General features: G+C 68.9%; 75 protein-coding genes and 1 pseudogene (1 of these 76 cut by a window edge). 20 read left to right on the top strand and 56 right to left on the bottom strand.

Annotation, left to right across the window (positions count from 1 at the left end; genetic code table 11):
* The 19 genes in view from P3X83_RS28765 to P3X83_RS28675 are tightly spaced (at most 54 nt apart) and all read right to left on the bottom strand, a layout consistent with a single transcriptional unit that may run on beyond the window.
* Positions 1-227 carry the beginning of a hypothetical protein gene (locus P3X83_RS28765; protein WP_277308386.1) on the bottom strand. The gene continues 325 nt to the left of window position 1, outside the view, so the window shows 227 of its 552 coding nt (coding positions 1-227); the start codon lies at positions 225-227; its stop codon lies off the left edge, out of view.
* Positions 224-463 carry a hypothetical protein gene (locus P3X83_RS28760; protein ID WP_277308385.1) on the bottom strand — a complete coding sequence of 80 codons (240 nt, stop codon included), beginning with the start codon at positions 461-463 and terminating at the stop codon, positions 224-226. The genes P3X83_RS28765 and P3X83_RS28760 overlap by 4 nt, the downstream gene beginning before the upstream one ends.
* Positions 460-849 carry a hypothetical protein gene (locus P3X83_RS28755; protein ID WP_277308384.1) on the bottom strand — a complete coding sequence of 130 codons (390 nt, stop codon included), beginning with the start codon at positions 847-849 and terminating at the stop codon, positions 460-462. Before P3X83_RS28755 ends, P3X83_RS28760 begins: the two co-directional genes overlap by 4 nt.
* Positions 846-1,385: a hypothetical protein gene (locus P3X83_RS28750; protein WP_277308383.1), complete on the bottom strand. Its 540-nt coding sequence runs from the start codon at positions 1,383-1,385 to the stop codon at positions 846-848. The genes P3X83_RS28755 and P3X83_RS28750 overlap by 4 nt, the downstream gene beginning before the upstream one ends.
* Before the next feature lie 12 nt (positions 1,386-1,397).
* Positions 1,398-1,859 carry a hypothetical protein gene (locus P3X83_RS28745; RefSeq protein WP_277308382.1) on the bottom strand — a complete coding sequence of 154 codons (462 nt, stop codon included), beginning with the start codon at positions 1,857-1,859 and terminating at the stop codon, positions 1,398-1,400.
* Positions 1,856-2,179, bottom strand: a complete 324-nt coding sequence (locus P3X83_RS28740; protein ID WP_277308381.1) for a hypothetical protein — start codon at positions 2,177-2,179, stop codon at positions 1,856-1,858. Before P3X83_RS28740 ends, P3X83_RS28745 begins: the two co-directional genes overlap by 4 nt.
* Positions 2,180-2,190: 11 nt before the next feature.
* Complete coding sequence (locus tag P3X83_RS28735; RefSeq protein ID WP_277308380.1) at positions 2,191-2,427, bottom strand: hypothetical protein; 237 nt, start codon at positions 2,425-2,427, stop codon at positions 2,191-2,193.
* The gene (locus P3X83_RS28730; protein ID WP_277308379.1) at positions 2,427-3,008 is read right to left on the bottom strand and encodes a hypothetical protein; all 582 of its coding nucleotides are present in this window, start codon (positions 3,006-3,008) and stop codon (positions 2,427-2,429) included. The genes P3X83_RS28735 and P3X83_RS28730 overlap by 1 nt, the downstream gene beginning before the upstream one ends.
* Positions 3,008-3,292 carry a hypothetical protein gene (locus P3X83_RS28725; RefSeq protein ID WP_277308378.1) on the bottom strand — a complete coding sequence of 95 codons (285 nt, stop codon included), beginning with the start codon at positions 3,290-3,292 and terminating at the stop codon, positions 3,008-3,010. Before P3X83_RS28725 ends, P3X83_RS28730 begins: the two co-directional genes overlap by 1 nt.
* Complete coding sequence (locus P3X83_RS28720) at positions 3,292-3,705, bottom strand: hypothetical protein (protein ID WP_277308377.1); 414 nt, start codon at positions 3,703-3,705, stop codon at positions 3,292-3,294. The genes P3X83_RS28725 and P3X83_RS28720 overlap by 1 nt, the downstream gene beginning before the upstream one ends.
* A gap of 15 nt (positions 3,706-3,720) precedes the next feature.
* On the bottom strand, positions 3,721-4,524 hold the full coding sequence (locus P3X83_RS28715) for an exonuclease domain-containing protein (RefSeq protein ID WP_277308375.1): 804 nt from the start codon (positions 4,522-4,524) through the stop codon (positions 3,721-3,723).
* Between the two features lie 4 nt (positions 4,525-4,528).
* Complete coding sequence (locus tag P3X83_RS28710) at positions 4,529-4,948, bottom strand: hypothetical protein (protein WP_277308373.1); 420 nt, start codon at positions 4,946-4,948, stop codon at positions 4,529-4,531.
* Complete coding sequence (locus P3X83_RS28705; protein ID WP_277308372.1) at positions 4,948-6,093, bottom strand: hypothetical protein; 1,146 nt, start codon at positions 6,091-6,093, stop codon at positions 4,948-4,950. The genes P3X83_RS28710 and P3X83_RS28705 overlap by 1 nt, the downstream gene beginning before the upstream one ends.
* Complete coding sequence (locus P3X83_RS28700) at positions 6,093-7,031, bottom strand: hypothetical protein (protein WP_277308371.1); 939 nt, start codon at positions 7,029-7,031, stop codon at positions 6,093-6,095. The genes P3X83_RS28705 and P3X83_RS28700 overlap by 1 nt, the downstream gene beginning before the upstream one ends.
* The gene (locus P3X83_RS28695) at positions 7,031-7,768 is read right to left on the bottom strand and encodes a hypothetical protein (protein ID WP_277308370.1); all 738 of its coding nucleotides are present in this window, start codon (positions 7,766-7,768) and stop codon (positions 7,031-7,033) included. Before P3X83_RS28695 ends, P3X83_RS28700 begins: the two co-directional genes overlap by 1 nt.
* A complete protein-coding gene (locus P3X83_RS28690) occupies positions 7,768-8,202 on the bottom strand; it encodes a hypothetical protein (protein ID WP_277308369.1) in 435 nt (144 codons plus the stop codon). Before P3X83_RS28690 ends, P3X83_RS28695 begins: the two co-directional genes overlap by 1 nt.
* Positions 8,199-8,429: a hypothetical protein gene (locus P3X83_RS28685; RefSeq protein ID WP_277308368.1), complete on the bottom strand. Its 231-nt coding sequence runs from the start codon at positions 8,427-8,429 to the stop codon at positions 8,199-8,201. The genes P3X83_RS28690 and P3X83_RS28685 overlap by 4 nt, the downstream gene beginning before the upstream one ends.
* A complete protein-coding gene (locus P3X83_RS28680; protein WP_277308367.1) occupies positions 8,426-8,584 on the bottom strand; it encodes a hypothetical protein in 159 nt (52 codons plus the stop codon). Before P3X83_RS28680 ends, P3X83_RS28685 begins: the two co-directional genes overlap by 4 nt.
* 54 nt (positions 8,585-8,638) lie before the next feature.
* Positions 8,639-9,106, bottom strand: a complete 468-nt coding sequence (locus tag P3X83_RS28675) for a helix-turn-helix domain-containing protein (protein ID WP_277308366.1) — start codon at positions 9,104-9,106, stop codon at positions 8,639-8,641.
* 170 nt (positions 9,107-9,276) lie between these two features.
* Between P3X83_RS28675 and P3X83_RS28670 the strand changes: the two genes are divergently transcribed.
* Positions 9,277-9,783: a hypothetical protein gene (locus P3X83_RS28670; protein ID WP_277308365.1), complete on the top strand. Its 507-nt coding sequence runs from the start codon at positions 9,277-9,279 to the stop codon at positions 9,781-9,783.
* Here the strand turns inward: P3X83_RS28670 and P3X83_RS28665 are convergent.
* Positions 9,767-10,270: a hypothetical protein gene (locus tag P3X83_RS28665; RefSeq protein ID WP_277308364.1), complete on the bottom strand. Its 504-nt coding sequence runs from the start codon at positions 10,268-10,270 to the stop codon at positions 9,767-9,769. The genes P3X83_RS28670 and P3X83_RS28665 overlap by 17 nt on opposite strands.
* A 194-nt stretch (positions 10,271-10,464) precedes the next feature.
* Between P3X83_RS28665 and P3X83_RS28660 the strand changes: the two genes are divergently transcribed.
* On the top strand, positions 10,465-12,945 hold the full coding sequence (locus P3X83_RS28660) for a BTAD domain-containing putative transcriptional regulator (protein WP_277308363.1): 2,481 nt from the start codon (positions 10,465-10,467) through the stop codon (positions 12,943-12,945).
* Here the strand turns inward: P3X83_RS28660 and P3X83_RS28655 are convergent.
* Positions 12,935-13,669 carry an SAM-dependent methyltransferase gene (locus P3X83_RS28655; RefSeq protein WP_277308362.1) on the bottom strand — a complete coding sequence of 245 codons (735 nt, stop codon included), beginning with the start codon at positions 13,667-13,669 and terminating at the stop codon, positions 12,935-12,937. The genes P3X83_RS28660 and P3X83_RS28655 overlap by 11 nt on opposite strands.
* A gap of 289 nt (positions 13,670-13,958) precedes the next feature.
* Here P3X83_RS28655 and P3X83_RS28650 point away from each other — a divergent pair, with 289 nt between their 5' ends.
* Positions 13,959-14,249: a hypothetical protein gene (locus tag P3X83_RS28650; RefSeq protein ID WP_277308361.1), complete on the top strand. Its 291-nt coding sequence runs from the start codon at positions 13,959-13,961 to the stop codon at positions 14,247-14,249.
* Here the strand turns inward: P3X83_RS28650 and P3X83_RS28645 are convergent.
* Positions 14,246-15,082, bottom strand: coding sequence for a hypothetical protein (locus P3X83_RS28645; protein ID WP_277308360.1), 837 nt, complete (start codon positions 15,080-15,082; stop codon positions 14,246-14,248). The genes P3X83_RS28650 and P3X83_RS28645 overlap by 4 nt on opposite strands.
* A gap of 183 nt (positions 15,083-15,265) precedes the next feature.
* On the opposite strand from P3X83_RS28645, the gene P3X83_RS28640 reads away from it, so the two are divergent.
* Positions 15,266-15,823 carry a hypothetical protein gene (locus tag P3X83_RS28640; protein WP_277308359.1) on the top strand — a complete coding sequence of 186 codons (558 nt, stop codon included), beginning with the start codon at positions 15,266-15,268 and terminating at the stop codon, positions 15,821-15,823.
* A 74-nt stretch (positions 15,824-15,897) separates the two neighbouring features.
* Here P3X83_RS28640 and P3X83_RS28635 read toward each other — a convergent pair whose 3' ends face one another.
* Complete coding sequence (locus tag P3X83_RS28635; RefSeq protein ID WP_277308358.1) at positions 15,898-17,046, bottom strand: helix-turn-helix transcriptional regulator; 1,149 nt, start codon at positions 17,044-17,046, stop codon at positions 15,898-15,900.
* A 211-nt stretch (positions 17,047-17,257) separates the two neighbouring features.
* Between P3X83_RS28635 and P3X83_RS28630 the strand changes: the two genes are divergently transcribed.
* The 10 genes from P3X83_RS28630 to P3X83_RS28585 all read left to right on the top strand — a co-directional run bounded on the left by P3X83_RS28630 (position 17,258) and on the right by P3X83_RS28585 (position 25,237).
* The gene (locus tag P3X83_RS28630; protein WP_277308357.1) at positions 17,258-18,061 is read left to right on the top strand and encodes an SAM-dependent methyltransferase; all 804 of its coding nucleotides are present in this window, start codon (positions 17,258-17,260) and stop codon (positions 18,059-18,061) included.
* A gap of 2 nt (positions 18,062-18,063) precedes the next feature.
* Positions 18,064-18,396, top strand: a complete 333-nt coding sequence (locus tag P3X83_RS28625) for a hypothetical protein (protein WP_277308356.1) — start codon at positions 18,064-18,066, stop codon at positions 18,394-18,396.
* On the top strand, positions 18,380-18,658 hold the full coding sequence (locus P3X83_RS28620; protein WP_277308355.1) for a hypothetical protein: 279 nt from the start codon (positions 18,380-18,382) through the stop codon (positions 18,656-18,658). Before P3X83_RS28625 ends, P3X83_RS28620 begins: the two co-directional genes overlap by 17 nt.
* Before the next feature lie 10 nt (positions 18,659-18,668).
* Positions 18,669-20,996 carry a DEAD/DEAH box helicase gene (locus P3X83_RS28615; RefSeq protein WP_277308354.1) on the top strand — a complete coding sequence of 776 codons (2,328 nt, stop codon included), beginning with the start codon at positions 18,669-18,671 and terminating at the stop codon, positions 20,994-20,996.
* Positions 20,993-21,226: a hypothetical protein gene (locus P3X83_RS28610; RefSeq protein WP_277308353.1), complete on the top strand. Its 234-nt coding sequence runs from the start codon at positions 20,993-20,995 to the stop codon at positions 21,224-21,226. The genes P3X83_RS28615 and P3X83_RS28610 overlap by 4 nt, the downstream gene beginning before the upstream one ends.
* A 136-nt stretch (positions 21,227-21,362) precedes the next feature.
* Positions 21,363-22,151 carry an endonuclease/exonuclease/phosphatase family protein gene (locus P3X83_RS28605; protein ID WP_277308352.1) on the top strand — a complete coding sequence of 263 codons (789 nt, stop codon included), beginning with the start codon at positions 21,363-21,365 and terminating at the stop codon, positions 22,149-22,151.
* A gap of 11 nt (positions 22,152-22,162) precedes the next feature.
* On the top strand, positions 22,163-22,627 hold the full coding sequence (locus P3X83_RS28600; RefSeq protein ID WP_277308351.1) for an HAD family hydrolase: 465 nt from the start codon (positions 22,163-22,165) through the stop codon (positions 22,625-22,627).
* A 103-nt stretch (positions 22,628-22,730) separates the two neighbouring features.
* On the top strand, positions 22,731-23,825 hold the full coding sequence (locus P3X83_RS28595) for a radical SAM protein (protein ID WP_277308350.1): 1,095 nt from the start codon (positions 22,731-22,733) through the stop codon (positions 23,823-23,825).
* Positions 23,822-24,424 (top strand): dTMP kinase, encoded by a 603-nt coding sequence (gene tmk, locus P3X83_RS28590; RefSeq protein ID WP_277308349.1) that lies wholly within the window; start codon positions 23,822-23,824, stop codon positions 24,422-24,424. The genes P3X83_RS28595 and tmk overlap by 4 nt, the downstream gene beginning before the upstream one ends.
* Before the next feature lie 21 nt (positions 24,425-24,445).
* Complete coding sequence (locus P3X83_RS28585) at positions 24,446-25,237, top strand: endonuclease/exonuclease/phosphatase family protein (RefSeq protein ID WP_277308348.1); 792 nt, start codon at positions 24,446-24,448, stop codon at positions 25,235-25,237.
* On the opposite strand, the gene cyaB is transcribed toward P3X83_RS28585, so the two are convergent.
* The 22 genes and pseudogenes from cyaB to P3X83_RS28475 all read right to left on the bottom strand — a co-directional run bounded on the left by cyaB (position 25,234) and on the right by P3X83_RS28475 (position 38,932).
* Complete coding sequence (cyaB, locus tag P3X83_RS28580; RefSeq protein ID WP_277308347.1) at positions 25,234-25,788, bottom strand: class IV adenylate cyclase; 555 nt, start codon at positions 25,786-25,788, stop codon at positions 25,234-25,236. The genes P3X83_RS28585 and cyaB overlap by 4 nt on opposite strands.
* Positions 25,789-25,939: 151 nt before the next feature.
* Positions 25,940-26,242 carry an HU family DNA-binding protein gene (locus P3X83_RS28575; protein WP_277308346.1) on the bottom strand — a complete coding sequence of 101 codons (303 nt, stop codon included), beginning with the start codon at positions 26,240-26,242 and terminating at the stop codon, positions 25,940-25,942.
* Between the two features lie 44 nt (positions 26,243-26,286).
* A pseudogene (locus P3X83_RS28570) lies at positions 26,287-26,658 on the bottom strand (YkgJ family cysteine cluster protein); the annotation flags it as partial.
* A gap of 116 nt (positions 26,659-26,774) precedes the next feature.
* Positions 26,775-27,314: a hypothetical protein gene (locus tag P3X83_RS28565; protein WP_277308345.1), complete on the bottom strand. Its 540-nt coding sequence runs from the start codon at positions 27,312-27,314 to the stop codon at positions 26,775-26,777.
* Positions 27,307-27,708, bottom strand: coding sequence for a hypothetical protein (locus P3X83_RS28560; protein ID WP_277308344.1), 402 nt, complete (start codon positions 27,706-27,708; stop codon positions 27,307-27,309). The genes P3X83_RS28565 and P3X83_RS28560 overlap by 8 nt, the downstream gene beginning before the upstream one ends.
* Positions 27,705-28,064, bottom strand: coding sequence for a DUF6283 family protein (locus P3X83_RS28555; protein WP_277308343.1), 360 nt, complete (start codon positions 28,062-28,064; stop codon positions 27,705-27,707). The genes P3X83_RS28560 and P3X83_RS28555 overlap by 4 nt, the downstream gene beginning before the upstream one ends.
* Positions 28,061-28,291, bottom strand: coding sequence for a hypothetical protein (locus P3X83_RS28550; protein ID WP_277308342.1), 231 nt, complete (start codon positions 28,289-28,291; stop codon positions 28,061-28,063). The genes P3X83_RS28555 and P3X83_RS28550 overlap by 4 nt, the downstream gene beginning before the upstream one ends.
* Before the next feature lie 145 nt (positions 28,292-28,436).
* Positions 28,437-29,195 (bottom strand): RNA ligase family protein, encoded by a 759-nt coding sequence (locus P3X83_RS28545; protein ID WP_277308341.1) that lies wholly within the window; start codon positions 29,193-29,195, stop codon positions 28,437-28,439.
* Positions 29,196-29,222: 27 nt separating this feature from the next.
* Positions 29,223-29,855, bottom strand: coding sequence for a hypothetical protein (locus P3X83_RS28540; RefSeq protein ID WP_277308340.1), 633 nt, complete (start codon positions 29,853-29,855; stop codon positions 29,223-29,225).
* The gene (locus tag P3X83_RS28535) at positions 29,852-30,295 is read right to left on the bottom strand and encodes a hypothetical protein (protein WP_277308339.1); all 444 of its coding nucleotides are present in this window, start codon (positions 30,293-30,295) and stop codon (positions 29,852-29,854) included. The genes P3X83_RS28540 and P3X83_RS28535 overlap by 4 nt, the downstream gene beginning before the upstream one ends.
* Before the next feature lie 68 nt (positions 30,296-30,363).
* Entirely contained in the window at positions 30,364-30,897 is a 534-nt protein-coding gene (locus P3X83_RS28530) for a hypothetical protein (protein ID WP_277308338.1), read from the bottom strand.
* A gap of 13 nt (positions 30,898-30,910) precedes the next feature.
* Positions 30,911-31,093, bottom strand: coding sequence for a hypothetical protein (locus P3X83_RS28525; RefSeq protein WP_277308337.1), 183 nt, complete (start codon positions 31,091-31,093; stop codon positions 30,911-30,913).
* Positions 31,094-31,263: 170 nt separating this feature from the next.
* Entirely contained in the window at positions 31,264-31,887 is a 624-nt protein-coding gene (locus P3X83_RS28520) for a hypothetical protein (protein ID WP_277308336.1), read from the bottom strand.
* Positions 31,872-32,228 (bottom strand): hypothetical protein, encoded by a 357-nt coding sequence (locus P3X83_RS28515; protein WP_277308335.1) that lies wholly within the window; start codon positions 32,226-32,228, stop codon positions 31,872-31,874. The genes P3X83_RS28520 and P3X83_RS28515 overlap by 16 nt, the downstream gene beginning before the upstream one ends.
* Positions 32,225-32,506 (bottom strand): hypothetical protein, encoded by a 282-nt coding sequence (locus P3X83_RS28510; protein WP_277308334.1) that lies wholly within the window; start codon positions 32,504-32,506, stop codon positions 32,225-32,227. Before P3X83_RS28510 ends, P3X83_RS28515 begins: the two co-directional genes overlap by 4 nt.
* Positions 32,506-32,871 carry a hypothetical protein gene (locus tag P3X83_RS28505; protein WP_277308333.1) on the bottom strand — a complete coding sequence of 122 codons (366 nt, stop codon included), beginning with the start codon at positions 32,869-32,871 and terminating at the stop codon, positions 32,506-32,508. Before P3X83_RS28505 ends, P3X83_RS28510 begins: the two co-directional genes overlap by 1 nt.
* 82 nt (positions 32,872-32,953) lie before the next feature.
* The gene (locus tag P3X83_RS28500; RefSeq protein WP_277308332.1) at positions 32,954-33,379 is read right to left on the bottom strand and encodes a hypothetical protein; all 426 of its coding nucleotides are present in this window, start codon (positions 33,377-33,379) and stop codon (positions 32,954-32,956) included.
* Positions 33,379-34,269, bottom strand: a complete 891-nt coding sequence (locus tag P3X83_RS28495; protein ID WP_277308331.1) for a vWA domain-containing protein — start codon at positions 34,267-34,269, stop codon at positions 33,379-33,381. Before P3X83_RS28495 ends, P3X83_RS28500 begins: the two co-directional genes overlap by 1 nt.
* 46 nt (positions 34,270-34,315) lie before the next feature.
* Positions 34,316-34,468, bottom strand: a complete 153-nt coding sequence (locus P3X83_RS28490) for a hypothetical protein (protein ID WP_277308330.1) — start codon at positions 34,466-34,468, stop codon at positions 34,316-34,318.
* Between the two features lie 97 nt (positions 34,469-34,565).
* A complete protein-coding gene (locus P3X83_RS28485; protein WP_277308329.1) occupies positions 34,566-36,002 on the bottom strand; it encodes a UvrD-helicase domain-containing protein in 1,437 nt (478 codons plus the stop codon).
* A 105-nt stretch (positions 36,003-36,107) separates the two neighbouring features.
* A complete protein-coding gene (locus P3X83_RS28480; protein ID WP_277308327.1) occupies positions 36,108-36,725 on the bottom strand; it encodes a hypothetical protein in 618 nt (205 codons plus the stop codon).
* 314 nt (positions 36,726-37,039) lie between these two features.
* A complete protein-coding gene (locus tag P3X83_RS28475; protein WP_277308326.1) occupies positions 37,040-38,932 on the bottom strand; it encodes a recombinase family protein in 1,893 nt (630 codons plus the stop codon).
* Positions 38,933-39,179: 247 nt separating this feature from the next.
* Here P3X83_RS28475 and P3X83_RS28470 point away from each other — a divergent pair, with 247 nt between their 5' ends.
* Both P3X83_RS28470 and P3X83_RS28465 read left to right on the top strand, forming a co-directional pair.
* Complete coding sequence (locus P3X83_RS28470; RefSeq protein ID WP_277308325.1) at positions 39,180-40,631, top strand: serine hydrolase domain-containing protein; 1,452 nt, start codon at positions 39,180-39,182, stop codon at positions 40,629-40,631.
* A 48-nt stretch (positions 40,632-40,679) separates the two neighbouring features.
* On the top strand, positions 40,680-41,342 hold the full coding sequence (locus tag P3X83_RS28465) for a TetR family transcriptional regulator C-terminal domain-containing protein (protein WP_277308324.1): 663 nt from the start codon (positions 40,680-40,682) through the stop codon (positions 41,340-41,342).
* A gap of 50 nt (positions 41,343-41,392) precedes the next feature.
* Here the strand turns inward: P3X83_RS28465 and P3X83_RS28460 are convergent, their stop codons facing one another.
* Complete coding sequence (locus P3X83_RS28460; RefSeq protein ID WP_277308323.1) at positions 41,393-42,571, bottom strand: aminotransferase class V-fold PLP-dependent enzyme; 1,179 nt, start codon at positions 42,569-42,571, stop codon at positions 41,393-41,395.
* A gap of 91 nt (positions 42,572-42,662) precedes the next feature.
* Between P3X83_RS28460 and P3X83_RS28455 the strand changes: the two genes are divergently transcribed.
* The 4 genes from P3X83_RS28455 (at position 42,663) to P3X83_RS28440 (ending at position 45,634) form a co-directional block, all read left to right on the top strand.
* Positions 42,663-43,013, top strand: coding sequence for a metalloregulator ArsR/SmtB family transcription factor (locus P3X83_RS28455; RefSeq protein WP_277308322.1), 351 nt, complete (start codon positions 42,663-42,665; stop codon positions 43,011-43,013).
* Entirely contained in the window at positions 43,010-43,915 is a 906-nt protein-coding gene (locus tag P3X83_RS28450) for an SRPBCC family protein (protein WP_277308321.1), read from the top strand. Before P3X83_RS28455 ends, P3X83_RS28450 begins: the two co-directional genes overlap by 4 nt.
* 25 nt (positions 43,916-43,940) lie before the next feature.
* A complete protein-coding gene (locus P3X83_RS28445) occupies positions 43,941-44,672 on the top strand; it encodes a PIG-L family deacetylase (RefSeq protein ID WP_277308320.1) in 732 nt (243 codons plus the stop codon).
* Between the two features lie 107 nt (positions 44,673-44,779).
* Complete coding sequence (locus P3X83_RS28440) at positions 44,780-45,634, top strand: GNAT family N-acetyltransferase (RefSeq protein WP_277308319.1); 855 nt, start codon at positions 44,780-44,782, stop codon at positions 45,632-45,634.
* Here P3X83_RS28440 and P3X83_RS28435 read toward each other — a convergent pair.
* The 10 genes from P3X83_RS28435 to P3X83_RS28390 form a co-directional block, all read right to left on the bottom strand.
* Positions 45,568-45,900 carry a MarR family winged helix-turn-helix transcriptional regulator gene (locus tag P3X83_RS28435; RefSeq protein WP_277308318.1) on the bottom strand — a complete coding sequence of 111 codons (333 nt, stop codon included), beginning with the start codon at positions 45,898-45,900 and terminating at the stop codon, positions 45,568-45,570. The two genes, P3X83_RS28440 and P3X83_RS28435, sit on opposite strands and share 67 nt — an antisense overlap.
* Complete coding sequence (locus tag P3X83_RS28430; RefSeq protein ID WP_277308317.1) at positions 45,900-46,022, bottom strand: hypothetical protein; 123 nt, start codon at positions 46,020-46,022, stop codon at positions 45,900-45,902. The genes P3X83_RS28435 and P3X83_RS28430 overlap by 1 nt, the downstream gene beginning before the upstream one ends.
* A gap of 3 nt (positions 46,023-46,025) precedes the next feature.
* Positions 46,026-46,439 carry a VOC family protein gene (locus P3X83_RS28425; protein WP_277308316.1) on the bottom strand — a complete coding sequence of 138 codons (414 nt, stop codon included), beginning with the start codon at positions 46,437-46,439 and terminating at the stop codon, positions 46,026-46,028.
* Positions 46,440-46,503: 64 nt separating this feature from the next.
* On the bottom strand, positions 46,504-47,292 hold the full coding sequence (locus P3X83_RS28420) for a TetR/AcrR family transcriptional regulator (RefSeq protein WP_277308314.1): 789 nt from the start codon (positions 47,290-47,292) through the stop codon (positions 46,504-46,506).
* Positions 47,293-47,323: 31 nt separating this feature from the next.
* Entirely contained in the window at positions 47,324-47,479 is a 156-nt protein-coding gene (locus P3X83_RS28415) for a hypothetical protein (RefSeq protein ID WP_277308313.1), read from the bottom strand.
* A 2-nt stretch (positions 47,480-47,481) separates the two neighbouring features.
* Positions 47,482-47,637, bottom strand: coding sequence for a hypothetical protein (locus P3X83_RS28410; RefSeq protein WP_277308311.1), 156 nt, complete (start codon positions 47,635-47,637; stop codon positions 47,482-47,484).
* Positions 47,638-47,779: 142 nt separating this feature from the next.
* Positions 47,780-48,307, bottom strand: coding sequence for a MarR family transcriptional regulator (locus P3X83_RS28405; protein WP_277308310.1), 528 nt, complete (start codon positions 48,305-48,307; stop codon positions 47,780-47,782).
* 62 nt (positions 48,308-48,369) lie between these two features.
* Positions 48,370-49,572, bottom strand: coding sequence for an ABC transporter permease (locus tag P3X83_RS28400; RefSeq protein WP_277308309.1), 1,203 nt, complete (start codon positions 49,570-49,572; stop codon positions 48,370-48,372).
* Positions 49,572-50,267, bottom strand: a complete 696-nt coding sequence (locus P3X83_RS28395) for an ABC transporter ATP-binding protein (protein WP_277308308.1) — start codon at positions 50,265-50,267, stop codon at positions 49,572-49,574. The genes P3X83_RS28400 and P3X83_RS28395 overlap by 1 nt, the downstream gene beginning before the upstream one ends.
* Positions 50,264-51,325 (bottom strand): peptidoglycan-binding protein (locus P3X83_RS28390; protein WP_346742757.1); only part of this gene is annotated, 1,062 nt, incomplete at its 5' end. The genes P3X83_RS28390 and P3X83_RS28395, both read right to left, overlap by 4 nt.

The raw sequence follows: 51,325 nt of genomic DNA, 5'->3' as shown, positions 1-51,325 counted from the left end.
TGGCCGTCTGTGCTGCCGTAGTTCGGGCCTTCCATCACGACCAGGACCACGTCCTGCGGCACGGCAGCGACCACCTGCGTCTTGACGGCAGCGATGCGCTCGTGCCGCTCGACGTAGGACATGGTCTTCTTGCCTGCCTGGCCGATGACCTTGGTCCAGCCCTGCGAGCTGGCCAGGCCGGTGGCGGTCAGGGAGGGGTCCAGCCCGATCACGTGGAGGTCGGTCATCGAAATTCCTTCCGGTCCGGGTCCGACAGCCCCGCCTCGCGCAGCCACCTGTCCCATCGCGGGTCGGGGGCTGCCCGGCGGTCGAGCTGGCGCTGTGCCTGCTGCCGGCGCGCGGCCCGGCGGCACTCGCCCCGCGTGGCGGAGCGGGCGCACCATGTCCACGCGGCGAACAGGGTGAGCGCCGCCAGATCGGCCACGACCATCACGATCGCGAGAGCCACGATCAGATTGGTCACGGCTGCGCCCCCGGCCCTTGCGTGAGCTGTTCGAGGCGACGGTTCAGCCGCGTCTTTTCTGCCGCCGTCGCCAGCAGATCCGCTTCGGCGCGCTCCAGCTTGTCCGTCAGGTCGTACGCCTTACGCGCGTACGCGTCGCGCTGCTCCATCGCCTCGTTGAAGAGGCCGTACAGGCGGTCGTAGCGCTTGGACGCCTCGTGCCGTACCGCCTCGCTACCACCGACGTAGCCGAGAGCGATGCCGATGAACAGGGCGAGCATGGCGGCCAGGAACGCCCAGATTCCGCTGGGCAGGGTCAGCGCCAGCACGAAGAATGCCGTGATCAGGCCCGCAGCCGTGGCCTGCTGCCACGGCTGCATCGGCCCCATGGGGAGCTTCACGCTCACCCGACCTCGGCGACCAGGGAGATCGGCGTGCGGATCTTCATCGGCCGGTCGAACTGGAGGTAGTCGCCGCTCCAGGTGACCAGCATGTTCTCCGGTGTGAAGAAGAAGATCCCCGGTTCCCGGTTGCCATAGGTCATGTCGTCGCCGGAGGCGTTCACCGTCTCGTAGCAGGCCCCGGTGCCGCACAGGTCCTTGTGCTCGTAGTCGGGCAGCATCTGCGAGTCGGCGCTGCTGACCTTGCCTTTGGCGACGAAGTGCGCGATGACCTTGCCGTCCATCGAAAGCAGGTAGATGTAACTGAGCCGGTTCGGGTCACTGTCGGCGATCAGTTTGCGGCGCGCATTCGCCAGCTCTGTCGGGTTTTGCTTGACCGCCTCGTCCGGGAAGCCGCCCACCGCCTTCATGGCGGCGTCGTATGCGTCACGCTTGCGCTTTTGGTCATCGGTCATGCCACCGGTGCAGCCGGTCAGGGCGAGCACTACCGCCGCCGTGACAGCCGTCAACCGGGAGAGGGCCTTCATGATCTTGATCTCCATTGCTGTCGAGGCTCAGCCGTCGCAGGCGGGTGTGTCGTCAGTGATGCGGAACGGCAGAGACCTGCCTTTGAAAAGGTCCTGCGTCCACTTGCGGGAGTCGGCGTTGTACTGCTGGGCCGCAGCCTGGCGGGTGAACTTGAGACCATCGGCCACCTGGTGCAGCCGCGCGGATTCGTCCGCGTTACGCCCGATCGGGTCGGGCTTGTCCCGACTGCGCTCGTCGTGCTCTGTGGCGGCCTTCTTCGCCGCCGCCTGCTGCTGATCGAGCGTCACGATCCGGGCGCAGGCGTCGTGGAACTTCTCGTACTGGAAGATCGCATTGTCGGGATCCGCGACCTGCTCGCGCACTCCCTCGGCGGTGCGGAAGGGCTGGGTGACCCAGCCGAGGCCCCACACCAGCAGGCTGATCAGGGCGATGACGCCGAACATGGTGAGCAGCCAGCGGGTGATGCTCCACGGGTGGTCGTAGGTCATGGGGTTCCAATCGCGCAGTCGGGATATACGGCCCCTTCGGGGCATCTGGCGTAAGCGCTATGGCTTACCTTTAACTCGGCGGCGGGGCCGCCTGCGAAAGGCGCGACGGTCAATTCCCACTCCGCGGGCTCGGTGAGGTACGTGGTCGAGCAGGTGGTTCTCGCCTTGCCGCCGGTGCCTGTGGTCCGGCAGGACTTCTTCGGCTTGCGCTCGGGCGGGTCGTACTCCCGTCCGATGACCACGCCCGACACCTTCGGCTCCAGACGGATGTCGCCGCAGCCGGCCAGAAGCGCGGCTAGGAGCACGCCGAGCGCGAGCATAGAAGGCCTGCTCACTGTTCTTCTCCTTCGCCCGTAGCGGGCTGGGCGGCCTCGGCCCACAACTCCTGCGCAGCCGACCCGCTGAAGCCGCTGCCGCCGTACTTGCGATGAGCGGCGTCGGCGAGCAACACGAGTGCCTGGCGGGCCTCCTCGAAGGTGGGCACTGGCATCCAGCCCACCGGGCGCCCGATCAGGTAGCCGATCAGCCTGTTGACGGCCTCGGCCTCCCTCAGCGTGGTGATGGCCATTACCCGCCACCCCCGAACCGGGCGAGGAATCCCTCGTCGGTCGGCAGCTCACCGAGCGGCCAGCTCGCCGCGAGCGCCACCGGATAGTACTCCGATCTACCCGGCCCAGACCTGGGCCGCTTGCGCCTCGCGAACCGCCCGTGCCGGTGCGGGCGGGTCTGCCAGCCTCGGTAGACCTCAAACGTCATCGCGTCTAGGTCCACGAGGTAACCCCACTCGCAGAACAGGCTGTCCTGCGGGAACATGCTCGCGTCCTCCACCACGCCCGCCTCCAGCATGGCGTGCGGATTGCCCTGCGTGCGGTGCAGCAGCACGTACCATTCGTAGACACTGCCGGTGGAGACCTGCTCGTTGGCGAACCGGCCGAGCCGCATGATGTCCTCGTCGGTCGGCTTCTCGTCCTCGACGGTCACCAGGCGCAGGCCGACCACACGCTCCCGCAGGGCCTCTGGTGCGTCCATCGCGGCGCGCAGCCAGCGCAGCACGTCCGCTCCGACGCCGGAAGGGTAGGAGTCGAAGTGGTTGTACGCGATGATCTCGCGCTCCTCAGCGACGAATCCGATGAATCCACGGGTGCCCATCAGGCATCGCCTCCGAACCAGGCGGCCTGGCGGTGCTCGGCGTCCGTCCGGCACCAGATCTGGTCACGACCTCCGGCGATGAACACGCGCGATCCACTGGCGTAGCGCACGGCGCCGCTCGGGTGCTTGATCACCGCGTCCAGGGTCAGCCACTCCCGCGTATCGGCCCACACATGCCAGCCGGCCTGAAGGCTTGCCGCGTCACGCTCACGGCCGGGGCCACAGGGCGGCACCGAGCCTCGGGTGGCATCACCGGCCGCGAGCACGGCCGTCTTTCCGTACATCAGGCCACCCGCCCCTCGGCGTTGGTGATCAGCGTGGCGATCCGGTCGTCCTGCGCGATGGGGATGACGGTGTGCGGCCCGGTCGTGCTGCGTGCTCTCTCGGCGGCGGTTCGCTGCTCGGCGACGAAGGTAATGAGCGCCTGCCACTCCCCTGCGGCCATGCGGTAGTGGACGGCCGTTTCCTGGTGGGCTGCGGCGGCTCGAAGGTGGTCTTCCGCGATCCGCCGCCGTTCGGCGGACTGCTGGGCGAAGTGGTCCGCCGAACGGATGGCTCGGGTCATGCAGTCCTGGAGGTGGGTGATCGTATCGCCCTGGAAGTCGGGCAGGTCCACGTCTCCCTCTGACGTCATCGGAGGGAACGGCTCGGGCGGGATGGTGGCCGGGCTCTCGCCGTGCTCCTGGGTGGGGATCACGAGGGTTCCTTTCGGTCAGGCGGCTGCCGCCGCCGTTTCGGGTGGGGGAATGATCGGCCAGAGGGAACTGATCCCATCGGTGGGCTCTCCTCGGCGCTTTCGGTAGGCGATAAAGCTCTCGGCCTGCTCTCGCTTGGCCTGCACCTGGAATCGGTGCAGGTCAGGTGGGGACATCGAGGCGAGCGCGGCGATCCGCGCCGCCACGTCGGATTGATAGCCGCCGAGTTCGGTGAGCCGGTCGACGCCCAGGCAGGCGCGCTGCATGATCACCCAGGCCACGCGTGCAGCGGCCAAGGCGTCGGCCACACAACCGTGCGCGTCCGCCCCGACCGGCACGCCGTAGTGCTCGCTCACGGTGGTCAGGCTGCGCGAGCCGCGCCGGTAGGTGTCGGTGGCCTTGTCGATCACATAGGGGTCGATCACGACCAGCGGCGTCGCGGCCAGCCGGTCGGCGAGCGGAACCAGGCCGTGCCGCCGCGTCTCACGGTCGATCAGAGAGAGGTCGAACGGCGCGTTATAGGCGATGATCGGCGCCCCTGCCTGTGCGGCATCCACCACGGCGTCGGCGATCTCGCCGACCGCCTCGGCCACATCCGTGCGCCCCTCGGCGCGGATGCGCGCGGTGGTGTAGCCGTGAATCTCGGCGGCCTCCTGCGGTACCTCGACACCGGGATTGATCACCCAGTGGCGCAGGTGCTTGTGGCGAGTGGCCGGGGCGAGGTCGATGGCGGCAGCCGTGAGAATGCGGTCCTTCTCGACGTCGACGCCGGTGGTCTCGGTGTCCAGGGCCAGCAGGCGCGAGCGATGCCAGGCGGTCATCGGCTCACCAGCTCACCGTGAACAGGCGGGCGCCCATGTGCTTGTCGAACCAGCCGACCACGCTCTCATCGCGCACGACCCGATAGTTCGCGGCCCGTTGATTGTGTACCGCGATCGCCCTCAGCAGCCCGGCGCGCAGGTCTTCGTCCAATACCGGCAGATGCTCGCCGATCATCTTCGTGACGGCCTCGACCGGCTCCGGCACGTACCCGGAATCCTCCAGCAGCGCCGCCTTGAGCCACGACACCTCACCGATCCACACGGACGGGCTGTCGGAAACCGCCTGCCGGTGAGCGCACCGCGGCGGGCGGGTGCATGCCTGTGATCGGTTCTCCCATCGAGAACCGAAGGAGCTCGAAAAGAAGCACTCCAGGTCTTCTTCGGTGACACCGGACATGGCGTGGATGTAGAGATCGGCCGACATCACGCCACTCCCTTCAGCGGCTTGATCCGACCCGACCTGAGCGCTGTGAGGAAGCTCTTGTACTCGTCAGTACCGGCGTCACCCGGCAGTGCGCCCATCGCTCCCTCGAACGCCACCTCCAGCTCACTCGTGGTGCCCGGCCAGGCGGAGACGATCTGCATCCACAGCAGGTCGGCGTCGTTCTCGTCCACCGGCTCGGCGTCCACGATCTCGGCCTCGGGGGGCTCCTGCTGAGCAGGCACGGCGCCCTGCGGCGAGCTGGACTGCGCCGTGTGCTGCTTCGCGGCGATGACGAGCCGGTCGAACTCGGCGCGCTGCTCCTGGTTGAACCGGACCCCTTCGGTCTTGCTGCGCTCCCAGATGGCACGCAACTCGGCCGTGGTCTCAGCAAGGCGCGCGGCCATCATCAGGTCCTCGGCCGCCAATGCCGCACCGAGAGCCTGGATGGCCGCTCGGGCCGTGCCGGCGAGGGCGGCAGTCGCGACAGCGGGACCTGCGGTCAGCGTCCCAGTGCGGGCGGCTTCGGTGAGCTGTCCGAAGGTGTACTGGCTCTGGTCCAGCATGGGCACCCACCACTCGAAGGTCTTGCCGTCCTTGACCTTCGTTCGTGGGTCGAGCACCAGGTCGGCGTCGATGTACCGGCCGACACTGGCGAGGAACTCCACCAGGTCGGGCAGCTCAGCGGCGGCGTCCCACGACTTGGGCTCGATTCGCCACGTGCCCATGCCGGTCACCTCGCGCAGGAGAAGGCTGACGCGGGTGTGCGGCTTGCACGCCATCTGCCTGGACGCCCTGCACAGGCACGGCTTGCTGGACTTGATCTCGGTCTCGCCATCGCAGCGGCGCACCGCGCCCCCGCCCGACCACAGCTCCATCCACTCGCTGGAGGCGTTGGGCGGGACCGTGATGGGGATGCGGTCGGTCTCGGTGATGACCTGCCACTGCTTCTTCTCCTCCCACGGCTGCGCGGTGCCGCCGTACAGCGCGGCGATCTCCTCGATACGCCGCTGGTCGGGAGAGGTGAAGCGGAAGGTCGCCAGTTTCTCCGGCCGGAGCTTGTTGTTCTTGGTGGGCACCCGGTGTCCGAGCCGGATCCGCCCCGCTTCGGCGAGGCGGCGCTGGATCATGGACGGGCGGATGGGCATCAGGCGGCACCCTTCCTGGTGGTGGTGCGGGCAGGGGGGACGATCGGCCGGTAGCGGCGCATGTCGAGCTGGTCGTGCACGTATCCGGCGATCTCCTTGAGGTGCAGGAACACCTCGAACTCCTGCGGGCCCGCGTGCATGGGAACGAACGCGTACTTGCCGTCAGGGCGGAGGTTGAGAATCGCCGTGCCGACGAACTGCGGCACGGGAATCTCAGTGCCGTCCGGCAGCAGCGCGGTCTCGGCGAACCGCAGCGCGGCAAGCTGGGCGAGGTGGTCGCGGTAGACCTCGGAGGGCTGCTTGTTGGGGTTGCGGCTGGTCTTGCCGTCCACGAGCCACAGCCCGGACGGCGTGGTGATGGTCATCTGCGGGTAGGTGCGCGACCGGTAGCGCGGATGCTGTGGCGACTGCGGTTGCGGAAAGGTCAGATCGACCCAGAGGTCCGCGGTGCCCGCATAGCCATAGGTCCGGTTGTAGACGGTGATCTCACTGGAGTGAACGTCGCCCTCGGCGTCCACGCCGAAGTCGCCCATCCACTCCAGGTAGGTGTCCAGGAACTCACGGGCCTCGGCCAGTTCCTCCTGCTCCTCGGGAGAGAACCAGGTGAGATGGCGTCCGGTGAGGTGGGCATCGGCGAGCTTGTGAACCAGCGTGCCGAAGTCGGCGGCCTTGTCCCAGATCTTGCGGAACGCGCCCCGTGCCTCCTTGGCGAACGCCTCGCGCGTCTCGGGGTGGCGCGAGGCCCGCACCGCGGCCGGGAGGTGCTCCATCATGTGGGCGACGGTCGCCTTGGCCGCGCCGGGCGCGAGGGCGTCCTTGTCCCATTGGTTGATGACGTTGGTGACCGAGACGTAGCGGGGCGGTCCGTCGAGGCCGTCCTTCGGGTCGCGGTAGTACCGGCCATTCGGCGTATCGACCGCGTACCGGGGGGCGGTCATCACCACACCTCGAATCCGTTGTGCGTGACGCCGCCTTCGAGGAAGGCGATCCAGGTGAGCCAGTACGCGAACGCATCGTCGCTGCCGAGCCTTGCTCGCACGGCCGCCTCACTCTGCAAGCCTTTATGCTTACGCCAGATACGCACGGCCGCCTCACACTCGACCGGCAGCACGATCCAGCCGTCGTTGCTGCCGAACTTGTGCAGCGGAAGGCCGGGGACCTCCAAGCCGTGCCAGGACAGCACCCGCTCGTGCTCACCTTGGTAGGCGAGCACCTGCTGCATCACCTCGGGAGTGATGGCGGCGTACTCCTGCGGATGATCGTTGGGGTCCTCCACCGCCCACACCTGCTGGTTCGTGACGCCGTAGTCCTCGACCTTGGGCCAGGCAGGATGGGGTTCGTCATCGAACGCCATGCCGAGCTGGAGCATCAGCTCGCGATAGAGGCCCATCCCCCAGATGTTCAGCCGGAAGTACGACGTGTGGACGTCGTCCATCAGGCGCGAGGCGGCCATGACCGAGTCCTGGGCCTTGCGGTAGCGCTCCGTACGGCCGTTGTGGGCATCGTGGGCGTCCCAGTCGCCGAGCTCCTTCGCTTTGGCCGAGTCGAAGGTGCCCGCCTCCTCGCGAGGAAGGGCGTCCCGTGCCTTCACTGCCGCGTCCCAGGCGACCCGCGCCTCGGCGACCGCCTCCCGCTCGCTGTCGTCGATGCGACGCCAGGTCATGTCGTAGCCCACTACTGGCCCCCCTCGGTGGTGGAAGCAGACGGGGGCTCGATCGCCGTGGGCTCAGCGCTTGGCACTGCCGACTCGGCGGGCGGCAGGGCGGCGATCCGGCCGAGCAGCCCCTCAAGCCGCTCGGGCGTAAGGTGCCCGATCACGTCACTGGTGACTGGGGTGTCGTAGGTCAGCTCGTACCTGCCGAGCGGGGAGTCAGGGCGGGCCCAACTCAGCACGGCCAGCTCCACGCCATGGCTGAAAGCGTGGTTGACGACCGAAGCCCCGTAGCCGTTGCCAAAGCGGTAGATGTGCTGGATGCCTCCGTTGAGACGGCCGACCTGTGCGGGCGTGAACTGGTTCGCCGTCGAGCCGCACTCGGCCATCTCGTGCGCGGCCTCCATCTGCTCCAGGTGCTCGGCCAGCGCCAGCTCCAGCTTCCGCTCGCTGGTCACTTGGCCACTCCTGGCACGTCGGCCTGTCCCGTGCACCGGCGGACCAGGGCGATGATGGAACTGCCCTGGACGCGCGGCAGACCGCCGGGCGTGGTGGACTCGTTCAGATACCCCTTCTGGCTCCATTCGGCGACCGTCGCCCTATCGACGCCGAACATCTCGGCGACCTCCTGCCGGAAGTACACCTTTTCCGGGTCCACCGAGGACGCCCTGGGCAGCAGCCTCACTTGACACCTCCCCTGTGAGCCGCCTCGGCGAGCATGTCGGCGTGGTAGAAGCACCGGCCGCGCCGCCACTGCGGGATGGTCCCGGCGCAGGCGAGCCGGTGCGGCGTGCGCGCACCGTAGATGCGCCACGCCTGCGCGTAACTGATCATGTGCATGGTCGTGCCCCCTCATCAGGAGGTTGGTGTTTGGCTTACGTCGCTTCGGGTGGGTCAGGCGGCCCTTGCGGGCACGAACACGGCGGCGAGGTACTCCTGGATCTCCTGGTGGCCGACGTACCGGCCGCCGTCGATCACCTCGGCCTCCAGTGCGCCATCGGCGAGGAGGGCGATCACTGTTCGCTCCGAGACGGTCATCACCTTCGCCGCCTGAGCCACCGTGAGCCACCCCTGCGGCGGCGACTCGGCACGCTCGGCGGCCTCGCGGTGCAGACGCCCCTGAGGAGTGGCGCAGTAGCGCTGCGCCTCCGCGCGGGGGATGCGCACGGACTTCTTCGCGATCTTGAAATGGGCGACACCGCCCTCGCGAACGACGTTGCGTGCCACGGTGGCACTGACTCCGAGCATCGCGGCGAATGCGCTCACGCTGATGAGGTCGTGTAAATCAAGATCATCCGCATGATGATCTTCGTCGGTCGCAAGTGGTGTCACAGAGATCAGTTTAATCGAATTTGCGCGCAAATCAACACTTTGCGCGCAAGTCATTTCAGTTCAATGAAGTGAGCGAAAGTCCATGGAAGGGCAACTCATCCTGACAGGAGGGGGACTGCCTGCTACCGTTTGAACACTAGAGCGCGCAAAAACAGAAGATCGATGCTTTGAACGCCGATCAGCAGCCTCAGGGAGACAGCATGGCCGACGACATTCCAGTGGCCGCTCTGGCCAGGCTATTGGTGCGCGCACGGGAGGCCAGGCTGGACGCCCTGTCGGTGAACGAGGCGGCACGGCGGGCGGCAAGGATCTCCGGCGGCCGGTTCTCCCGCAATACGTGGGACGCGGCTGAGAAGGGCGACCAGGTGGTGCTCAGCAAACCACCGCGCGTCGCGACGATGGCCCTGGTGTTGTCGGATGAGGGCGCCCTGGACAACATCACCCCTGACCATCTGGACGCGGCCGGAGCGCACGAGGCCGCCGCACTGTTCCGTGCGCGCCTCACATCGGGCCACGAAGCCGCCGCTCCAGAGATGGAGAATCTGCCAGCCGGGCTGCGCACCTGGCTTGAGGCGGCCATCGAGGAGATCCGCGCCCTTCCGGTGACACAGCGGGAGCATGAAGCGATGGCCGCCGCGCTGACCGCCCAAGCCGTTGCCATGTACGAGATGCACGCCACACAGGTCCGGATCATGCGCAAGAACTGACACGTCGGCGCGGCAGATAGTTCATGCAGAAGGCGTCCATCTCGGCAGCGACGACCGCAGCACGTTCAGCCCCAGCGCCGGCCGTCGCCAGCAACGTCGCGCGCTCGGCCTCGATCGCCTTACGGAGCAATGCCCTGTCGCCACTCCCGGCCGCCCCGCCTCGCCGACCGGTCCCCGCCCGCAGGCTTGGCCCGCCGGATCTGTGGGCCAGGCGCGAGACCGTCGAGCCGTCGCGGCCGATCGCCTGCGCGATCACCGACCCGAGCACGGCCGGGCACTGCCCACGCAAGGCCACGATCACATGGCCCATCAGCAGTTCGATCGCCAACTGCTGTGCCCGCGCGCGGGCCGCAAGCTCGTCTCGCTGGCGGGCAAGCTCTCCGAGCAGCTCCAGTCCTTCACCGGCCGGGCGGCGCCCGGCGTCGGCCAACTCCTGGAAGACGCCCACGACGCTGTGCATGCTGATGCCGTCGTGCACCTTGATCACCCCGCTCGTCCCGTGCCGCACGGGCAGCTTAAATGCGGGAGGTCAGGATGGGGTTGGCATGTGGTCAGCGCTCGGTCATGCTCGTTTACCACGATCACGCATGACAGGACATCCGCATGCAGTTCCACATTCTCGGGCAGGTCGGCGTCATCGACCACGCAGGTCCGGTCACCTTGTCCCCCCTTCAGCGCCGCGTGCTGTGCGCCCTGCTGGCTCTGCACGATCGCGGACTGTCCGGCGCCGAACTGGCCGAAGGCGTATGGGGAGATGATCACGGTCGCGACGGCGCCGTGAAGACGGTCGTCTCCGAACTGCGCCGTCTGCTGCCTGGCCGCATACCGCCCGGCGGATCGGCTGGATACCGGATCGTGTTGGGCGATGACGACGCGCTTGATCTGACCGAGTTTCGCCGCCTTGTCACGGCCGCCGAGGGCGCATCCGAGGCCGTGGTCAGGGCACATCTTCTCGGCCGGGCGGTGGAATTGCTCGGTGATCCCCCGGTGCCGGACATGCCGGATGACTCGTCACTGCTTCGCGGAGTGCGGGACGAACTCTTGCGCCAGCATCGCGACGCCCGTCTGGAACTGGTCCAGACGCTGACATCGCTGGGTCGGCATCGCGATGCTCTCACCGCGGTGCGACGTGCGCTCCAGGACGATCCGCTATCGGAGGCCCTGCATGCGGCTCTGATGGACTCCCTGTATCGGGCGGGAGATCGGGTTGATGCCCTTCGGCACTATGACGCCTTCGCCGTTCTCTTACGCCGGGAAACGGGAAGTGATCCGGGCGGGCGGCTGCGTCGGCTGCATGACGACATCGCGGCCGACGTGCTGCACGAGCCACGCCCGGCCGCTACACCCGACGTCATCGCGACGCGGCGAGTGATCCCCGCCCAACTCCCGGCCGACCTGCCCGACTTCGTCGGCCGCCTGGCGGAGATCACCGCCATCCTCACCCACGTTCCCGCGTCCGGCGCGGCCGTACCAGTGATCAACATCACCGGCATGCCCGGCGTCGGCAAGACCGCTCTCGCCGTTCACCTCGGTCACCGGGTGCGGCGGCGGTTCCCGGACGGCCAGATCTTCGTGCACTTGGGAGCGATGTCGGGACGGCCGGTCGCGGTCGGAGAAGCGCTCGCCGAGCAACTCGTCCTGCTCGGTGTGCCGGCCGCCGACATCCCCGCGTCCACCGCCGGACGCTCGGCCCTTCTCCGATCGGTCCTGGCCGACCGCAAGGTCCTGCTGGTCATCGACGATGTGGCGAGCGCCGCCCAGGGCGGGTTGTTCGTTCCCGGCACACCGGGCTGCGCCGTTCTCATCACCAGCCGCCCCCGGCTGAGCGGCCCCGGTATCCGCTCGATGACGCTTGACCCGCTGCGCCGCGACGAGGCCCGCCACCTGCTGGCGGAGCTCATTGGAGCCGACCGCATCGACGCCGAGCCGAGCGCGGCCGACGCGATCCTGGACGCCTGCGCCGACCTGCCACTCGCGCTGCGCATCGCCGCAGGCAGGCTGACGGCGCATCCACACTGGCCGATCGGGCTGCTGGCCACCCGGTTGCACGATCGGCTGGCGGGCCTGACCGATGGGGATGTGGCCGTTTCAGCCAGCATTGCCGACAGCTATGACGCCCTATCGGAACAAGTCCGGCACGCGCTGCGCGTGCTGTCCCTGGCCGGATCCGGTTCTTGGCCCATGTGGCTGGCGGACATGCTGATCGGTAAGGGGGACGGCGAAGACGCGCTGGCCGCCCTCAATGCGCACAATCTGGTGCTGCCCGCCGGCGCCGACGCCCACGGCCATCCGCGTTACCGCATGCACGACCTGGTCCGTGAGTACGCCGAGCGGCGGCTCGCCGACCGGCCGGACGAGCGCGACGTGGCCACACATCGGCTGCTGACCGGATGGCTGTTGCTCGCCGACCGGGCGGCGGCGGCCACGCCGGGCGAGCCGTGGTTCGCCCCGCCGTCCACGATGGACACCTCGATCGACCTCATCCCCGAGGTGGCCTGGGAACTGGTCGCCTCCGATCCCGAGGGCTGGCTCACCGCCGAGGCCACGCAGATTTTCGGCGTGATCCGGATGGAACTGGCCGAGCGCCGGTTCCGCCTGGCCTTCGGGATCGCTCTGCGGATCTCCGCTCATCTGAACCGCAGCGGCCGGTCTCGCGACGCCGAGGACATGTGGCGTGTGATCACGCGTATCGCCGTGGAGACCGGCGACGACCGCCTGGGGGCCCAAGCCCGGCTGCGAGCCGCCGCACTGGTCGCCGCCACCGAAGGCGGACCGCTGCGAGCCGTGCCCATGTTGAACGACTGTGCCGAGGTACTGCAACGACTGGTCGACCGACGGTCGTGGGCGCGTGCGCTGGCATTGCGCGCCCACTGCCGCCACGAGATGGCCCAGACAGCCGGTGAGAACGATCCGGGCCTGCTGGCTCAGGCGGAGCAGGACGCTCGCATGGCGCTGACGCTGGCCCAGACCGCCGGGGACGACTACGCCGAGGTCGCCTCTCTTCGCACACTGGTCTTGATCGAGCATGCCCTGGGGCGGACGGACGAGGCCGCGACAACCTGTCAGACCGCCGTTGAGACGGGGCGGGAGATCAGCACCAGGCGAGGAGATCGCACCTACGAGCAGTTCGCCGCATCGGCACTGAGCGTCATCACGGCTTGATCGCCACCGCCGTCCACGCCCGTAGTGCTCGTGGCTCCCCCGGCGCGTCCCCGGTGGCGCTCCACTCGGAGACGTTGACCATGCCCGGAGGTGTGATGATGTCCCAGCCGTCGAAGAAGCGCAGGATTTCGGCCTTGGTCCGGAAGATGACCCCTGAGAACACCTTCTGGAAGGTGGCGTGTAGGTGCGGGTCGGTTCCCTCCTGGGTCACGTGGGAAATGACGAGGTAGCTGCCGCTTGCCAGCTCGTCCAGGACGCGCCGGACGGACCCGTACGGATCATCGGCATCCGCGATGTAGTGCAGCAGATACAGGTACATCAGCCCGACCGGCCGGGTGAAGTCGATCAGCCGCTGGGTGTGGGGGTGGTTGATGATCTGGGCCGGAGTGCGCGCGTCGGAATCGACGTAGCGCGTGCGCTCGTCGCCGGACAGCAGGGCCTGCGCGTGAATGTGGACCGTAGGGTCGTTGTCCACGTATACGACGCGTACAGCCGGGTTGATCGCCTGCGCGACCTGGTGGACGTTGTTCGCGGTGGGCAGGCCGGACCCGATGTCGATGATCTGGTCGACTCCGGCCTCGACCATGAAGCGCACGACCCGCTCCAGGAAGCGGCGTCCGTCGTGAGTCAGCGCGGGCAGGTCTGGTGCCGCCGCCCAGAGCTTGTCGGAGATCTCGCGGTCGATCCTGTAGTTAGTGGTGCCGCCGAGTCCATAGTCGTACATTCTCGCCACGCTCGGCACAGTGGGGTCCACGCCGGGCGGAGCCATTTCACGCTGACCGGATTCCGGATTCATTGACGTCCTTTAGCTATGAATCGGACAGTGCAGCCATTTTAGAACTTCCGCCAATGGTGGTTCCAGAGGGCTGCATTTGCAGGCATGCAAGAACTTGCATGAACTTGCTCTTTACGGCCGTATCCGGAACGGCATATCGTGCCGGACCTGGAACGTTTCACGATCGGGGTGCGGAACGTCCCTTGATTTCATGATCATTGCGAGTTTGGAGGTCTGCATGGCACGCCAGTCCGCGCCCCGCGCGGTAGCGGCGATCATCGCCATCGTCGGCTGGACCATCGCAGCGGTCGCCACCACGGCCGCGCTCATCCGATTAGAGGAGGAAGGCACCCTCGCTTCCCACGTCGTCGTCATGGTCGCGGGCGCCAACACCGTCGCGATCATCGCCACCTTGGTCAGCGCCACGATCTACCTGATCTGGCGCCACAAGGTGGACTGCGCCAGCTACCAGCTCGGCCTCGCCCATCGCTGCGGGCTGGCCGACGCGGTCCGCAAGTCCACCGGCTAGACGGCGGCGCTTCGCACCGTCAAAGCGATCGCGTTGGTCAGGTCGGCCTGCGTCCACTTACGCCCACACCCGTCGAGCCGAGTGTCACACACGATGGCCGCCCGGCTCACCCGCAGCAACCCGGTCACCCGGCACGCGGGGCATTCGATCGGCAGCCGGGACGCGGTCGCCGCGATCAGCGCGTCATGCTCGTCCAGGCTCCACAACCGGCCGCAGCCTCCCCCGGAGGCCGCGCATTCCACCCACTTCTCCCCCGCTGTGCGCGTCATGGTTCCCATCGAGCCGCAGCCCCAGCACGGTAGGCCGAGCCGCTGCACGTGGACCCCCCAGGGCGCGAGCCCGTAGGCGCAGCGGCGCAGCCGGCCGATCTCATGCATCATGTCCGCGACGAAGTCCCGCCCGGCCGCCCACTCGGCGTGGCGCAGCAGCAGCTCCGCCAGCTCGATGACGCTTGCCGTCACGGGGTAGGTCAGCCCGCGGTGCTCGCAGATCAGCCATGCCCACGCCTTCAGCGTGCTCGGAATGGACGGCGGCCCCACCTGGTCATCGTCTTCACCGTGCAGGGGAACCGCACCGTCGTGGATCATGCACAGCACATCCAGCCGTACCGGCACCGGAGCCTCGCGCGATCCCGACACCCGTTCTCCCGTCGAACCAGAGCGCTCGACATGCGCCATCAGCCAGCTCATCAATGCCGGGCTCGCTTGAAGGTCCCGGCGGAGCCTCGCCAGCCCCCAGCGGCAGATCAGCGCTCCGGGCTCCGCCTGGCGTGGGGGCCGGTCGCCATCCAGCCGATCGACGCAGCAAGGGCCGATGCACAGCACATCTGGCATGAGGGGTGCGAGTCCTTTCGTGCAGGCAGAACGCAAGCGATAGGGCTCACGTCACCTGATCACATGATGACGCATCGGTCCTGCCAGAGCGGATCGGTGACGTAAGCGGGCCTGCTTGCGCAAAAACAGTGGGAGCGGTTGACTATGGATCAACGCCCTACCAGCCGCTCATTCGGAGATCTCGTGCCACGACAGCAGCCAGCCGAACCAACTGAACTGTTTCCGGCCGAGCCTGTCTCCCGAAAGCGGAGAAGTGCCCCCGCGCCGCATGACGAGGCGCCGCGCGCCGGGAAGCCGCTCCGCGTCAAGCGGCGAACGGACACCGTGACGCTGTCGTTTCGCGTGCACACCAGCATGGACGAGCTGCTGACCGAGGCGTGTGAGGTATCCGGCCACGGGCCGAAGGGGGTCGTAGAGGAAGCGGTGCACAACTACGCCGACGCGCTCGGCATCGCGGCCGAGTTGCCCGAAGACGATCCAGGATTCTTCGAGGACATGCCGCACGACTTCTCCGGTCGGCTCGACCGGCGTGCGGACGGCACAGGCGAGAACCCCGACATGGTGATGGTCTCGGTCAGGCTTCGGCCGATCACGCGGGCCCGCGCCTGGCACTGCTGCGTGATCACCGGCCAGAACAGTCAGACCACCCTCGCGACGCTGCTCAACATCTACTTTCACAGGATCGGCGTACCGCAGAAGCGGCGCGGCGACGTGAAGGGCAAGTCTCGCCGTAGCGGTTGACGCCCGCCGAGCGTGCACCGGGTCGCTCGGGTGAATGATCAAGCGGCCGTGCGGCCTGACCGGCCTCGGTACGTCTAGGACAATCCTGTTTCCGGAACCTGCATCGCCTCTAGCCGCTCCCTCGCCTCGCGGACCTCGCGCACATGGTTCCATTTGGCAGACGCATGCAAGATCTCGCGCACTCGCTTATTGACCCGTGCGGACGAGATGAATGGAAGTGCCCGCGCGATCCCGTTGATTCGATCTGCCGCGAAGTCTATCTGCCCGGCTCGCAGCGTTGTGATTGCCTGTCTTCCCAGGTATTGCGCCCGGAATAGGGGCGACCATTCGCCGATTCTCTCCGCCGCATCCCCGAGGAGGCGATTGGCTTCACCGAATCTTTTCAACTGCCCGAGGCCGATCGCCACATCCCCGATCATGGCAGCCTGGGCGAATGCTCCAAGCCCATTGCTGACATTCAGTGCAAGGTCCAGCGGAGCTGGCGCATCCACCTCGCGTCCATGTATCGATGCCAGAGAACGTCCCAGCCTCATATTCAGTGAGGCAACTCGACTGTCCGGCAAATCATGTAGCGCCAGGCCCTTGCGAGCGTATGCCACCCCGCGAGCGTATTCACCCTTCTCCTGGGAGACGCGGCTTAATCCATCCAGCGCTCTGGCTTGAGCGTCGTCATCCGCCCCTAGGATGGCCATGTCCAGGGCGAGTCTTCCCGCATACTCGGCTTTGCTCAGTTTTCCGGCATCGTAAAGAACGAGGGTGACCTGGTACATCAGCTGTGAGATCGCTCGTTGAGTCCTGGCGTTTCGGACTCGGTCGGCCAGATCTCTTATCCTGTGGACATGACCTAGCGCGGCGGGGGTCAGCGGCACTCCGCCCAGCTCATATCGCCCTCGCGCCAAGCTGTCTGCCAGAGTGCTCACGTAATCGGCATCTTCGTAGGGATTTGCGCTCGCGTTGTTGCCGGGAATGAATATCACTGCACCGGCCGCCGTCAAGAATTCTCGGCGTTCCACTGGCTCCTCCATTTGCGGGGATATCCGCACCTCCCAGCCGACCCGAGAAAGCAGCTCGATCGCTTTTCCCATGGTCGTGTCCTTGATACCCCTGGACACCTGCGAGACCCAGGTTTGCGATACCCCAAGCGCGTCCGCAAGCTGACTCTGGGTCCACTTGCGCTGCTCCATGATCGCCTGGAGGGCAGCGGGTAGCGTGCGTACATCCACAGCGTGAGCGTATAGCCACGAGCAATCACAATCTATTGCCCCATTGCCCTAAGCAATACCCCTGTTGGCATCGTCGAAAACTGCCCTTCACCATTGGGTCGCCCGCTACCACCTGCCCCACGCGAGAGGCCAGTTCAGACATGGGTACCGCACTCCCTCTGCCGGCGCCGCTCAGACACGTCTTGGCCGCAATTGTGGCCAGAGCGGACAAATGATGATCGATGTGTCCCACCCGAATGCGGCTCGGGTCTACGACTTCCTGCTCGGCGGTAAGGACAACTACGCCGTCGATCGCGTGGCCGCCGCGGAGCTGGAGAAGGCGAGCCCCAATGTCCGGCGAGCCGTGCGGCAGAACCGGGACTTCCTTGGCCGTGCCGTGCGCACCCTTGCCGAGGCCGGCGTCGAGCAGTTCCTCGACATCGGCTCCGGCCTGCCCACCCAGGACAACGTGCACGAGGTCGCCCGCAGGGTGAACCCAGCCGCGCGCGTGGTGTATGTGGACAACGATCCGGTGGTGCTCACGCATGGCCGTGCCCTGCTGGCGGGCCCCGGTGTCGCCATGGTGGAGGGGGATCTGCGAAAGCCTGACGCGATCCTGGACAGCGCTGATGCACGCGAACTTCTGCGCCCTGATCGACCGACTGGGCTTATCGCTGTCGCTGTCGCCCACTTCGTGGAGCAGGACGACCTGCTGGTTGGGGTCCTCGGCCGGTTCGCCGAGCGCCTGGGGAAAGGAAGTGTCGTGGTGCTCACGCACGCGTGCGACGAGGACATGTCGCCGGAGGCATCGAAGGCGGCGCGCAAGATCTACGAAGCATCGCCGACACCGATCTTCCCACGCACACGTGAGCAGGTGACCGCTCTGCTCGCCCCGCACGTGCCAGAACTCCATCCCCCGGGCCTGGTGGATGTCGCTGAGTGGCGGCCCGATCTCGGCCTGCCCAGGTACGAGCACCTTCCACACGAAGGGTTCTTCCTCGGAGGCGTCGGAACCATTTCGTGGACTGAGGGGTAGCGATGGATTCGCTCATGCGCGTCTGCGTCCCGGCCACCGCCGGGCGATTCGGCGCCCGGTTGGCTCGTGAGCTGCTCAAGCGGGGCATTGACGCCGACCTCAATGGTGATCGGTGCCGGATGATCGTTTCCCTCTGTCACGGCCTGGTCGCCACGGTGAACGACACGGACATCCGCTGGTGTAGCCCACAGGTACGCAGCGGGGGGCGACGGCTGTGCCGGATCCGCCGCACGGTGGACGGTGCGGCGGCGGCGCTCGCCGCCGACTACCGGCTGCTCAACGGCGACGACGGCCCGGCCCGTGCGAGGGGATCGGCCCGTGCCGCGCCTTCGTGAGCATGAGAGGGAACGGGCGCTGGCGCGGGACCTGGAAGGCCGGGCCGGGGGCCGGTGGGTGGTGCTGTGGTTGTGCTATCACCGCGTCTTCATCGCGTTCTTCTGCGGCCTTTCGGCGCACGGCGTCAGCGTGGCCGATCGCGCCGCCGAGGGGCTGTGGCAGCGGATGCTCCTCGCCGATCCGAAACTCTGGCCGGCCCTCTCCGCCAAAGACGGCCGCAGCCGTCCACGCTGCACCCCTCCTTCAACCTCTGACTTCTAAATCAAGGATCATGCCGACTACCTTCAACGGACCTTCGCTATGGCCACATCAGCGCGACGCGGCCAACGCCACCGTGGACGCTCTGACCACCGGTGGACGGGCCACCGTGGTCATGCCCTGCGGAACCGGCAAGACCAGGACCGGCGCGGCGATCGCCGCCCGGCTCCTGGCCGACCATGCAACGGCCCGGGTGCTGATCGTCGCCCCGTTCCTCGAACTGATCACTCAGACGATCGCCGAGTGGCGCAGGCTGGACGGCCAGCCGCGGTGGGATCGAATCATCGCCTGCTGTTCAGACCCCAGCGTCGCACGGAGCCAGGCGCTGCACGGCGAAGATGAGATCGTCACCTCTGAGCCGCAGCGACTTGCCCACCTGGCCGCCGCGCCAGGCAGGACCCTGGTCGCTGTCACTTATCACAGCCTCCATGTGGTCGCCGAGGCGCACGGTCGGCATGCCGCGCCCTCCTGGGACCTGATTTTGATCGATGAGGCGCACCGCAGCGTCGGCCGCGCCGCCAAACCATGGGCCGTCATCCACGACGATGACCGCATTCCGAGCGCGCGTCGCCTGTATATGACCGCTACCCCCAAAGTGCTGCTCACCAGCGGGGACGACGTGGTCAGCATGGACGATAAGGAAGTCTTCGGGCCTCGCGTCTACCAAATGTCGTTCGGTGAGGCTCGGAAAGGCGGACTGCTCGCCGACTACCGGGTGATCGCGCCCATTATCACCGATGAGCAGGTCCGAGCCGCCGCTCAGATGCCGCGACCGGCCGAGTTCTACCAAAGCGGCCGATCAGCGCTGTCGCCGGCCGTGCTGGCCACGCAGATCGCGGTCCTGCGTGCGGCCCACCAGTACGACATCCGCCGTCTGATCACCTTCCACAACCTGGTGACCAATGCCAAGCACTTCGCCGGCACACTGCCCCATGCGCAGAGCCTGCTCGACCCCGGCGAGCGTACAGACCTGTGCGTCGACCACGTCCACGGCACCCAGTCTCTCGCTCAACGGCGCGCCGCCCTGGACCGACTACGCGAAGACGATGAGGACCTCGTCGTCATCTCCAACGCACGCGTGCTCGGCGAGGGCATCGACGTGCCCGCCGTGGACGCGGTGGCCTTCATCGACTCTCGTAACTCCCCCATCGACACCATCCAGGCCATCGGCCGCGCACTGCGTCGAGGGGCACGGCCAGGGCCGAAGACGGCCAGCGTCATCATCCCGGTGATCCTTGGGCCGGGTGATGACCCCGAGACCGCGCTCCAGGCATCCGCGTACGCACCGCTGTGGCAGATCGTGCGTGCCCTGGCGACCCACGATGAGGACCTGACAGTCCGTCTTACCGAACAGCGCCGCAATATCGGCGGCGATCAGACCCTTTCCTACTCGATGAAGATTCCCGAGTGGCTGCACATCAGCGGAGTGCCCGTCCCGGACGGATTCGCCTCAGCCATCACCGTGCAAACGGTGCGCTGCGCGACCAGTTCGTGGGAAGAGAAATATGGTGCCTGCTCGGCGTACTACGCCAAGCACGGTGACCTGCTCGTTCCTCATGACTACCGGACAGCGGACGATGAGGATTTGGGAGGCTTTATCCATCGCCAGCGCACCGAGTATCAAAATGGGGTGCTCAGTGCCGGCCGGATCGCGCTGCTGGAAGCCATCGGGATGGTCTGGCGTCCCAATCAGCATAAACGGGACCAACTCCTCGCCGAGTTGCGCGCTTTTCACGCCGAGCATAAACATTTGCGCATCCCGAGGGATTATAAAACTTCCAATGGTTTTCCGCTCGGGCGGGCCTACACCAACCTACGCTTCCGGCGGCGACAGACCGCACTCGATCCCGAATACGTCGCCGCGTTGGAAGAGATCGGGGTCATCTTCGAGGTGGAACAAAAGTGGAAACAGTTCGTGGCCGACCTGAAGGACTTCCGCCGCGACCACGGGCATCTGGACGTTCCCCAGGAATACCTTACTTCCACGAAGCGCAGGTTGGGCAGGCAGGTCAATCGATTGCGCCGTGATCGCCGGGAGGGCAACCTCTCTCAGGCGAAGATCACGACCCTGGACCGGTTGGGATTCATCTGGAGCGCCCGCGACACCCGTTGGTACCGCAACCTGAGCCTGTTACTCCTTCATGGCAGCAGAGACGGCCAGCCGACCTGGGTCAAGCAAAGCTTCACCACGCCTGACGGCGACCGCATCGGTACCTGGTTTCACAACCAGCTGGAGATCGCTCGCCGGGGCCAGCAGCCCACCGAACGTGTGAAGGCGTTACGCGCCGCTGGAGTCGATGTCCCCGATCCGCTTCCGCATAGAAGTCGGAAGGAAGAATGAACCTGACCGTAGCCGTCTACGACCTGGAAAACGGCGGAATCGACAACGCCTCGGTAGCCGGCTTCAGCGTGGCAGTGGCCGGCATCGGGCGGTTCCTGAAAGTCGGCGCCGGTCTGCCTCGGCGGCAGAACGTGCACCAGGCCGTCGTCGGATCGACGGCCGCGCGATGGCCGCTGCGCCCGGAGGAGCCCACCAGGTTGATCTGGTCGACGGCGCACTTCGTTCAATGACCGCCCTGACCGACGCGCTGCGCCGCCATGGCGTCCCGCTGCCGGAAGCCGCTCTCCCCGAGCGGGCGCCCGTCCCGGACGATCCGGCCGCAGGCGAGCCCATCGATCAGTAGTCGACGACGATGAAGGTGGATCCATGAATCTGAAGGTTGGGACGTACAACCTAGAAAACGGCGGAATCGACGATGGGAGCGAAAGCCGCCTGCTGGAGCAGCTCTGCATGCTCGGCGAGCTGGACCTGGATCTGCTCGGTCTACAGGAGTGCAAGTGGGGGGTGGACGACCTCGACGATGAGGATCGACTGCTGAACCTGGCCGCCGACCGGCTCGGCATGACCTACCGAGCGCTGGTGCACTCCAATCATCACGCCTGTCACCTGGCCATCCTGGTCAGAGAGCGTCCCGGCCTGGAGGTCGCGGGCACGCATCACGACCAGGCTGTGCCGTGGTGGCACGCTCAGGCCGTCGTGAAGCTCTCCGTGATCGGCCGGGACCGGCCGGTGTACTTCATGAACATCCATGGGGCTCCGGGTAGCACCGTAATACGAGAGGCCGAGGCGGAAACCTTCTTCCTTTACAGACATCGGGACACCATCTCCGTGGGGGATTTCAATGCCGCCGCTGTCGGCGAAATCCCGAGGGTGGCCTCAGGGGCCGATCCCGCGCAGGTTCGCCGTAAAGGCAATCAGCGGGCGGCAGAGGCTGTCAAGGAGGCAGGGTTCATCGATGTCGCCGCAGTATGGGGCGACAGAACACCGACCGTGGGTCACCGCGATGGTGTCGCATACCGCGCGGACCGGATCTGCACCACTCTGCCTGATAGTACGGTGACCGGGTACCACGTGGTGGAAGAAGAGGGAGAGCCGAAGTCGGATCACCGGCCTGTCGTCGCCACCTTCTCACTGACCTCAAGCGGTAGTGACTGATGATTCGCACTGTGGTCTTTGACTACGGCGGGACGATCACCTTCGGGGCTCGAACGGCACCATCGCGGCCGGTGGATCCGTTCGCGGCGGCAGCGCTGCACGTTCTCCACCGTCTGGGCCTTCGCCTGCTGTTGGCGTCCAACACACTGGAGATGCAGGACCGCCGCCCGGCCCTGAAGATTGCAGGCGTGGACCATCTCTTCTATGAGGTGTTTCAATCACATCTGATGGGCATCGCCAAACCGGATCCGGAATTCTATCGGCGTGTTCTGACCGCAGCGCAGGGCACTCCGGGCCAGGTGCTGTGGGTCGGAAACAGCCTAAAGAAGGACGTGGTCGAGCCAGCCTGCCACGGCATACGCACGGCCTTGGTTCGTCCGGAGGGCTTGCATCAAGGGGAACGACTTCCTAATGGAGCCATCTTGATCGCACAGATCGGTGTGCTCCCCCGCCTGCTTACCGAGCAGGAAAAGTAATCAAGCCGGCGCGCCCGGACCCCGCGCGCTCGTCCCAGCAAAAGCAGCGTATCGGGAAGGATTTCATCCCTCACGATCTACTTCTATGGCTAGGAGGATTCGCTTGAAACGTCTCGTCCTCGATACTCACGCCGCCTCCTGTTACTTCCGTACATCGGTCGAAGGAGACGAGCGCAAGGCCCTGGTGCAGATCACCGAGCGATGCAACCTGCACTGCGCGCACTGCTTTGTCTCATCGGGCGACTGGGGCGAGCACATGCGCGTGGAGGACCTCGTCGACACCGTGTTCCCCCGGCTGCGTCGTGCTCGGGTCCAGCGGCTGACCCTGACGGGGGGCGAGCCGTTCGTCCACCCGCACATCATGGACATCTGCCGCGCTGTCGCCGACTTCGGCCTGCCACTGGGGATCTGCACCAACGCCACCCAGACCAACAACGAGCAGATCGCCGCTCTGGCCGAGCTGGGCAACGTCCACATCAATGTTTCGTTCGACGGCTTCCGGCCGGAGAGTCACGGCCGGTTCCGTGGCAACACCAAATCGTTCGAGACCACCCTGGCCACCACCCGCGCCTTCGCCGAGGCCGGCCTGCTGCAAGGGTTGCTCTCCACCCCCAACGCGCTCACCGACACGGAGGAGTTCGGCGCGCTGTGCGCATTCGCCGTCGAAGTCGGCGCCGACTACGTGCTGATGAACCCGCTGTCGTCGTTCGGCCGTGGCGTGAAAAGTCAGGGACGCCTGGCCGCCGACACCGGCAAGATGCGCACGATCCGGGCAATCACCGAGCGGTTCCGCGAACAGGACGTCGACATCGTCCACATCCGCTTCCCCAATGACAGCAAGCCCTTATCCGGATGTGACGCGGGCAAACTCATCTACGTCTTCGCTGACGGCCTCACCGCGGTCTGTCCCTACCTCGTATTCGCCGCCCGGACCCCGCAGTCACGCTACGCTGACGCCGATTTCCTGGTCGGCAACATCCTGCACGAGGAGATCGCCGAGGCTCTCGACGCCTACGACCTCACCGGACGTCTCGGCATGGGCGCCAACCCCACCTGCGGCTCATGCGCCATGAACACCACATGTGGCAAAGGATGCCCTGCCGCCCTCATCGCCCAGGGCGCGTGGATCGGCGAAGTGGACACCGAACAATGCCCCGTGACCGATCCCCCCTTGTTGCAGATCACCCGTCACTCGTGAGCGGCGGCCTGTTCATCGCAGTGGAAGGGCCGAACGGCGTGGGCAAGACCACCGCGGTCACTCACCTGGCCGCCCGGCTCGACGCGGACGGCCGGAACGTTCACGTGACCACCGAGCCGTCCGGCACGCCGTTCGGGCGGCTGATCCGCGCCAGTGAGGGCGCTCTCACCGGCCGGGCGCTGGCCTTGGCGGTGGCCGCCGACCGGTACGCGCACCTGGAGGCCGAGATCCTGCCGGCGCTTGAAGCCGGGAAGGTCGTGATCAGCGACCGCTACGTCCAATCCTCATTGGTGCTGCAACGCCTCGACGGTCTGCCCCTGCAAGAAATCTGGCATTACAACGCCCATGTCCCACCCGCGACTCTATCCTTCTACCTGCACAACGCTCCTGAAGTTCTGCGGCAGCGGGTGGCGAGACGTCCCAGACGGTCGCGTCTGGAACGCGTCGGTTCCCCCGAACAGGAGATCGCGCTGTACCAGGAGGCGTTCACCTTCCTGGCCGCACGCGGCTGGCGTCAGGTGCGGACCGACTGCCGCGATCTGGATCCGGACGAAGTGGTAGCGCAACTCCTCCGGGATATGGAGCAGCTCGGCAACTGACGACGAGATGAGGTGAGCCGGATGGTCACGGCGCTGACCGTCAACATCGGGGCCGCGTCCAAAGAGCGCGCAGAGTTGATCCTGCGCTGGCTCACCTCCCGGCAAGAGGACATTTTCCTGCTGACCGAGACCAGCGGGGGCACCGGCACCGCTTACCTGCTGGACCGGTTCCGCCATGCGGGGTACACGGTGCTCAACACGCCCGATGTGGGCGAGCGGGGAGCGGCGCTGGTGAGCCGCCTGGCCGGACGATCCTTCCTGCTCTCCGAGGTGAGCATTCCCGGCCGGGTGAGCGGCGCGATCTTTGACACGAACCCGCGGACGCGGTGGCTCAGCGTCTATGTGCCGAGCCGAGACCGCAGTGCGGACAAGACCACTCGCAAGGAGCTGTTCATCGCTTCCCTACTCAAAGCGCTACATGAGCTGCCCGCTGAGGAGCGCGACCACCTGGTGATCGGTGGCGATTACAACGTGATCGCCACCGACCACTCTCCCATGCACCCAGGGTTCCTGCCGTTCGAGTTCGGTCTGCTGGACACACTTCGCTCTCAGGGGTTCGTCAACGCCCATGAACATTGTTCACCTGGGACGCAGGCATACAGTTGGATCGGCAGGACGGGCGCGGGCTACTGCTACGACTACTTCCACGTGGGCGCGGCCCTGGCCGACCGGATCGGCGGGTGCGCATACCTGCACGAGACCCGCGAATTGGGCCTGACCGACCATGCCGCAGTCCGCCTGGAGATCGCCCTCGACGCTGTTCGCCTGCCGTACGGAGATGCCGCCGAGCCGGATGAGATCGCCCTGTTCTAGGCCGAGGCCAGCGCCGCCCGCACCAGCGAATCGTAGGTGTCGGCCATGCGCTCCAGTTCCACCCCGAGCGAGCGGGCGAAGACGTCGAGTTCGTCCTGCACGGCGGCACCGGACTCCTGGTCGCTCACGGTGCGCTCGAACTCGATGAACACGCCTGCGTGCTCCACCTCGTCCACACAGATCGCCACCCCGGCGAGCCTCGTGGTCCGGCGGGTCTTCCGGATGCGGACCGTGGGACGAAATCCCATCGCGACGACGGCTTCGTGCATCTGCTCCCGGTCGGCGATCTCGGTCTCGTGCTCCAGGCACGCCATCGCGTTGTCCAGTGGCCGTTTGATGGTGAACAGGTGCCTGTCGTGCTGGGTACGCAGCCGGGCGAACGTCACTCCGATCTTGCTTTGCCCGTATTCCCAACCGGGTTGGGCATACGCCTGATCATCCTGAAGCGCTGGAGGCGACAGAACGGCTCCGCGTCGTATCAGAGCGGCCTCCAACGCGGCGAGGTCTCGTACCGCGTACTTGACCTCGACCTCTTGGGCGTTTTCAGTCACTCCGGACCCTCCCGTATCGGTTGTGGCTCAGGGAGCCTACCGATGCACCGATCCCTCGTTCCCGCTGTTCGGTGAAGTTCTCCAATGACCGGTCGAACTCAATGCCCTGTGGCACGAGCCGATCGAGACCCGTGCCACAGGGTGAGGCCGCCTAGCTACCGTAGGCGCGAGTTGCCGTCCGGAATCCCTTACCAGGCGTCCACACGGGCTTCCAGTGCTCCGGCTTCGGCACCGGCGCACCCGTCGTGGGAACCTGATGCATCCTGGCCTTCCGGTGGCCCAGCCGCCACGTGCCGAAGTCGGCGATCGTGACAGTGCCACCGTCAGCGACACATTTCTTGATCACCAACGTGGCGGCCTTGAGGACCTCGTCCACCTGCTCGTGGTCGTGTCCCGTCATGCCTGCGATCGCCTCGGCGAGGCCGCGCCGGTTCAGCTTTGACGAAGCACCCATCTGCGATCTCCCTTCCTTCGCTATTGTGCCGCAAGCTCAAACGCTTACGGCATCGACCGTCCCCGCCTGGCCTGCCTGATGTACTGGCGCAGCGCCGAGCGCGTCGATGGATCCTTGACTCGGGCCTCGATGTCAGCCGTGCGTCGTGCGTCGTCCGGCGTTGCGGGCGCCCCCACGGCCAGCGACTCACGCAGCAATCGGTAGCCGTCGCTGTCCGGCAGCAGGCCCTCGGCAGGGCGGCAGCCGAAGGTGCACGGCATCCACTCCACCGCCCCCCACAGTCTGCACAGCATCGGCCGCTGCTCGTAGGCCCGGCACTGCCGGGCGTCGTCGAGCGCCGGGCACTGGAACTGCTCTCGCTGTAACGCCTCGGGTGCGGAAGGGATCTTGATGCCGGTCTCCTGGCGGATCCGCTGGCGCTCGCGCGGGGTTCATCTCGATCGGCCCGCACGACTCCCAGCACAGTCCCTTACAACCCGGCTGCGGAACCTGCGCGTACAGCTCACCCAGACGGGCGTCCAGGTCACTGCGCCTAGTCATGGCTGTACTCCTCCACCGTAATGCCCTGGCGAGTGACGGTCACCCGTGCGTGATCGCCGAAGGCGGCCAGCAGCACGTTGTCGAATGCGCCCGACCTCACGGCGTCCGACAGGGCACGGCACCTGTCGTACCGGGCTTCGTCCGGGCCTTCATATGGGCCTTCCTCGTAGTCCCGGCGGGCCGGGTTCCACCGGCTGGGCCGCCTGCCCAGGCTGGAACGGCTTCCTTCGATCTCCAGATCGTAGTAATCGACGAAGTCGAAGGAATCGTTGTCGTAGTCCGGCCTGGCCGGGTCAGGGTCCGCCGTGGTGCGGAACCAGATCGCGCTCGCCGAGAAGGTGCACAGCTCACCGTCATTGAAATACGGCGTGTACTGGCACCATCCAACGCTGATGATGGTCGGCTCGTTGAGAACCGCCTGAAGGATCGGTGCGAACTCCTCCAGCGGACGCTGGGGAGTGCGCTCGGCGCCAGAGTTGATGTCCCCGAGAACGGGGATGCCGAGGAAATTGTGCGTGACGGTCTCAGACATGATCGTCTCCTTGTTTGTCCTCATCGCGGCCACTGAAGGTGGACAGGTTGAGGGTGGAGAGGGGAATCTGGCGGGCCTTCGCCCCGGACATCCACGGCTTGATGGGCATGCCGTCGATGTAGTCGGCCGGTGTGGGCAGCCAGCCGAGATCTTCGATGATGTGCCGCTCGGCGATCTCCCGCACCGGTACCTGGTGGCCCCGCGAGGTGGTGATGGTGACCCCGAAGATCTGCTGGCACAGCCAGGTGCCCAGGGTGTGGTGGTAGAGCGAGCGGTGGCGCACGTCGCCGATGACCCGCTTGGAAGAGTCGATGAACTCGTGGATAGACAGATATTCGGCCGGTTCGCCGCCCCACTTGCGCGCCGAGGACACGGCGTGGCGGTAGGAGTTCACCGTGCCACGCCGTTCGCCTCGGCCAGCTCCTCATACGAGGCGTACAGCGTCGGCCAGTCCTCGCCGGGAGCGAGCACCTCTACCGGCAGTCGCCCGCGGGCGACGGCCAGCCGGACCTCGACACTGCTGCGGCCTTCGATCGCGAGAAATCCGGCGCACGCGAGGTCGTCGCCCGTACCAGGCTCGCCCTTGTGGCAGCCGAAGACCGGCGCCCCGATCAGAGCATGCCCGGCACGATGGTCGCGGCACGTCGCCACGACCGCCTCGTAGCGCTCGGCCGGAAACTGGCCCGGCTCGGCGTCGCGCCGCCAGGGGCATTTCTGCTCTCCCCCGCAGGGGAAGGCGCGGTGCTTCATCCGTCCGCCTCCGGCAGCTCCATCACGTCGATCGCGTGAATGGCGCACAGCGGCCAGCACCACGCCTTGACGTATGCGGTGGCGCTCTCCACCGCGCGTTCCCTGGACATCCCACCCACGGTGGTGGTCAGCCGGTAGCCGCTCGCGGTCTGTGTGATGCCGTGTGCCTGCAAGCCCGTCAGGTCGTACGTGGTCTCGAAGTGGACGTCGATTCGGAACGCACTCATCGGAACCTCCTCGGAACGCGGGGGCGCGTGAGGCCGTCGATGTCGTGCAGTGCGCGCATCGTGCACACATAGCGGGCGAACGTGCGTCGCCGTCGATTGCCGCTGCGTGGCTTGGTAGTGCGGCGCGGCGGTCCGGCGGGGCCCTTCACCGCTGCCCTTCGCGGCGCTGGAGCGTCCGGTCGTAGTCCTGGAACCGGGCCTTGGAGATCACGCTTCGGTCCGGGGCGCGCAGGACGATCCCCTCGTTCAGGCCGGGCTCGCCCGAGGTGGCCACCCGCGTGCCCCGGTACGCCTCCATGAAGGCGCGCATGCCCTCGATGTCGGAGGGCAGGTCGCCGCCGTCGATCTCGAACAGGCGGGGGGTGAGCGCCAGGTCGCAGCGGGCCGCCAGATCGCCGAGCACCGGCTCCGCGGCGAACTCCTGCCCGCCGTTCTGCCTCCACGAGGCGATGCGCTCGACCTCCCACGACAGCATCCCAGCCGGGACCGACGCCACGTCAAACAGCCGGTACGCCGCCTCGCCGCACCCGTACTGCTTCCAGGCCGGAAGCCGCCTGGAGCCGTACACCTCCAGGTACAGCACCAGAATCTCGCTGAACCCGCCCGCCACCATCGTGGCCGCGGACTCGGCGACCGGCCGAAGGGCATCGACGACGCCGAGCGCCGTGTTGTGCACGATGTCGCCACTGGCGGTGAGAAGGTCTTCGCGAGAGCCGATCAACCATGTGCCGCTGGGCAGCACGATGATCCGCCCGTTGGTTCCGTCCACCTTCTCAGTGCCGATGACCGGCCCGGTGAAAATGGTCGGCTCCTCTAGCAAGCCGCCCTTGCCCTGAGGGTCCATCCGGTGGTGGGTCGGAATCGAGGGGTACTTGGTGAGGGAATTGATGGCGTGAAGATTCACGTCGCTGAGCTGAGACACTCGGCGTCCTTAATCAAGAGGGAGGCCCATGAGCAGGGCTCGGGAAAGATCGAGAATGTTCAGGTCACCAGAGGTGACCTTGCGGCAGGAGACCCACTCCACGCCGCGCAGCGCGATGCCCAGCAGCACGTCTCCGTGCCTGCCTTTGTCGCCTCGGTGCAGGCGATAGTCCTCCTGGCGGTAGACGGCAGCCCAGAAGGGAGAGGCGGGCGCTCCGGCCCGCGCTTGCCGGTCGGGAGAGGCGTTGGTCCACAGCACGCAGTCGCACTGCGGATCGCCGCAACGCTCTGCCTCCAGGTCGCGCGGCGTGCTGCGGTAGCCGGACATCTGGCCGTTCAACATCGGGCACGCCTCGACGGCGTAACGGGCGCACTCTGAGTGCAAAGCGGGCTCGCCGGTATACCCCCGCGTTACGTCGCCGGGGCGCAATAGCACGGTGTACTTGCCACCCGGCCTCGTGGATAGCCGCTGCCCGCAGTTACCGCAGCCCTTTCCGATCAGCAGCGTGTTCACGCGTACGGGATGGTTGATGCCGAACAGCGGCGGCCGGGCATCGGTGCGGTGCCGAGCCGCCACTTCCGGCACGGCCAGGCCCCCGTGAACGGGGCACCCGGCCATGCGCTTGGGAATGCGGGGCGTCATCCGGCGATCCCGTAGGGGAAGCGCTCGTGAGACAGGGGAATGCCGAACACCTGCTCATGCCAGAGTTCCAGAAGGCCGAAGCCGTTCTCTGGCTGGAGGCTGGGCGCGCAACCGTCCCCGCCACATCGGCACTGACCGTCCTCGTCGTGAAGCATCCAGAAGACCTGGAGCGCCGCCTCGCGGTTCTGCTCGCCTGTGAACAGGTTCGTGCACACGCAGGGGCCGTTCAGGTATCGGCATCTCGGGCCGCAGTCAGTCGGGCCGAGTTCCATGGCCGGTGCGTGCACCAGTAGGGAGATGGGGCCGTTACGCGCCAGCTCCACCGCGCCCGCCGGCGAGACGACCGCCCACCTCATCATGCTGATGTCGTGGACCCGACCGTGTGCGGCCACCGCGACCGCACCTGACGTCGCCCACAGGCGTAGGTCTTCTTCAGTCACCGATCCTCCTCGTAAGCTTTAGGGCTTACCTTGTGGCGCCCGCTGGGCAGGGCCACAAGGTTGGTCGTCTACTGGTGGGAGCCCACCGGGCGAGGGCCGAAGATCGCCTCGCCGCGCTCGATGAGGTAGCGCAGGTCGTTTCCTCCCCCAAAGAGGTCCTCGGCCTGGGCCTTCGTGATGCCCAGCAGGCGCGTGGCGCGATGCTGGGCGGGCACCACCGCGACCTTCCTCTTCTGCTCGATGACGGATTCGGCGTCACCCTCCTCGGCGACGACCAGCTCCATCTCGCTCGACCAGATCAGTTCCGGCGAACACTGCTCCCCGCCGCGCAGCACGCCGTCCTTAGACAGCTCGACGTACCAGCGCCCGCCGGTGAGGTCGGAGATCCACCCGGCCACGCACATCGCGGTGCCGCAGCGGGCCATGTCTTCGGTGCGAACAGCACTGATGGCCAGGCGCTTGCCGTCCAGGACGGCGATACGCCAATCGACCTGAGACCATCGGCCGGGCTGGCTCTCGATAAAGCTGATCACAGCCCAGTACAGGGCCGCGTCGCGCAGGCCGGACAGGTCCGGCCGTGCGGACTCCTTGAGGTTGGACATGAAGTGTGCCCTTCTATAGAGCGGACCATGCGCCGTCCGCGCGGACCAGGTGGTGAATGGACCGGTCGGGCAGACGCACCTTGACCAGCGCACCGCTTTCGCGGACGCATAGCACCTCGGCCGGGCCAAGGTGGGTCTCGATGACCTCGCCTTTCTGTGGTGACGGAGCGATGGTGGCGGGATTGCCGTGGATCATCGGGTGGCCTCTCTGGAGGTATCGGGTGTCACAGTGAGACAGATCGTCGTCGAACCACACGGCGGGCCGCCCTTGCTGGCGATGTACTCAGCGACGGCAGCCCCAGCAGGCCGATCAGCGGACAAAGACGTTGAGTACCCCGTCCACGTCCACGAAGATCAGCGGGCGCGTCATGACACCGACCCCCAGGCGAACGCCCGCCCGCACGCCTGGGCGATGAGCCGGGCTGCATGACGTGGCCGGATATCGGTGAGCAACACCTGCGGCTCTGCTTCTGCCGAGGCATCGCGGCGGTATCGCCACAGCACGTCGCCCTGCGCGGCCTCGTAGTCGCGGCGGTGATATTCCTCCGCGTAGGACTCGAATCCGGCACGCGCGACCTGGTTGAGCGTGTCACAGATGGCCTCAAGTCGTGCCTTCGGCACGCGCTCCAGCACAAGCACGCCCTGAGCGGTGTATTCGAGACAGGGGTGGCCCGGCGGCATCTCCACCTCGATCCGTCCCCCGCTCGCTACCTTGTAGCGGGGCAGGGGCACCTCCTGGGGCTCGCGCCACGGCACCAGTTCGTCATCGTTGATCGTGACGAACGTCTCGCCAACCTTGTAGCCGAGCCCGATCGGGTTGGCGGGGTGGTCGGTCAGGGCCACCGTGATCCATGGCCGCGCACGCGGGTTCGGCGGTGGGTCGATCTTCACGATCTGCACCTGGAAGGCGCGCATCGACGTTCTGGGGTTGCGCCGCAATCCGACGATCTGGCCCTCTTGCGGCTCGCCAGGGATCACAGCGATCTCCACTGGCCTTGCTCGTCGCAGTACTGCACGGTGGCGCATCCCGCGTACGGCACAGCCCAGTCCAGGGGCTTGAACAGCAGTTCCCCGTCTTCCTCGCCGGGCGGCACGATCAGGCGCCCCTCGTAGTAAAGGGCGCCGTCACTGTCCAGCAGCCTGAAGCCGATGCCCTCACGCTGGTGCCACAGCCGGTCGGACACCTCTTGCTGAGCGTCCTCGCTGCCGTGGGTCTTCTCGGTGCCCTCGGCGCTGTCGTTGCACTGGATGCCCAATTCACAGCAGCAGCGGCGATCATGCAGGTGGTCGCGGGTGATGAGGAACCCCCACGCCAGGCCGTCGTGCGTCATGCGACGTTCTCCTTCCAGGCGTCGATCTTCTCGGCCGCCTGGCGCTCGGCTTCGGCGGTGTGCTGGAGGATCTCCGCCGCCTGCTTGAAGCCGTTATTGGTCATCAGTGGCGTATCGGCGCCGCCTTCGTATGCGGCCTGCGCGTTGCTCGCCTCCGCACTCATGTGCTCCGCATGGCAGCGCAACGCGTTCGTGATGACGTCGTGGTGTTCGGTCAGCAGCGCGTGGGCGGCTTTGGCTCGCGTCAGCCATTCCGCGTCGAGGGCATAGGCGCTCATCACTTGCTCGCCTGCGCTTCCAATCGCGCGACCACAGCGGCTACGACCGGCACCAGGTAGTCGGGGTGCACGGCTTTGGCAGGCCAGCAGACCGTCTCGTAACCGCGGCGAGGCTTGACCTGGCCGTCGATCGCCAGCAACCGGATGTCCCAGATGGGACTGATCTCGCCGCCGCACACGGCCAGTTCCAGCTCGGTCTCGTAGACGTCCGGCTCGACGACGATCACCCGCTCCAGGCGAGGAGCCGGGCACAGCGTGTCAGGCGGGCAGGTGCGTCCGTGTATGCACCGCCTGGCGGTTTCGATCCGGGCGGTGATGCCGTTGGCCCGCAGGTCGTTACAGGCCGCGTTGATATCGATGGGCATTCGTCCTCAATTCGGGTGGGCACTTTTGCCTGGGTGGCGGCCCGGCTGGAGGGGAAGGGGCCGAGCCGCCACGTCTTTGGGGTCAGTCGCTCTGGGCGTCCAGGCGGTCGGCGTGGTCGGCAGCCGAAAGCAGCGCGGCCTGGACCTGCTCGTCGGTTGGCTGCGGCCAGTCCCCTTGGCCGTCGTGCCAGTCGGCGAGATCGCCGACAAGGCCGATATCCGACCGGCCGATTCCGACGTGGGTCACGAAGATCTCAGCAGCGCGGCGGGCGATGTCCACCCGAGGGTCCCGAGCGTTGCCTGGCCAGCAGTTGTCCGGCTCCAGGCCGGCCGCGATGTTCATTGCACCGATCAGGCAGACAGGGCACCGCTGAGGAGGCAGGCCGGCACGCCACATGGCGGTGTCGCAATACGAGCCGATGTAACGGCCGTTGAGTGCCAGGACGGCGCTCGCGCCACGCAGCACGCCTGCGGGTGTGCTGGCGGGCTCGATAGTGGCCCTTGCCATCACGCGTCTCCGCAACGGGAGGCGTCGCGCTCATCCTCGCTGAAGCGGTAGTCGCCCGTGCGGCTGCCACGCGCCACCATGTGCCCTGCGGACGTCAGCGTCTCCCTGGTGTTCGTCCCTCCGTAGTGGACAGTGGTGGCGTGGGGGACGCCGATGTTGGAACCGACCGCGAACGCGTCGGGGGTGGCGCTCAGGAACACGAAGGTCCAGCCCTGCTCCTGCCTGGAGGTGATCAACCGCTTGATCTCACTGCGGTCGTACTCGCGGCTGGCGTTCTCCCTGCCGTCCGTCTGGATGACGACGACGATCTCCTGGGGCCGCCGCTCGGCGTCCAGACCGCCGATGTACTCGGTGGTGCGGTGGACGGCCTCTCCGATGGCGTCGTACAGGGCAGTTCGGCCGCGTGGCTGAAGGACAGATGGCGGGACGTCGCTCAGTGCCACGCCCTCGTAAGTGATCTCGATCTCGTGGTCGAAGCACACGAGGGACACGGTGGTCTCGGCCGACACGTCCGCCTGGGCGTCGAGGAAGGCGTGCAGGCCGCCCTCGGCGTCGTCGCGAACCCGCTCCATAGAGCCCGATCGGTCGAGCACGATGGTGATGTGGCGCCTGGTGGTGGCGTGGTCCTTGATGGGTTCCAGCGACAGGGACTTGACGCGGGTCGTGGACCCGAAGACCTCCCCCATCGCTTGGGCGATGAGCGCCGTAGCGACCTGGACGACATCAGTGGCCGTGCCGGCGTCCACGTCGAATGCGATCTCCAGGTTGCCGGTGTCGTTGGCGTCGGCGACCGTCGCGGATACCGGCAGCGCGCCGACGAACGCCGCTCCCAGGGCGTCGGTAAAGGCGCTGGGGCGGCGGATCTGGGCGGTCAAGTGCCATCGGGGCATGGTGAATCCCTTTCTGCGGGTGGGATGAATTCGGTGCTGTGCCAGGTCAGTCGAAGTGGATCTCGCCGAACACCTCGTCGATCACCCTGATGGCCTCGTCCTCCGGCAGTTCGTCCACGTGCAGCAGCACCTCGGTGTCGATGCCGTGGCGGTCGGCGTCGGCGAGGCCCCGGAGCGCGTCGGGGCTCATGTCGGTCATGGCGTTCTCCTTTGTGAAGCGGGACTGGAGGGGAATGGATTGCTGGCCCCGGCCCCCGAGGCGGGGCCAGCATGCAGAGAAAGCGTTAGTGCTTACGTCAGGCGAGATATTTGTCCACCCAGCTCAGGCCGCCGGTGTCGAGCACATGCTGGGCGCGGGTCACAGTGACGTAGGCCAGACGCGCGTCGGCAGGGGTGACCTTGCCGGGCCGCCCGTCGTCGGTCGGCTTGGGCTCGGAGAAGTCTCCGGCGACCCGCACGCGGTGCCACTCGCGCCCCTTGGAGCGATGCGCGGTCGAGATGATCAGGTCAGCGGCTTCCTCGCGGTCGAGGGCGTCCGCCACGTCGATGATCTTTTCGGCCCCGTGGCCGTCGATCAGCTTCACCATGGCCTGGAGGTCCTGGCCGTCCTCCTCGACGAACGCGTACTGCTGTACTTGGCCCCAGTTCTGGAAGGCGCACAGTTCGGGGTGGTCGCACCCTCGCCCTTCCTGGAGCTGGAGAGCGGCTTCGGCCATGGCGCGGATCTGCCTTCCCCCACCCACGAGTGCCACGCGCTTGCCCTTGTCGAGACCCGCCATGGCCTGCGCCATGGCCTCGGCGTTCGTGCGGCAGAGAATCGCGTCCGGCTCCTCCAGTTCGGCGACCCGCGAATTGATCGCCTCGAAACCGCGCAGACGAAGCGGCGCGTCAAGGATCTCCAGCCACTTGTTCGCCTCCTCGGCGACGGCCTCGCCGAACCGGAAACTCTGCGACAGGGTGCGCTCCACGCCGTCGATCGCGTTCATCGCGTCGATCGCTCCCCGCCACTCGTAGATCGCCTGCGCGGAGTCCCCCACAGCCACGATCTGTGCCGAGCGCTGCGCGCGGATGACCGACAGCAGCGCCGGGTTGGTGTCCTGGAATTCGTCCACCATCACGAAGTCGGCGGCAAGCTGGGGGTCGGCCAGGGACCAGATCTTGAAGTAGGTGTCGTGGCTGAACGGCAGGCCGCCGCGCGGGTTCGTCAGGTCGGCCCACGCCCTGAGCGCCAGCGGCGGAACCACCTGTTCGAGCGCCTCCATCGCGTCGTCGTCCTCCCAGCCGCGCAGCCGGGCGACGGGCTGATGGGCGATGTCGCGGCGGTCGGAGTGGGTGAAGTTGGCGACCGTCGCCATGACGACCCGCGCGACCTGTGCCGGGGCGAGCACGCGTCCCTCGTCCAGCCGTACCGGCTCGTTGATGCCCATCTTGCAGGCGACCAGGTGCGAGGACATGCGCGGAGCCTTGAGGCGGCGCGCGTACGTGCGTCCCACGGCCGCGTAGGCGAGTGAGTGGCCCGTGCGGCAGCTCACGCTCTCGGGGAAGGAGGCGGCGGCTTCGGTGGCGATCACCTTGTTGAACGCCACGTACAGGCCTTTGCGGCGGGGAGTGGCCGCAGCGGCCATCTTGAGCGTGGTCGTCTTCCCGGCCCCGGCTCCGGCCTGGACGCGAAGTGCCTTACCGGCGACGAAGTCCTCCATGATGCGGGTCTGTTCCACGGTGGGAGAGGGCATGCGGTACCTCCTGGCCGGTGCCATGAATGAGTTCGGGTGGGGGTGGTGAGCGCCCCGCCACGGTCGTGAGCCGTGACGCCCGGCGGTCCGGGGCGGGGCCGGTCGCTAGGCGACGGGCAGCACACGCACGCTGAAGTGGGTGATCGGCTCGATCCGCAGACCGGCGGGGACCTCGATGGGGGCCACCGTGCGGCCGTACTCGGTGTCCTCACCGCCACCGGGCACCAGCCAGGCCCAGCGGTACGGCCCTTCTTCCCAGCTCAGGACGCGGCCGGGCTCGCTGTCCCAGTCGGGATCGAGCACGCACGGCTCATGGCCGGTGCCATGCGCGCCGAAGGCCGTGGCAATGGCGTCGGCCATCGCCTGCGCCTGCTCGTCGGTGACGACGAACTGACGCGGCTCGGGCTGAGCCGTCTCGTGGGGGTGCCCCTCCACGTAGGCGTACATGGCCAGCGCCATGGTGAGGTCGTCGTGGGCCAGCGCGAATTCGATGGCGCCGTTGGCCATTCCGCGCGGCCAGTCGGCGGTGCGCAGAGCCTTGATCAGTGCCTCGCGCACGTCGTCCTCGCAGGCGCCGGGGCCGGTCAGGAGGGCGTTCTCGGCGCGGCGCACCATCCGCAGGGTGGTCAGCAGCGTTTCGGCCAGCTCGCGGGTGGCGAACCGCTCGGGGCGGCGCAGTCGGCGGGTGGCGGTTGTCGCGAGGGCGTGGGTCATCGCAGGCATGACGGAATCCATTCCTCGGGTGGGGTGGCAGTGAAAGCTGATGTGCTTACGGCACGTTTTGGCAGGTCATCGGCCGTATCGTTCGCTTGTTTCACTCTGATATCAGACTAACGCGATTTGCGCGCAAGTCAACGAAAAGACATGAATTGAACGAACATGTCGTTCAGTTTGTATTTGTGATCTTGAAATGACGACACGTCGCGTGCGCAGCCGAAAGCACCCGTGTGCAACGCGTTCAGACGCTCGCTCGCGCGCGTGCGCGAAGCGAGCGTCACTCAGTATCCCAGCAAGATCCACAATGTGCTGAGATGATCTCAGCGCCTCGTTTCGCTGCCCGATGCTGCGGGTGCTTCCGCTACCGCATCGGGCAGCCGATACACCGTGCCCTGCTTATCTTTGAGTGGCTCGCGCACCAGAGCCCCCTCGGCGGCCAGACCCAGAATCGCCGCGTTGAACACCTTCTTGCTGGCCGGCACCGCCTCGGCCACCACCTCGCGCAGCCGCTCGTAGCGAGCCGCCCCACCGAACCGCTCGGCCAGAACAACCGGGATCGCCCGTCGCACGGCCTCCATCCGCCGCCGTCCCGGAAGCTCGCGCGTGACCGGCTGACCGCCTTCCCAACGCGGCACCACCACGATTCGCGCGATGTCCAGCCGGTCGCGCCACACCTCTACCCGTTCGATCACTTCCATCAGCAGCCGACGCCGATCCGTCACGGCGAGACTGTCCCACTCCGCCACCAAGCCCTCGATCACCGGAACGGCCGCTAAGGCATCCCTGCCTGGCTTCGCACGTCCTTCTAGGGTGTCCAGCGCCGCCTGCTTCGCCGCCCGGTCGGCGAGGCACTTGTCGCGGACCCGGACGTAGGCGTCTTCCGGGATGACCTTGCGGGCCAGGAGCATGGTCTGTTCGTCCAGCTCAGCGTCCAGACGCCTCAGCTCCCGTTGCAGCCGTCGCATCGCCTGCTGCTTCGAGTCGCTCGTCCCCGGCTCTGGCCTCGTCGCCCGTGCGGCCTCTTCGATCATCGGCACCCACTCGGCCAGCACGTCAAGCAGGGCCCGGATCACCAATGACCGCTGCACGAACGTGTCCTGGCACACCACCACACCCTCCGCCCCCGCCGTCCGAGCGCCCTGCCGTTGCCGCCAGCCGCATTTGAATCCCTGTAAGTCCCCAGCGGGCCGGGAGACGTGCATGACGCCCCCGCACGGTCCGTGCACGATCAGGCCGGACAGCGAATGCCGGGATGTGCGCGATTTGCGTGGGAGCCGCTGCATTTCCTGCCGGGCGTCGACGTACGCCTCCCACGTCGCCATGCCGATCACCGGCCTTTGGGTGCCGGGGAACAGCACCCTGTGCCCGCACCGCGACGGTCGCCCGCACTCGCAATCCGGGTCGTGCACGCTGATCTTTCCCGCCCCGAATCCATGGTCGAGCACCTCGGCCACTTCGTCTGCGTGCCATTCGCGGCCGGTCGTCTTCCGGATCCCCTGCATGTTCAGACTCTTCGCGAGACCGTAGAAGTTACGTTCAGTAAGCCATATCGCATACATGTCGGCCAAGGCGCCGCCCGTGCCGCCCTCGACGTCGGGCTCATAGCGCTCAGGCCCGTCCGCCGGATTGAGCAGGGTCCGATCGTGGAACAGCGGATGAGGCTGTCGGCCCCGGCGCACGTAGCCGAAGTAGTCACCGCCCAGTGGCGGCAGGCCGCGCTTGAGCCGGTTCTGGAACGCCTCCGACCAGCGTTGCCCCACCAGGTCCGAATAGTAGGCGGCGAACTCGAAGTGAATCCCGCGAGCCAGGCGCCCGGCAGGGGTGCGCGCGTCCACGTCCTCGGTCGCGGACACCAGTTCCCCGCCCGCCCGCTCGATGCGTCCCAGGTGCGTCGGATTGCCCTCCCGGTCACGGCCGAACCGGCTGAACTCCCACACGATGATCGCGCGCACGACGCGCTGCTCGACGGCCTGCACCGCGATCTGAATGTCGCGCTTGAAGTCGCGTCCCGACACGTCCAGCTCGACGATCCATCCGCCGTGCGGCCACAGTCCCTCGGGAACGTAGAACCCCTTACGCGCGGCACAGGCCGAGATGGAGTCCATCTGGACTTCTGGAGAGATCTTCTCGCCCAGCATCATCGAGACGCGGACGTACCCGATGGCGGGCTTCAGGCCGCCGGGGAGGACAGGAAAATGAGCCGCTGGCTGCATGGTTCCCTCATTGGTGATTCTCAGGGGATCCGCTCCAGAACACCCGAGATGGTGGTGCCGGGCGGGTGTTCCGGCGCGCCCTGGGGGGCCTGCTCTGCCATGCCCCGCATTAAAGCAGGACGCCCGGACAACACAGGCCGCCCGAAAGGCCCGCCGGCAACGGCGTCGGCCTCGCCGCGGGCGGTGGCTGGCTCCTGACCTGACCCGGGGCTAAGGTCGGTCCGGGTGGGACACGGGAGGTCGGGCGATGGGCGCAGGCGGCGAAGAGCAGCGGGTGCTGCCCGGCACGGGGCGGGCACTGCTGCACCGGGTGGCCTGCGAGCAGGCAGGATCCCGGGCCCCCTCGCTGGTGGCCGCCGTGGTCCGCGACGGCGCGGTGGCCTGGTTCGGCGCGCGCGGCTGGCCCGGCGGCGCGCCCGGCGGGCCCGAGGCGACGCCCGACACGCAGTACCGCATCGGCTCGATCACCAAGACCATGGTCGCCACCGTCGTCATGCGGCTGCGCGACGAGGGACGGCTGGAACCGGGCGACGCGCTCGCCGCGCACCTGCCCTCCGCGCCGGAACCGCTGCGCGAGGTGACCCTTGCGCAACTGCTGTCGCACGGCTCTGGGGTCACCGCCGAACCGCCGGGCCCCTGGTGGGAACGCACCCCCGGCAAAGGCGCCGGCGACCTGAACGCCGCGCTGGGCGAGCGGGACCCGGCGCTGCGCCCCGGACGGCGGCTGCACTACTCCAACGTCGGCTACGCCCTGCTGGCGCAGGTGATCGAACGCCTGCGGGCGGCTCCGTGGATCGACGCCGTCCGCCAGGAGGTGCTCATCCCCCTGGGCATGCGCGACACCACCGAACGGCCCCGCGCCCCGCACGCCAGCGGCTTCGCCGTCCACCCGTGGGCCGACGTGCTGCTGCCCGAGCCCGAACACGACGCCGGGGCGATGAGCCCCGCCGGGCAACTGTGGTCCACCACGGCCGACCTGGCCAGGTGGGCGGCCTTCATCGGCGTTCACCGTGCCGGCGACGGCGCCGGTGACAGTGCCGGTGACAGTGCCGGTGACACGGGGGGCGTGCTGGCGGCGGACACGCTCGCCGAGATGCGCGAACCCGTCATGGTCGAAGACGGCGACGCCTGGACCGGCGGCTACGGCCTCGGCCTGCAGCTCGCCCGCGACCGGGGCCGCCGCCTGGTCGGGCACGGCGGGTCGATGCCCGGCTTCGTGGCCGCGGTGTGGGCCGACGTCCAGGCCGGGACGGCCGCGCTGTGCATGGCCAACACCACCTCCGGGCTGGGCCGGGGACTGCCCGGCGACCTGCTGGCGATCCTGGAGGAGCACGAGCCCGCGCTCCCCGCCCCGTGGGCCGCCGACCCCGCCGACCCGGAGCTGCTGGAACTGACCGGCCCCTGGCACTGGGGGCCCGCCCCGCACGTGCTGCGGCTGCTGCCCGGCCGGGTCCTGTCGCTGACGCCGCTGAACGGCCAGGGCCGGGGTTCGCGGTTCGTCGCCCGGCAGGACGGCACCTGGATCGGCCTGGAGGGCTACTACGCCGGGGAACCGCTGCGGGTGGTCCGCGACGGCGGCACCGGGCGGGCCGTCGCGCTGGACGTCAACACCTTCGTGTTCACCCGCGAACCCTACGACCCGGGCGCGCCCGTGCCCGGCGGCGTCGACCCCGGCGGATGGCGGGCCCCAGGCTCCTGACCGGTTCCCGGCCACCGCCCGGGCGGCGCTGTGGCAGCATGGTCGGCGATGCCGAGGAGAGCGGACCATCACGCGCGGCGCGTCCTGATCGCCGAGGCCCTGCTGGAGGTGGCCTCGCGCCGGGGCCTGGAGGCGGTGAGCCTGCGGCACGTGGCGGCCGAGGCCGGGGTGACCTCGGGCATGGTGCAGCACTACTTCGGCACCAAGGACGAGATGCTGGTGTTCGCCTCCCGCGTCGCGGGCGAACGCGTCCGCGCCAGGGCCCGGACGGACGACCATGCGGGGGAAGGTCCGGGCGCGGCCCGGCGGCGCGCCCGCGCGCTGCTGGTGCAGTTGCTGCCGCTGGACGACCGGCGGCGCGACGAGGCCCGGGTGAGCCTGGCCTTCTGGGCGTACGCGGCGGTCCACCCCGCCCTGGCCGCGCAGTTACGCGAGTCCACCGCGCGGCTGGCCGCCCTGCTCACCGACCAGATCCGCGCCGGCCGCGCCGCCTCGGACGGCGGGCCGGGACGGACCGCTCGCGACGGCGAGCCGGCCAGGCACGACCCCGGCCGGACCGGCCAGACCGGCCCGGACGGCGAGGCCACCGGCCTGCTGGCGCTGACCGCCGGCCTGGCCGTCCACGTCCTGGGCGGGCACTGCCCGCCCGCCACGGCCCTCACCCTCCTGGAGACCCGCCTGGACGCCCTGTTCGGCCCGCCCGCCGAATAGGCCCGCTCCGCCCGCCTCCAGGGTCAGGCCGCCCTGACCCCCGCCCCCGCTCAGCCGAGTTCGGCCACCGAGCGGACCAGCAGGTCCAGCTCGGCCCGAGTGTTGTAGTAGTGCACCGAGGCGCGCACCGCCGACGGCAGCGCGTAGGGATCCATCCGCTGGTGGGCGATGTCGGTCGCACTGACGTTGACGCCGACCCCGCGCAGCGCCGTCTTCACCGCCCCGGCCTCGTGCCCGGACACGTCGAAGGTGACGATGCCGCAGCGGCGCCGCCCGCGATCCAGCACCTTCACCCCCGCCAGATCGGCCAGATCCGCGCGCAGCCCGTCGGCGAGTTCCGTCACACGGCCGCCGATGGCCGCGAGCCCGACCTTCGCGGCGTAGTCGGCGGCCACGGCCAGGCCGATCTGCCCGGCGACGTTGCGCTCCCACGTCTCGAAGCGGCGGCCGTCGGCGCGCACGTCGTAGCGGCCGGGGCCGGTCCAGGTCGCCGAGTGCAGGTCCAGGAACGGCGGCTCCAGCGAGGCGGCGAAGTCGCGGCGGACGTACAGGAACCCGGTGCCGCGCGGGCCGCGCAGGAACTTGCGGCCGGTCACCGAGAGCATGTCGCAGCCGATCGCGCCCACGTCCACGGGGAACTGGCCGACCGACTGGCAGGCGTCCAGCAGGAACGGCACCCCGGCCGCCCGGCACAGCGCGCCGACCTCCTCGGCCGGGTTGACCAGGCCGTTGTGGGTCGGCACGTGGTTGATGGCGACCAGCCGCACCCCTCCCCGGTCCAGTTCGGCGGCCAGCGCGGAAAGGGAGAGCTGGCCGTCCTCGTCGTCGGGCAGGACCTCCACGATCGCCTGGTGGCGCCGCGCGGCCTGGATGTAGGCGATGCCGTTGCTGGCGTATTCGCTGGTCGTGGTGAGGATCCGGTCGCCGGGGGCGAAGGGCAGGGCGTAGAAGGCCATGTCCCAGGCGCGGGTGGCGTTCTCGGCGAAGGCGATCTCGTCGCGTCCGGCGCCGATGAGGGCGGCGATGGCGTCGTAGAAGCGCTCGGCGGACTCCTGGGCCTGGTCGTAGGCCTCGTATCCGCCGATCCGGGCCTCCAGCTCCAGGTGGCCGATCACGGCGTCGGTCACGGGACGGGGCGGCAGGGCGGCTCCGGCGTTGTTGAGGTGGGCGACGTTGGCGCAGCCGGGGGTTTCGGCACGCAGGGTGTCGACGTCGATGCCTTGGCTCATGGTTCCAGCGTGCCGTACGGGCGGGCGGGATCCGGCACGCCCCACGTGCATGCTCTTGCGTGCATATAACCAGTTGGGTATGTTGGGGGGTGTGTCAGTGCCTTTCGACGTACTCGCCGAACCCGCCCGCCGCCGCATCCTGGACCTGCTCCTGGAACGCCCCCGGCCGGTCGGCGAACTGACCGAGCGGCTCGGCCTGAGCCAGCCCGGCACATCCAAGCACCTGCGGGTGCTGCGCGAGGCCGGGCTGGTCACCGTCCGGCGCGAGGCCCAGCTGCGCTGGTACGAGCTGCGCCCCGAACCGCTGGCCGAACTCGACGCGTGGCTGGCCCCCTACCGCAGGCTGTGGGCGCACAGCCTGGACGCCCTGGAACGCCACCTGGACGCCATGCCCGACGAAGAAGACGACGAACACGACGTGAACACGGAGGAACAGCCGTGAGCGAAACCTTGCGGACCATCGACGGCCGCAGCGTGCTGCGCATGGAACGGCACCTGGCCCACCCGCCGCGTAAGGTGTGGCGGGCCCTGGTCGAACCCGGCCGGCTCGGCCGATGGTTCCCCTTCCAGGTCGAACTCGACGCCCGCGTCGGCGGCAAGATGACCTTCACCGACGGCGAATGGACCTCCACCGGCGTGATCACCGAACTCGACCCGCCCAAGGTGATCGCCTACGACTGGGAGGGCGAGCACCTGCGCTGGGAGCTCGTCCCGGAGCGCGGCGGCAGCCTGCTGGTGCTCACCCACACCTTCGACGACCACTACGGCGCCGCCAGCTTCGCCGCCGGATGGGACTCCTGCGTGCACGGCCTGGCCGAACTGCTCGACGGCCGCGAGATCGGTCCCGCCGGGCGGCGGATCGCCGAGCACGAGGCGCTGGTCGCCGCCCTGGGCCTGCGGGACGGCACCGTCGAGGAAGACAGGGAGGAAGACGGCGGGGAAGTCGGCGGCTGGACGGTCCGCTTCGAACGCCAGCTCACCCTCCCCGCGCGGGAGGTGTGGCGGATGCTGCTGCCCGCCTCCGGGACCCCCGCCCCCGGGGCCGGGGTCCCGGAGGCGTTCACCGCCGAAGGCGTCCCGGCCGCCGAGGTAACCCGCGCCGAACCGGAGACCGAGCTGGAGTACACCTGGCGCGACGGCGGACGCGACGCCGGGAAGGTCCGCTTCACCCTGGGCCGGGGCACCGGCCACGGCGCGCGGTTGGTGATCACCCAGACCGGCCCCTCGGGCCTGCCCGGCGCACGCGACCTGGCGCTGACGGCCTGGCGCGGCCACGTCGATGCCCTGGCCGCCCGTGTCGCCGGGGCCGCAGAACAGGCGGAACGGGCACCACGGGCACGGTAGCTCCGCCGGGGGATAGGTTGGGATCATGACTGATCCCGCCGCCCAGCTCGAGCCGTTGCCGGACGACTGGAGCACGGCCCTGGCCATCGTCGCCCACCCCGACGACCTCGAATACGGCGCGGCCGCGGCCATCGCCTCCTGGACCGGCCGGGGCCGCACGGTCGCCTACCTGCTGGCCACCCGGGGCGAGGCCGGCATCGACGGCCTGTCCCCCGCGCAGGCCGCGCCGCTGCGCGAACGCGAGCAGCGTGCCTCCGCCGCCGTGGTCGGGGTGACCTCCGTGGAGTTCCTCGACCACCGCGACGGCGTCATCGAGTACGGCACGCCGCTGCGCCGCGACTTCGCCCTGGCCATCCGCCGTCACCGCCCCGAACTGGTGATCACCCTCAACCACCACGAGTCGTGGGGCGGGCGGTTCCGCAACACCCCCGACCACCGCGCAGTCGGCCTGGCCGTGCTGGACGCCGCCGCCGACGCGGGCAACCGGTGGATCTTCCCCGAGGAGGGCCTGGAGCCGTGGGACGGCGTGCGGTGGGTGGCCGTCGCCGCCTCCCCCGACCCCACGCACGCCGTGCCCGCCGCGCAGGGCATGGAACGCGCGGTGGCCTCCCTGCTCGAACACCGCGCCTACATCGAGGCCCTGACCGACCAGGACCCCGCCGAGTACGCCCGCCGGCAGCTCGAAGGCGCGGCCCAGGGGGCGGCGGCCCGGTTCGGCGGCGTCCCCGCCGTGACCTTCGAGGTGTTCCCACGCTGAAGACCCAGGCTGAAGTCGCAGGCTGAAAACCCGATGAGCCGCGGCCCGCCACCGGACTATGATCATGTGATCCGGGTGGATTCGGGGTTGATTCGGGGGGCTTCAGAATGGAATCAGGGCACGACACGGGACCCGTCCGCCGGCTCACCCTCGCCGACCTGCCCGCCTGCCTGGACCTGGCCCGCGACCGCGACTGGCCCGCCGAGGACCACAAATGGCGGCTGCTGTTCGAGGTCGGCGAGATCTACGGAAGCGACTCCGCCGGCGGCGGCCTGGCCGCCACCGTGGCCACCGTCCGCTACGGGCGGGCCACCACCGCCGTCAGCATGATGCTGGTCGCCAGGCGCCACGAACGCCGCGGGCTGGGCGGGCGGCTGATGCGGCACGCGCTGGCGGCGTCCGGCACCGCCGGAGCCGTGCTCAGCGCCACCGAATTCGGCCGCCCCCTGTACGAACGGCTCGGGTTCCGCACCACCGGCCGCTACGACAGCCTGGGCGGGACCCCGGCGGCCCCGCCCGGCGGGTTCCCGGCGGACGGCACCCGCCCGGCCCAGGCCGCCGACCTGCCCGACATGGCCGCCATGGACGCCGCCGTGTTCGGCGCGCCCCGCTCCGCGCTGCTGAAGCGCCTGCCGTCCGCCGTCACCCGCCTGCACGTGGCACGCACCCCCGGCGGGAGGCTCACCGGCTACGCCGCGGCCTGGCCCAGCACCGGCGAGAGCGTGATCGGCCCGGTGATCGCCGACGACGAGGCCACCGCGATCACCCTGATCGGCGGGCTGTTCGCCGCCCTGCCCGGCCCGCTGCGGGTGGACCTGCTCGACCACCACCCGGCCGTCACGGACTGGGTCCGGGCCACCGGGATGAGCGTCGCGTTCACCACCGACGCCATGACCTACGGCGATCCGCCGCCCGGCGAGCCGGGACGGCTGTTCGGGCCGGTCGCGCTGGCGTTCGGCTGACCACCGGCCCCCGCGCCACCATCGCCTCCCGCGCCACCATCGGCGTCGTCCTCCCGTCGGTCCACGATCCGCTCGCGGCTCAGCTCCCCCACCATCGGGCTGACCGTGGTGGGCGCCACCTCCAGCCGCGCCGCCAGCTCGTTGACGCCCTGCGGGCCGTCGAACAGCGGATACGCCAGCAGCGACAGGTGACGCGGCGCCAGGTCCAGGGAACGCACCGCCTCGGGCACCGGCGTGCGCTTGACCCGCCCCACCGGGCGGGGCATCAGCAGCCGACGGATCGCAGGCCGCCGGGCGGCGGGCCGTCGCCGTCCCGCACCTGGATCCGTGCGGCGGGGTGGCGGGCGGCGATCTCGGCGACCGGGCCCGGCCAGGGCAGCAGCAGCACGGCTCAGCTTCGGGCGGTGATCTGCTGGACGGTCCAGGTATTGCCGTCGGGGTCGGCGAAGTCGATGAATCCCACGTTGTTCAGGTCGTCGTCGGGGGTGGCGGGGCGCATCCCGGTGGGGCCGGCGACCTGGACCTCGCCGACGTCCACGCCCCGGGCGGCGAGATCCTCGCGGGCCGCGCGGATGTCGCGGACGACCAGCTGCACGCCGTGCAGCGAGCCGGGCGCCATGCCGCCGGGGCGGGTGCCGATCACGATCGAGCAGCCCGAGCCGGGCGGGGTGAGCTGCACGAACCGCACGCCGGGGCCGGCGGCGGTGTCGTGGTCGACGGTGAAGCCGACCCGCTCGGCGTAGAAGGCCTTGGCGGCGTCGACGTCGGAGACGGGGACGACGACAACTTCGAGAGTCCAGTTCATGACCACATCCATAACCAGTCGGTTCAATAACCGCTTGGTTTTCTATCGGGCGTCGCCCGTCTTGTCAACCGCCCCGCGCCGCCGCGGCGCTCACGCCGTCCAGCAGCACGGCCAGCGCCGAGGCGAACCCGGCGCGTGCCTGATGTTCCAGATAGGGCGTGCCGTCGGCGGGCGGCGCCTGCCGGGGCCCGGACTCCAGCCAGACGGCGGCGGGGAACCGTCCCGCGAAGTCGGGCGCGGCCTCGGCAAGCAGCGCCGAACGGGCCCGCCACCACTCCTCATCGCCCGTTCCGGTCACCGCCGGGGCCTGACGCGCCTCGGCGATCGTCCGCGCCGCCTCGCGGACCAGGCCGAACAGCGCGGACACCACCCCGCGCGCCTCGGCCGGGGCCAGCCCGGACGCCCGCACGATCTCCGCCACCGTCTGCAGCGAGGCGAACTCGCCGGGCCCCAGGATCGGCCGGGCCTGCGAGACCGCCAGCAGCCACGGATGACGCACGTGGAAGTCCAGCGAGTCGCCCGCCCACGCCGACAGCGCCGCCCGCCACCCGCCCGACAGGTCGTAACCGGCCGGCTGCTCCCCCATGACCTTGTCGCACATCAGGTCGACCAGCTCGCCCTTGCTGGGGACGTAGGTGTAGAGGGCCATCCCGGTACGGCCCAGCCGCTCGCCGACCGCGCGCATGGACAGCGCGGCCATGCCCTCCTCGTCGGCCACCTCGATCGCGGCCGCGACGATGACCTCCACGCTCAGCCTGGGCTTGGGGCCGGGGCGGGGCGCCGCCGGCGCGGGCCGGCGCCACAGCAGGTCCATCGAACGGCGCGCGTCGCCCTGCCCGGCGTAGACGGCCATCGAGCCGTTCCCTCCCCGACACCTCGACTCTTTACGGCATAAGGTTATCAGCGGGCTCGGCCGGCACGCCCTCCATCAGGCTGATCCCCGACGGCGGCTCCACCACCCGTTCCAGGGTGAAACCGGCCCTGGCCGGCATCCGCACGTCCATGTGCTTGCCCGGATGCGGCACGTCCTGGTCGGGCATCGTCATCTCCAGGACCAGCAGCCGCCCGTCCTCCTTGAACGGCCGCGCACGTCGCGCAGGATCCGCGGGGCGCCGGCGTCGGCGCCGCAGCGGCCGGCCAGGTCGGCCGTGCTCAGCGGGCCGTCGGCCAGATGGTCGGCGCAGTTCGGCTCGGCCATCGCGGCTAACGCAACAAAACGGGATACGCCGAATATGGCATCCCAGATTGGATTGTCGGTCGATGACATGCGACCACGATGAGCCGCCCGCCCGCGCCGGGTCCGGCCGACGGACCGCCCCGCGCCGGATTCCGGGGGCCGATCAGGGGGTGGGCGCGGCCAGGCCGCGCTGCAGCGCCCGCAGCGCGTCGTCGAGCGCCAGGCGCTGCTGCTCCGACAGCGCCGACATGATCCGCGTCAGGTTGGGGGCGTGCTCCGACAGCGCCGCGTCCACCGCCCGGCGGCCCCTGGCGGTCAGGGTGACCCGGAAACTGCGCCGGTCGGCGGGATCCAGGGCCCGGTCGACCAGCCCGGCGGCCTCCAGCCGGTCCAGCCGGTTGGTCATGCCCGCCCGCGACATCATCAGCGCGTCCGACAGCTCCGAGGGGATCAGCGTGTACGGCGGCCCCGAGCGGCGCAGCGCCGCCAGCACGTCGAACTCGCCGCGCCGCATCCCGTGCCGGGCGAACACCTCCTCCACCGCCGAGCCGAGCAGCGCCGAGACCTGCGCCAGCCGCGCGAGCACGCCCAGCGCCGACAGATCCAGATCGGGACGCTCCCGCCGCCACTGCTCCAGGATCACATCCGGCGAGCCCTGCCCCGCGCCGCCCGCCGCACCGCTCACGCCCATGGGCCAAGCTTATGCGTCCCGGGCCGCCCGCCCCGGCCCAGCGGACCGGGACGGCCGAGCGGTCAGGGGGCCGCCAGGGCCTCGGTCGGGGCCAGCCGCGAGGCGCGGATCGCCGGATACAGCCCCGCCACGCTGCCGATGACCAGCGTCGCGGCCACCCCGCCCGCCACCGCCCAGGCCGGGACCACCGCCGCCAGCCCGCCCGAGACCGCGTAGCCGGCGGTGACCACCGCGCCGAGCGCCGCCCCGGCCACCCCGCCGAGCGCCGACAGCAGCAGCGACTCGGCCAGGAACTGGGTACGGACCTGCCCCCGGGTGGCGCCCAGCGAACGGCGCAACCCGATCTCCCCGCGCCGCTCCAGCACCGAGATGACCATGGTGTTGGCCACCCCCACCCCGCCCACCAGCAGCGCCACCGCGCCCAGGCCGAGCAGCAGCCCGGTGAACGCCTCGTCGGCGGCCTGCTCGGCGGCCAGCGCGTCGGAGGGCCGCGACACGTCCACCTCGTTGGGGGCCTGCGGGTTGGCCGTCGCGCCCAGCACCGCGCGGACCGACTCCACCTGGGAGACGTCCGAACGGGTGTAGACGGTCGTGGCGTGCCCGTCGAACCCCAGCAGCCGCTCGGCGACCGGCCAGCCGACCAGCGCCGCGGTGTCCAGCTCCGGGGCCAGCGGCGCGGGCTCCAGGACGCCCACCACGGTGAAGTACCGGCCGCCGATCAGCACCTGCACGTCCGGGCCCGCGCCGCCCACGCCCAGCCGCTCGGCCGCCGTGGCGCCCAGCACCGTCGCCGGATACCCGGCGGTCGCCTCGTTCAGCCACGTCCCGTCGCGGACCCGGGCCCCGATCGCCGCGGCCAGGTTGACGCGGGCGGCGTAGGCGCCCAGGCCGTTGGTCTGCACCTCCGGGATCCTGCCGGTCCGGTAGACCTTGGCCTCGCCCATCATGCCGATCGCCGAGACCGCGCGGACCGGCGCGATGCGCTCCACCATGGCCTCGGCCGTCAGCGGCAGCTCGGCGCCCTGGCCGGTGAAGGTGGTGCCCGGCGCGACCGTGAGCAGGTTGGTGCCCAGCGCGGCCAGCGTGCGGTCCAGCTCGGCCCGCGAGGAGGAGGTGATGCCCACCACGGCGACCATGGCCGCGATGCCGATGGCGATGCCCAGCGCCGACAGGAACGCCCTGGTGGGGCGGGTGCGCAGGCCGACCGCGCCGACCTTCAGCACATCCCCCGGCCACATCCGGGCCGGGCGCAGCGGAGCGGCCATCAGCCCACCCCCGGGACGGCGAGACGGTCCCGCGCGGCCGAATCGGAGATCATCCGCCCGTCGCGCATCCGCACCCGGCGGGGCAGCGACGCGGCGATCTCCCGGTCGTGCGTGATGATCACGACGGTGGTGCCGGCCCGGTGCAGGGAACGCAGCAGGTCCATCACCCCGGCTCCCGAGGCGGAGTCCAGGTTGCCGGTCGGCTCGTCGGCCAGCAGCAGCGGCGGCTCACCGGCCACCGCCCGCGCCACGGCCACGCGCTGCCGCTCACCGCCGGACATCTCGTGCGGCCGGTGGTCCAGCCGGTGCCCCAGCCCGACCCGGTGCAGCGCCGCCGTCGCCCGGGCGCGGCGCTCGCCCGCGCGCAGCCCGGAGTACAGCAGCCCGTCGGCGACGTTGTCCAGCGCCGCCGTGCCCGGGGCCAGGTGGAACTGCTGGAACACGAATCCGATGCGGGTGGCCCGCAGCGCCGACAGCTCGCCGTCCGACAGGCCGCCCACCTCATACCCGTCGATCCGCACCACCCCTGAGGTGGGGCGGTCCAGCGTGCCGAGCACGTTGAGCATCGTGGACTTGCCGGAACCCGAGGGGCCCTCGATGGCCACCAGCTCGCCCGCCGCGATGTTCAGCGACACCCCGTCCAGCGCCCTGACCCCGCCCGGGTAGACCTTGGCGACGTCGCGCAGCGCGATCACTTGGGCATCCCCACGGCCGTGCCCTCCGCGACGCCCGCACCGGAGATCTCCACCCGCCCGGCGGCGAACATCCCGGTCCGCACCGGCACGTGCCGCGAGGCGCCCCCGGCGACGACCTCCACCCCGAAACCGCCCTCGCTCAGCGCCACCAGCGCCGCCACCGGCACGGTCAGCACGTCCTCGCGGCGCCCGGCGGTGAACTCCACGTCCACCGACGCCAGCGCGTAGTCCGCGGCGGCGGCCCTGGCCTTCTTGCCCGACAGCTCGACGACGACCTCCACGCGGGTCGCCGGTTCGGCGTTCTGCCCGTCGCCCGGATCGATGATCGTGGACACCTTGGAGATCCGCCCGGCGACGGTCCGCTCGTCGGGCAGCGTGATGGTCACCTTGCCGCCCTTCTTGGCCAGCCGCTGGTCGGCCGGGTCGAGCTCGACGGTGACGGCCCGGCCGGTGCCGGTGTAGGTGAGCACCTTGCCGCCGGGGCGCACCGGTTCGCCCTCGGCCGCGTGCAGGCCCTCCACCCGCACCGCACCGGCGGCGAAGACGACCTGGCCCAGCGCGACCACGCCGGTCTCCGGCAGCCCCCGGTCCTCCTGCCACTCCCGCACGGCCTGCGCGGTGTCCCAGGTGTACTCATCGTCCGCGGTGAACCCGTCGTAGCCGAGCGCGTCCAGGTTGCGTTCCAGTTGTTCCACGTCGCGGCCCTCCGCGCCGGGTTCCAGCGCCCGGTAGGCGGGCATCGTCCCGTACATCAGCGTCACCGGCGCGTCGTCCACCTCGAACAGCCGCCTGCCCCGGGTGACGCGGTCGCCGGTGCCGGGCAGCCAGGTCAGCGTCCCCGCGCCCCGGGCGACCGCCGAGGCGGCGGTGCCGTAGCCGAGTTCACCGTCGGCGGTGGTGGTGTCGGTGAGGGTCTGCCGGGTGACGGTGGCGGTGCTCGGCGGCAGCGTGCTCGCCGCGCCGCCGCCGGCGGCGGCGTCCGGGCCTTCCATGCTCAGCGCCGCCGCGGCGGCCCCGCCCGCCACCGCGGCCACGGCCACCGCCGCCACCGCGGCCCT

Source organism: Spongiactinospora sp. TRM90649 (assembly GCF_029382225.1).
GTDB lineage: Bacteria > Actinomycetota > Actinomycetes > Streptosporangiales > Streptosporangiaceae > Spongiactinospora.
This window is presented reverse-complemented; position numbering and strand designations above follow the sequence as displayed.

Excerpts from the sequence above, each read along its gene's own strand:
- P3X83_RS28470 (WP_277308325.1), top strand. The coding sequence starts at position 39,180 with ATGGGCGCAGGCGGCGAAGAGCAGCGGGTGCTGCCCGGCACGGGGCGG.
- P3X83_RS28630 (WP_277308357.1), top strand. The coding sequence starts at position 17,258 with ATGATGATCGATGTGTCCCACCCGAATGCGGCTCGGGTCTACGACTTC.
- P3X83_RS28565 (WP_277308345.1), bottom strand. The coding sequence starts at position 27,314 with ATGTCTGAGACCGTCACGCACAATTTCCTCGGCATCCCCGTTCTCGGG.
- P3X83_RS28715 (WP_277308375.1), bottom strand. The coding sequence starts at position 4,524 with ATGACCGCCTGGCATCGCTCGCGCCTGCTGGCCCTGGACACCGAGACC.
- P3X83_RS28500 (WP_277308332.1), bottom strand. The coding sequence starts at position 33,379 with ATGGCAAGGGCCACTATCGAGCCCGCCAGCACACCCGCAGGCGTGCTG.
- P3X83_RS28460 (WP_277308323.1), bottom strand. The coding sequence starts at position 42,571 with ATGAGCCAAGGCATCGACGTCGACACCCTGCGTGCCGAAACCCCCGGC.
- P3X83_RS28495 (WP_277308331.1), bottom strand. The coding sequence starts at position 34,269 with ATGCCCCGATGGCACTTGACCGCCCAGATCCGCCGCCCCAGCGCCTTT.
- P3X83_RS28555 (WP_277308343.1), bottom strand. The coding sequence starts at position 28,064 with ATGAAGCACCGCGCCTTCCCCTGCGGGGGAGAGCAGAAATGCCCCTGG.
- P3X83_RS28610 (WP_277308353.1), top strand. The coding sequence starts at position 20,993 with ATGAACCTGACCGTAGCCGTCTACGACCTGGAAAACGGCGGAATCGAC.
- P3X83_RS28550 (WP_277308342.1), bottom strand. The coding sequence starts at position 28,291 with ATGAGTGCGTTCCGAATCGACGTCCACTTCGAGACCACGTACGACCTG.
- P3X83_RS28475 (WP_277308326.1), bottom strand. The coding sequence starts at position 38,932 with ATGCAGCCAGCGGCTCATTTTCCTGTCCTCCCCGGCGGCCTGAAGCCC.
- P3X83_RS28425 (WP_277308316.1), bottom strand. The coding sequence starts at position 46,439 with ATGAACTGGACTCTCGAAGTTGTCGTCGTCCCCGTCTCCGACGTCGAC.
- P3X83_RS28485 (WP_277308329.1), bottom strand. The coding sequence starts at position 36,002 with ATGCCCTCTCCCACCGTGGAACAGACCCGCATCATGGAGGACTTCGTC.
- P3X83_RS28615 (WP_277308354.1), top strand. The coding sequence starts at position 18,669 with ATGCCGACTACCTTCAACGGACCTTCGCTATGGCCACATCAGCGCGAC.
- P3X83_RS28505 (WP_277308333.1), bottom strand. The coding sequence starts at position 32,871 with ATGCCCATCGATATCAACGCGGCCTGTAACGACCTGCGGGCCAACGGC.
- P3X83_RS28480 (WP_277308327.1), bottom strand. The coding sequence starts at position 36,725 with ATGCCTGCGATGACCCACGCCCTCGCGACAACCGCCACCCGCCGACTG.
- P3X83_RS28585 (WP_277308348.1), top strand. The coding sequence starts at position 24,446 with ATGGTCACGGCGCTGACCGTCAACATCGGGGCCGCGTCCAAAGAGCGC.
- P3X83_RS28530 (WP_277308338.1), bottom strand. The coding sequence starts at position 30,897 with ATGTCCAACCTCAAGGAGTCCGCACGGCCGGACCTGTCCGGCCTGCGC.
- P3X83_RS28440 (WP_277308319.1), top strand. The coding sequence starts at position 44,780 with ATGGAATCAGGGCACGACACGGGACCCGTCCGCCGGCTCACCCTCGCC.
- P3X83_RS28710 (WP_277308373.1), bottom strand. The coding sequence starts at position 4,948 with ATGTCGGCCGATCTCTACATCCACGCCATGTCCGGTGTCACCGAAGAA.
- P3X83_RS28400 (WP_277308309.1), bottom strand. The coding sequence starts at position 49,572 with ATGGCCGCTCCGCTGCGCCCGGCCCGGATGTGGCCGGGGGATGTGCTG.
- P3X83_RS28730 (WP_277308379.1), bottom strand. The coding sequence starts at position 3,008 with ATGGGCACCCGTGGATTCATCGGATTCGTCGCTGAGGAGCGCGAGATC.
- P3X83_RS28700 (WP_277308371.1), bottom strand. The coding sequence starts at position 7,031 with ATGACCGCCCCCCGGTACGCGGTCGATACGCCGAATGGCCGGTACTAC.
- P3X83_RS28540 (WP_277308340.1), bottom strand. The coding sequence starts at position 29,855 with ATGACGCCCCGCATTCCCAAGCGCATGGCCGGGTGCCCCGTTCACGGG.
- P3X83_RS28510 (WP_277308334.1), bottom strand. The coding sequence starts at position 32,506 with ATGAGCGCCTATGCCCTCGACGCGGAATGGCTGACGCGAGCCAAAGCC.
- P3X83_RS28445 (WP_277308320.1), top strand. The coding sequence starts at position 43,941 with ATGACTGATCCCGCCGCCCAGCTCGAGCCGTTGCCGGACGACTGGAGC.
- P3X83_RS28735 (WP_277308380.1), bottom strand. The coding sequence starts at position 2,427 with ATGGCCATCACCACGCTGAGGGAGGCCGAGGCCGTCAACAGGCTGATC.
- P3X83_RS28410 (WP_277308311.1), bottom strand. The coding sequence starts at position 47,637 with ATGGCCGAGCCGAACTGCGCCGACCATCTGGCCGACGGCCCGCTGAGC.
- P3X83_RS28740 (WP_277308381.1), bottom strand. The coding sequence starts at position 2,179 with ATGCTCGCGCTCGGCGTGCTCCTAGCCGCGCTTCTGGCCGGCTGCGGC.
- P3X83_RS28435 (WP_277308318.1), bottom strand. The coding sequence starts at position 45,900 with ATGCCCCGCCCGGTGGGGCGGGTCAAGCGCACGCCGGTGCCCGAGGCG.
- P3X83_RS28420 (WP_277308314.1), bottom strand. The coding sequence starts at position 47,292 with ATGGCCGTCTACGCCGGGCAGGGCGACGCGCGCCGTTCGATGGACCTG.
- P3X83_RS28465 (WP_277308324.1), top strand. The coding sequence starts at position 40,680 with ATGCCGAGGAGAGCGGACCATCACGCGCGGCGCGTCCTGATCGCCGAG.
- P3X83_RS28415 (WP_277308313.1), bottom strand. The coding sequence starts at position 47,479 with ATGCCCGACCAGGACGTGCCGCATCCGGGCAAGCACATGGACGTGCGG.
- P3X83_RS28725 (WP_277308378.1), bottom strand. The coding sequence starts at position 3,292 with ATGTACGGAAAGACGGCCGTGCTCGCGGCCGGTGATGCCACCCGAGGC.
- P3X83_RS28490 (WP_277308330.1), bottom strand. The coding sequence starts at position 34,468 with ATGACCGACATGAGCCCCGACGCGCTCCGGGGCCTCGCCGACGCCGAC.
- P3X83_RS28670 (WP_277308365.1), top strand. The coding sequence starts at position 9,277 with ATGGCCGACGACATTCCAGTGGCCGCTCTGGCCAGGCTATTGGTGCGC.
- P3X83_RS28575 (WP_277308346.1), bottom strand. The coding sequence starts at position 26,242 with ATGGGTGCTTCGTCAAAGCTGAACCGGCGCGGCCTCGCCGAGGCGATC.
- P3X83_RS28605 (WP_277308352.1), top strand. The coding sequence starts at position 21,363 with ATGAATCTGAAGGTTGGGACGTACAACCTAGAAAACGGCGGAATCGAC.
- P3X83_RS28745 (WP_277308382.1), bottom strand. The coding sequence starts at position 1,859 with ATGACCTACGACCACCCGTGGAGCATCACCCGCTGGCTGCTCACCATG.
- P3X83_RS28750 (WP_277308383.1), bottom strand. The coding sequence starts at position 1,385 with ATGGAGATCAAGATCATGAAGGCCCTCTCCCGGTTGACGGCTGTCACG.
- P3X83_RS28655 (WP_277308362.1), bottom strand. The coding sequence starts at position 13,669 with ATGTACGACTATGGACTCGGCGGCACCACTAACTACAGGATCGACCGC.
- P3X83_RS28705 (WP_277308372.1), bottom strand. The coding sequence starts at position 6,093 with ATGCCCATCCGCCCGTCCATGATCCAGCGCCGCCTCGCCGAAGCGGGG.
- P3X83_RS28645 (WP_277308360.1), bottom strand. The coding sequence starts at position 15,082 with ATGCCAGATGTGCTGTGCATCGGCCCTTGCTGCGTCGATCGGCTGGAT.
- P3X83_RS28625 (WP_277308356.1), top strand. The coding sequence starts at position 18,064 with ATGGATTCGCTCATGCGCGTCTGCGTCCCGGCCACCGCCGGGCGATTC.
- P3X83_RS28515 (WP_277308335.1), bottom strand. The coding sequence starts at position 32,228 with ATGACGCACGACGGCCTGGCGTGGGGGTTCCTCATCACCCGCGACCAC.
- P3X83_RS28650 (WP_277308361.1), top strand. The coding sequence starts at position 13,959 with ATGGCACGCCAGTCCGCGCCCCGCGCGGTAGCGGCGATCATCGCCATC.
- P3X83_RS28405 (WP_277308310.1), bottom strand. The coding sequence starts at position 48,307 with ATGGGCGTGAGCGGTGCGGCGGGCGGCGCGGGGCAGGGCTCGCCGGAT.
- P3X83_RS28680 (WP_277308367.1), bottom strand. The coding sequence starts at position 8,584 with ATGCACATGATCAGTTACGCGCAGGCGTGGCGCATCTACGGTGCGCGC.
- P3X83_RS28525 (WP_277308337.1), bottom strand. The coding sequence starts at position 31,093 with ATGATCCACGGCAATCCCGCCACCATCGCTCCGTCACCACAGAAAGGC.